This window comes from Streptomyces sp. RFCAC02 (assembly GCF_004193175.1).
Classification (GTDB): Bacteria; Actinomycetota; Actinomycetes; order Streptomycetales; family Streptomycetaceae; genus Streptomyces.
Genome location: NZ_SAUH01000001.1, coordinates 345522 through 403192, shown reverse-complemented (window position 1 = coordinate 403192; position 57671 = coordinate 345522). Strand labels below are relative to the sequence as shown.

Here is a 57671-nt window from a genome sequence, read left to right as displayed (position 1 = left end):
GTCGCCGAGCGCACGCGCGCCACCGTCCTCGGCACCTCCGCCTCCTACGTCATGGCCTGCGCCAAGGCCGGCGTCCGCCCGGGCCGCGACCTCGACCTGTCCGCCACCCGCTGCGTCGCGACGACCGGTTCGCCGCTGCCGCCGGACGGTTTCAGGTGGCTCCACGAGGAGGCGGGCGCCGGCCTGTGGATCGCCTCCGTCAGCGGCGGCACGGACGTGTGCAGCTGCTTCGCCGGCGCCGTGCCGACCCTGCCGGTGTGGCCGGGCGAGCTGCAGGCGCCCGGCCTCGGCACGGCGCTCGGCGCCTGGAGCGACGACGGTGTGCCGCTGACCGACGAGGTCGGCGAACTCGTCGTCACCGCCCCGATGCCGTCGATGCCCGTCGGTTTCTGGAACGACCCGGGCGGCGACCGTTACCGGGACAGCTACTTCACCGTCTTCCCCGGGGTGTGGCGGCACGGCGACTGGACGACCCTCACCTCCCGCGGCACGGTCGTGATCCACGGCAGGTCCGACTCCACGCTGAACCGGCAGGGGGTGCGCATGGGGTCGGCCGACATCTACGAGACGGTGGAGCGCCTGCCGGAGATCGCCGAGGCCCTGGTCGTGGGCGTCGAGGAACCGGGCGGCGCGTACTGGATGCCGCTGTTCGTCCGGCTCGCGCCCGGCGCCGTCCTGGACGACGGACTGCGCGGCCGTGTCACCGCCGCCCTGCGCGGCGAACTCTCGCCCCGCCATGTGCCCGACGAGATCATCGAGGTTCCCGGGCTCCCGCACACCCTGACGGGCAAGCGGCTCGAAGTCCCCGTGAAGCGCGTCCTCCAGGGCACGGCCCTCACCGCGGCGGTGAACCCCGGCTCGGTCGACGACCCGGCGCTCCTCGGCTTCTTCGAGCGCCTCGCGCGCGAGCGGTCCGTTGTCAGACCCTCCGATTACGGTGGGTGACCGAACGTCGATCCACCGACAACTGGGGGAAACCATGCCGTTCACCACCAGGCGCACCCGCCGCCTCAGCCGTGCCCGCCGGGACCGCGGGGACCGGGCCGCGCCGCCCGCCGGCGCGAGAGCGCCGGCACGGTGGCGATCGTCGCGGACGAGGCCGGCTTCGCCCGCATGCGCCGCTACCCGACCTTCACCCACACCGACCACGCCGGGTACCTCCGGTGGGCGGAGGACCTGCTGCGGTCCCTCGCCGGCAGCCACGGGCACACCAGCGTCGCCCTGTTCGACCCGTCCGGTTTCGCCGACTACTGCGCCCGTGCCGGGCTCGACCAGGACAGTCCGGCCAGCCGCGCCCGCTACACGGCCGAGGTCGCGGCCCGCGGCGCCACCGTCCCCTACGAGGGCCAGCCCATCGAACGGCTCGTGCCCGACCTCCTCGCCGCGCACCTGCGCCAGGAGAGCTGGGAGCTGGGCACCGACCTGCTCGCCGCCGCGGGGGACTGCGCCGGGTGCGCGGCACCCCTCGCGCGCTGCGCCTTCGAGCGGGCCGCGTCGCTGCTCACCACGGCCGTCGGCCGTGCGGCGCCCGGCACGCACCATCTCGTCGCGAGCCTCATGACCGGCCCGGGGCCGCTCACGGCCGTGCTCGACGCGCTGGTCGCGGCGGACGGGGCCGTGCGGGTGCCCGAGCACGACGCGCTGGTCATGTGCACGGTGCTGGCGGCCGGCCTCGCCACCGGCGACCCGGGCGGCCTGGTCCTGCGGTCGGTGCCCTCCGCCACACCGGGCCGCGAGCACGTGCGGGGCTGGAGCCTGCGCGACGGCCGGCTGCGGGCGCTCACGGAGGCGGAGGTGTTCGCCGCCTACTGCACCGACGCGAGAACGGGGGAGCCGGTACCGCCCGAACCCGGCGTGACCTACGGGACGGCTCCGACGATCCCCGTGCCACCCTGCCCGCCCGGAACGCGGGACCGGCCCTGACGGAGCCGCACGCCCCGGCGGCGGAACGGCGAAGGGGCCGGCGACCGGCACCGCCGGACGGGTGCCGGCGGTGAGGCCGCGCCCGGCGCGGGACTCCGGGGGTATCCCGGCCCCGTGCCGGGGCGCCCGCCACGGGATTCCGGTGACCGCCGGTGGTGACGCCCCGGCGTCACCACCGGCGGTCGGGAACGACCGGACGGTTCCGGCCCGGCCTGTGCGTTGGGGGCGGCGGTGTGTCACTGCCCGGCGCGGGTTCCCGGCACGTCGGACCCGTGCGGCCGCGGGAACGGCCCGGAGGACGCCGTGTCGTCGCGCCCGTCCGGTCCGGTGGCACGGCCGGCGGTCGGGAACGGCCCGGCGGTGCGTCACTGTGCAGCGCGCGCTCCGGGATCCACCGGTCATTCCCCCGGCGGCCGTGAGGAATGGTCCGGACAGCCGGGCTGTACGGGTGGCGAGTCCTCGTCCTGCGCGAGTTCCGGGCGCGTGCCGCCGGCGGCGGGGACGACTCCGGTGCCGCCCTCCCGCGCGGACCGCCTGGCGGGCGGTGGACGGTGGGAGTCCGCCCGGCACGGGGCTCTGCGGCCGGGGGCCGGCCCTCCGGTGTGGTGCGGGGTCCCGGGCCGCCGGCCCTGGCGGAGGCGGGGGTGCGTCGGAGGGACGGAGGTCCCGGTGTCACCCGCCGCCCGGACTCCTGGGCGCGCGTGGGCGGTTGCTCCTGCCGGGCTCTGCGGTCGGGGGGTCCGGACCTCGGTGGGGGCGTTGCCCGGCGCGGGGTTCCGGAGGGGGAGGCGGCGACGTGCCGGAGGGGCGGAGGTCCCGGTGTCGCCCTCCCGCGCGGACCGCCTGGCGGGCGTGGGGCGCTGAGTCTCCGCCCGGCGTGTGGTCCCGGGGCTCTCGTCTCCGTGTCGGGCAGCCGCCGCAGGGGTGACGGCCCGGCGGCGGGTTTTCACCGGACACGGTCCACAGGGGCGTCCCGGTCCCTCGCCGGGGCGGCTGCCGCGGTGTTCCGGCGCACCTTGCGGCCGGGAGTCACTCGGACGACGCCGGTTCCGCTGTCTCCGTCAGTGCCGCCGCGAAGTCCTCGTGGCCGGGGCGGCCGGGGCGGTTGCCGCGCTGCTCCGCCCGGCCCGTCTGCCGTACGGGTGGCTCGCGCGGCTTCCGGTCCCGGGTGCCGGCGCCCGCCGCTGCGGCGCGGTGGCCGTGCGGTCTACGCCGCGTCGGGCGCGGTGGCGGGGAGATCCCAGGGACGCAGCACGATCTTCCCCACGTGCGTCCTGCGGGCGAGTTCCTCCTGGGCACGGGCTGCCTGCTCCAGGGGATGCACGGCGGCGATGACGGGCCGGATCCCGCCCCGGCGTGCCAGGTCCATGAGGAGCCCGAAGTGCGCCGGCGTGTGCATCGCCGAGCCGATGAGCTGCGCGTTGTGCAGGTAGAGACGGCGCACGTCGAAGGTCACCGTGTGCCCGCCGAGCGCACCGGCGACGACCCACCGGCCGCCCTCGCGCAGCAGCGGAAGCCCCGTGCTCACCAGGTCCCCGGCGACGACGTCGAGTGCCACGTCGACGCCCTCGGGCGCGGCGGCGCGGACCTGCTCGCCGATGTCCCGCGCCCGGTCGATGACATCGTGCGCTCCCGCGTCGCGCACCGCGTCGATCTTGCGTCCACTGCTCACGGCGAGCACCCGCGCACCCCGGGCACGGGCGATCTGCACCGCCGCGAGCCCCACACCGCCGGACGCCCCGGAGACCAGGACGGTCTCCCCGGGCAGCAGCCGGCTGCGTTCGATCATGCCGAGCGCCGTGCCGTAGGCGGTCGGCAGCGCGGCGAGCTGGTCGTCCGTCAGCGGGGACCCGGTCACGTCGTGCACCTGCCCGGCCGGCGCCGTCACATACCCGGCGTACCCGCCGTCACGCTCGCTCCCCATCAGGCCGACCGGGTTCGCGTCCCGGCCTTCCGCGTCGTAGATCGCAGGATCGACGACCACCCGCCGGCCGACCAGGCGCCCGTCCGCTCCGTCGCCGGCCGCCACGACCCGGCCGGCGACATCCGCGCCCTGGATGCGCGGGAAATCGAGCGGGCCGCGCCAGCCCGACAGCGCGTCCGGGTCCCCCGGGCGGCCGTAGGCGCCCTCCCTGGTCCACAGGTCGGTGTTGTTCAGGGCCACCGCGCCCACCCTGACCAGGACCTCACCCGGTCCCGGCGCCGGCACGGGCACCTCCGCCGCTTCGAGGACCTCCGGCCCTCCGTGCCTCGTGATCCGCACCGCGCGCATGGTCCCGGACACGCCCATCGCCTCCGCATCTCCTCACACACTCACCGAACTCGTGCGCACCCGCCGCGGTGCGCCGGCCGGCGAAGGGGCGTTCCACGGGATGCGGGGGCACCGGCATCGGCCGGCCACCGCGTCGCGACGGCTGCCGGGACGTTCTTGCTGGCTGCATGTCCACGACGGCCGGCGCGCGCCCGGCCGACCGGGTGCCCCGGCGCGTGCCCGGCCAATCCCGCCCCGGCGGCCGGCGGACCGCCGCCGGCGGTGCCACGGCGCGGACGACGGGACCGCGGTGTGCCGGTGCGCCCCGGCGTACGGCGGCGGGGCGCCCGCGCCGCGCGGGCCGTCACCCGCCCGCCGCCGCGCGCCCCGGTCGGCCGCCGCGCCCGTCACTCCCCGGACAACACCGCGTGCGCCGCAGTCCGCGCCTCCGGCGCGCCGTCCGCCGCGCGCGCCGCCGCGGCGGCCCGCTCGCACTGCGCCAGCGTGTGCTTCCGCAGCGCCGCACGCACCGGCGCGATCGCCCCCGGGCTCATCGACAGGCTCGTCACCCCGAGCCCCGCGAGCACGCACGCCAGCAGCGGATCGGCCGCCGCCTCCCCGCACACGCCGCAGCTCCTGCCCTCCGCCGCCGCGGCATCCGCCGCCATCGCCACCAGGTCGAGCAGCGCCGGCTGCCACGGGTCCTGCCACCGCGCCACGCCGCCCACCTGGCGGTCCGCAGCGAACGTGTACTGCGCGAGGTCGTTCGTCCCGAGCGACAGGAACTCCACCTCCTGCAGCAGCGCCCGCGCCCGCAGCGCCGCGGCCGGCACCTCGACCATCACCCCGGCCTTCGCGTGCAGCCCCGCGGCGCGGCACGCCTCGGCGAACGCCCGCGCGTCCGCCCGGTCCGCCACCATCGGCGCCATCACCTCCAGGTGCACCGGCAGCCCCTCCGCCGCGTCGGCGAGGGCACCGAGCTGCGCCGCCAGCACCTCCGGATGGTCCAGCAGCGCCCGCAGGCCCCGCACGCCCAGCGCCGGGTTCGGCTCGTCCCCCGGTGTCAGGAACGGCAGCGGCTTGTCCGCCCCGGCGTCCAGCACCCGCGCCACGACCCGCCCCTCCGGGAACGCGCTCAGCACCTCCCGGTACACCCCGGCCTGCTCCTCGCGCGACGGCGCACGGCCGCTCTCCAGGAACAGGAACTCCGTCCGGAACAGCCCGACCCCCTCCGCGCCGGCGTCGAGCGCCGCCGCGACATCACCCGGACGGCCGATGTTGGCGAGCAGCGGCACCGTGTGCCCGTCCGACGTGACGCCGGGACCCGTCACCCGGGACAGCGCCGCCCGCCGCGCCGCCGCCTCCTCCGCCAGCTCGGCCCGCCGCTTCGGCCCCGGCGCGACGACCACCTCGCCCGTGCTGCCGTCCACCGCGACGACCGTGCCCTCGGCGACCTCGCGCGCCCCCGGCAGCGCGACCACCGCCGGCACCCCGAGCGCACGCGCCAGGATCGCGCTGTGGCTGGTCGGCCCGCCTTCCTCGGTGACGAACCCGAGCACCAGGCGCGTGTCCAGCAGCGCCGTGTCGGCCGGCGCGAGGTCCCGCGCGATCAGCACGTACGGCTCCTCGCTGTCCGGGACACCGGGGATCGGCACGCCCAGCAGCCGCGCCACGATCCGGTTGCGCACGTCCTCCAGATCGGCGACCCGCCCGGCCAGGTAGCCGCCCGCGCCGGCCAGCAGCGCGCGGTACGACGCCAGCGCGTCGGACACCGCCCGTTCGGCCGTGGCACCCACCCCGACACGCCGCTCCACGTCCGCGAGCAGCTCGGGGTCGATGGCCATCAGCGCCTGGGCCTCCAGCACCTCCTGCGCCTCACCGCCCGCGAGGTTCCCCCGCGCGCGCAGGTCGGCCGCCACCGCCTCGGCGGCGCGCCGCGCCCTGGCCACCTCGCGCGGCACCTCCGCCGGCGGGACCTGGCGGTCCGGCAGATCGAGCACCGCCGTCCCCAGATGCCGTACCTCGCCGATCGCCACACCGTGACTGACGCCGACGCCCCGAAGCCTGGTCTCCATCACACCCGCCTTGCGCGTCCGATGACCGACGGCCACGGTTCCGGGCCGCAAACCACATAAAAGCCTAAGTCACGGCGATCGGCCCCTCCGGCCGCGCCGCCGGCCGGGGTCGGTAGAGTTCTGGGGCACGACGACAACCGGGACACCGGCACGGGGACAACAGGAGGCTTCCGGGTGGAGGTCCAGGAGACACGCATTCAGACGGATCGCGTCCTCACCATTCCGAACATCCTCAGCATGGCCCGGCTCGTCGGCGTACCGGTGTTCCTCTGGCTCGTCCTCTCCCCGGTCTTCGACGGCCCCGACCTCGACGGCTGGGCGCTCCTCGTCCTCGCGGCGAGCGGCGTCAGCGACTACCTCGACGGCAAACTGGCCCGCCGCTGGAACCAGATCAGCGCCCTCGGCCGCGTCCTCGACCCCGCGGCGGACCGCCTCTACATCCTGTCCACCCTCGTCGGCCTCACCTGGCGGGACATCCTGCCGCTGTGGCTCACCGGGCTGCTCCTCGCGAGGGAGCTGACGCTCCTCGTCATGGTCTGGCGCCTCGACCGGCACGGCTATGCCCCGCCCCAGGTGAACTTCCTCGGCAAGGCCGCCACATTCAACCTCATGTACGCCTTCCCGCTGCTTCTCCTCAGTGACGGAAGTGGCTGGGTGGCGTCACTCGCTGCTATTTTCGGATGGGCGTTCGCAGGCTGGGGTACAGGGCTGTACTGGTGGGCAGGGATTCTCTACGTGGTCCAGGTCCGTCGTCTGCTGAAGGCGGATCATCCCACCGCCGACTGAGCTCGCCCTGGCAGTGTCGCAGGGGCCTGGCGCCCGCATGTGCCGCACTATTCCGGGGAGCCACCCCGGGCCTGGGCCCCTCCAGACGGGCGCGGTCGGAGTGACTGACGAATCCTCAAGGAGGACACTTCCGATATGAAGGCCGTAGTAATGGCTGGTGGCGAAGGCACCCGGCTTCGCCCGATGACCGCGAGCATGCCGAAACCGCTGCTGCCCGTGGCGAACCGTCCGATCATGGAGCACGTCCTGCGGCTCCTGAAGCGCCACGGCCTGACCGAGACCGTGGTCACCGTGCAATTCCTCGCCTCCCTCGTCAAGAACTATTTCGGCGACGGCGAGGAACTGGGAATGGACCTCACCTACGCCCATGAGGAAAAGCCCCTCGGTACCGCCGGCAGCGTGAAGAACGCCGAGGACGCGCTGAAGGACGACTCGTTCCTCGTGATTTCCGGTGACGCCCTCACCGACTTCGACCTCACCGATCTGATCCGCTACCACAAGGAACGCGGCGCCCTCGTCACGGTCTGCCTCACCCGCGTCCCGAACCCCCTCGAATTCGGCATCACCATCGTCGACGAGAACGGCCGGGTCGAGCGTTTCCTGGAGAAGCCGACCTGGGGCCAGGTCTTCTCCGACACCGTCAACACCGGTATCTACGTCATGGAGCCCGAGGTCTTCGACTACGTCGAGGCCGACGCCTCCGTCGACTGGTCCGGCGACGTCTTCCCCCGCCTGATGAAGGAGGGCAAGCCCATCTACGGCTATGTCGCCGAGGGCTACTGGGAGGACGTCGGCACCCACGAGAGCTATGTGAAGGCCCAGGCCGACGTGCTGGAGGGCAAGGTCGACGTCGAGATCGACGGCTTCGAGATCTCGCCCGGCGTCTGGGTCGCCGAGGGCGCCGAGGTCCACCCCGACGCGAAGCTCCGCGGCCCCCTCTACATCGGCGACTACGCGAAGATCGAGGCCGGCGCCGAGCTGCGCGAGCACACCGTCGTCGGCTCCAACGTCGTCGTCAAGTCGGACGCCTTCCTGCACCGCGCCGTCGTCCACGACAACGTCTACATCGGCCCCCAGACGAACCTGCGCGGCTGCGTCATCGGCAAGAACACCGACGTCATGCGCGCCGCCCGCATCGAGGACGGCGCCGTCATCGGCGACGAGTGCCTGATCGGCGAGGAATCCATCGTCCAGGGCAATGTGCGCGTCTACCCGTTCAAGACGATCGAGGCCGGCGCGTTCGTCAACACCTCCGTCATCTGGGAGTCCCGGGGCCAGGCCAACCTCTTCGGCGCCCGCGGCGTCTCCGGCATCCTCAACGTTGAGATCACTCCCGAGCTGGCGGTCCGCCTCGCCAGTGCCTACGCCACCACCCTCAAGAAGGGCTCGACCGTCACCACCGCCCGGGACCACTCCCGCGGCGCGCGCGCCCTCAAGCGGGCCGTGATCTCCGCGCTGCAGGCCAGCGCCATCGACGTCCGCGACCTGGAGAACGTGCCGCTGCCCGTCGCCCGCCAGCAGACCGCCCGCGGCAGCGCCGGCGGCGTCATGATCCGCACCACGCCGGGCGTGCCGGACTCCGTCGACATCATGTTCTTCGACGAGCGCGGCGCGGACCTCTCCCAGGCCCGCCAGCGCAAGCTGGACCGCGTGTACGCCCGCCAGGAGTACCGCCGCGCGTTCCCCGGCGAGATCGGCGACCTGGCGTTCCCCGCCAGCGTCTTCGACGCCTACACCGGGTCCGTCCTGCGCGCCGTGGACACCACGGGCGTCGCCGACTCCGGCCTGAAGATCGTCGTGGACGCCGCCAACGGCAGCGCCGGACTCGTCCTGCCGAGCCTCCTCGGGCGGCTCGGCGTGGACGCCCTCACCATCAACCCCGGCCTCGACGAGAGCCGCCCCACCGAGACCGCCGAGGCACGCCGCGCCGGTCTGGTGCGGCTCGGCGAGATCGTGGCCTCGTCCCGCGCCGCGTTCGGTGTCCGCTTCGACCCGGTCGGCGAACGGTTCGCCCTCGTGGACGAGCGCGGCCGCATCATCGAGGACCAGCGCGCCCTGCTCGTCATGCTCGACCTGGTGGCCGCCGAGCGCCGCAGCGGCCGCGTCGCCCTCCCGGTGACGACGACCCGCATCGCCGAGCAGGTCGCCGCCTACCACGGCACCGAGGTCGAGTGGACCACCACATCGCCCGACGACCTCACCCGTGTCGCCCACAAGGAGGGCTCCGTCTTCGGCGGCGACGGCCAGGGCGGCTTCATCGTCCCCGAGTTCAGCTCCGTCTTCGACGCCACCGCCGCGTTCGCCCGGCTCGTCGGCCTCGTCGCCCGCACCCAGCTCTCGCTCAGCCAGATCGAGGCGCGCATCCCCAGGGCGCACGTGCTGCACCGCGACATCGCCACCCCCTGGGCCATCAAGGGCCTGGTCATGCGGCGCGTCGTGGAGGCGGCGGGCGACCGGTCGGTGGACACGACGGACGGCGTGCGCGTCGTCGAGTCCGACGGCCGGTGGATCCTCGTCCTGCCCGACCCGGCCGAGGCCGTCACCCACCTGTGGGCCGAGGGCCCCGACGACGCGGCCGCGCAGGAACTCCTCGACAGCTGGGCGGGGGTCGTCGACAGCGCGGAGCACTGACCCGACGCCGCGTCAACGGGCCTGGCCACCGGCCCGTTTCGCCCCTGCACGGCATGGCGTGCAATCATGCCCGCCATGCCACAGCAGGAGCCCGGCCCGCGCCGCCCCGCGCGCCCCGACGCCTCCATGTCCTTGCTGACCACCGTCATGAGCCACACCCTCGACGAGGGGTACGCGGCCGCGGCGGCCGGCCGGCGGGCGTCGGGGAGCGCACCGCTGCCCCGTACGCTCCGGGCGCGGCTGTGGCTGGCGGGCGGCCTGCTGCTCGCGGCGGCCGTGGTCACCCTGGGGGCCGCCCAGGCCCGCGAGGACGCCCCCGCGGTCGCGCGGGAGCGTGCCGAGCTGCTGGAGCGCGTCGAGGCGGACGGTGCCCGCCTCGACGCCCTCGACGCCGACATCGACGCCCTGCGGGACGAGGTCGCCGCGCTGCGCGACGAGGCCCTGGACGACGACGGGCCGGGCGAGGACGATGTCGTCGCGCTGCTCGCCGGCGAGACGCCGGTGACCGGCCCCGGCGTCGAGGTGACCCTCGACGACGCCCCGGACGCCGCCCGGCCCGGCGACTCGCGCGTCGACGGCTTCACCGACACCGGGCGCGTCCGCGACCGCGACCTCCAGCGGGTCGTCAACGGCCTGTGGCAGGCGCGCGCCGAGGCGATATCCATCAACGGTCACCGGCTCACCGCCCTGACCGCCATCCGCGCCGCGGGCGACGCCGTCCTCGTCGACAACCGGCCGCTGGTCCCGCCGTACACCGTCCTCGCGGTCGGTGACCCGGAAGCTCTGGCGGCCGGTCTCGACGGCGGACTCGCGGGGGAGTACCTGCGCGCGCTCCACGACGAGTACGGCATCCGGGTGAACAGCGGGGTCCGTGACGACCTCGCGCTGCCCGCCGCCACGAGCCTCGCCACCCGTGTCGCCGTCCCGGCGGCCGCCGGCGGCGCGGCGGGAGAGGGGAACCAGCAGTGATCGCCGTTCTCGGCCTGGTGGCCGGAGTCGTCGCGGGTGTCCTCACCCGGCCGGTCGTGCCCGCGGGGGTGGAGCCCTACCTGCCGATCGCCGTGGTCGCCGCGCTCGACGCGGTCTTCGGCGGCCTGCGCGCCATGCTGGACCGGGTCTTCGACGACAAGGTCTTCGTCGTCTCCTTCCTGTCGAACGTCACGGTGGCCGCGCTGATCGTCTTCCTCGGCGACGAGCTGGGTGTCGGCTCGCAGCTCTCCACGGGCGTCGTGGTCGTCCTCGGTGTCCGGATCTTCTCGAACGCCGCGGCCATCCGCCGGCACGTCCTCGGAGCGTGAGCCGGTGACCGGCACACCGCCCCGGGAGCACCCGGACGGAGCAGCGGACGGTATCCGCGGAACGGACGCGGACACCCCGCCGTCCCAGGACACCGCCACCGGAGCGGCGGGGGACGGCGACGACGGCGGGCCGGCCGCGTCCCGGCCCGCGGGCGCGCGGCTCCTGCTGGCGGCCCTGTGGCCGCCGCGCGCGACCGGCAGCCAGTTCGTCGCCGCCGGGCTGCTGTTCGTCCTCGGCCTCGGCCTGGCGATCCAGGTCCGCGCCGCGAACAGCGAGGACACGGCCCTGGCCGGCGCCCGTACCGAGGACCTGGTGCGCATCCTCAGCGACCTCGACGACCGCGCCGCGCGCCTTGAGGCCGAGCGCGCCGACCTGGAGCGGCAGCGCACCGAACTGGAGAACAGCTCGGACCAGGCCGAGGAGGCCCGCCGGCAGAACGAGGAGCGTGCCGGCCGCCTCGGCGTCCTCGCCGGCACCGAGGCCGCCAGGGGGCCGGGCATCACGCTGCGCATCGCCGATCCGCTCGGCACGGTCGAGGCGGATATGCTGCTGGACGCGGTGCAGGAACTGCGCGCGGCGGGCGCCGAGGCCATCCAGATCAACGAGGTCAGGATCGTCGCGGAGACCGCCTTCACGGACGACAACGGCGGCATCCGGCTGGACGGCCGCCCGGTCTCCGCGCCCTACCTCGTCCGGGCCATCGGCCGGCCCCAGGACCTGGAACCGGCGCTGAACATCCCGGGCGGAGTGGTCCAGTCGCTGGAGAACGATCAGGCGTCCGTGAGCGTTGAGCGGTCGGAGACGATCACGGTGGACGCCTTGCGGTCGCCGGAGCAGCCTGACTACGCTCAGTCGTCACCGTGATCGCCCGCGACGCGGGGGCTGCCCGGCCCCGGTGGCGCTGGGTGAGGGAAACTGAACGGGGGCCGCGGACGTTGTCGGAAGTGACCGCGGTGGCCGGTGAGAGAGAATGGACCATCCCGCCGCGGGCGGGACGGGCTAGGTGCGAGGGGATCGCTGGTGAGTTTTTTCGCTCGGTTGTTCGGTAGGCGTCAGAGCGGCATGCACAGTGCCGCGCGGCCCCGAGCCCGCCAGCATGGCGACACGCCAGCGACGGCGTCCGGCGCCGAGCAGGGACGGCCGTTGTTCCGCGACGAGGTCGGGGCGCCCGGCGGGATAGGCTCCCAGGGCTCCGCCGACGGCACGCTGACCTGCTCCCGCTGCGGTCACCGCATCGCGGGGACCAGCCGTTTCTGCTCCAACTGCGGCAACCCGCTGCGCCCCGGCGCCGAGGGCTCGTCGGAGACCACCTCCACGATCTCCATCAGCGGCCTCGAGGCGTACGAGGCCGAGATCACCGGGCAGCACCCCGCCCCCGCGCTGTCCGCCGAGGCCCAGGCCGCCGTGGACGCGCTGCCGCCCGGCTCCGCGCTGCTGATCGTCCGCCGCGGCCCGAACTCCGGCAGCCGCTTCCTCCTGGACAGCGAGCAGACCACGGCCGGCCGTCACCCGCAGTGCGACATCTTCCTGGACGACGTGACGGTCTCCCGCCGTCACGTGGAGTTCCGGCGCGAGCCGGACGGCTCCTTCAGCGCCAGCGACGTGGGCAGCCTCAACGGCACCTACGTCAACCGGGAGCCGATCGACTCGGTGGTCCTGGCCAACGGCGACGAGGTCCAGATCGGCAAGTACCGGCTGGTGTTCTTCGCCAGCAGGCACGGATTCTGACCGCCCCCACCGGGGCGCGCCGGTGCCGCCCGGCGGTGCTCGACTATCCAAAAGACCCGGGCACCGCCTAGGGTTGCTGTGTGAATCAGCTCGACGTCGTGGGCGTGCGGGTGGAAATGCCCAACAATCAGCCCATCGTGCTCCTCCGTGAAGTCGGCGGTGATCGCTATCTCCCGATCTGGATCGGACCGGGGGAGGCGACCGCCATCGCGTTCGCCCAGCAGGGGATGACCCCTGCCCGGCCGCTCACGCACGACCTGTTCAAGAACGTGCTGGAAGCGGTGGGGCAGGAGCTGAGTGCCGTCCGCATCACCGATCTGCGCGAGGGCGTGTTCTACGCCGAGCTGGTGTTCGCCAGTGGTGTCGAGGTCAGCGCCCGCCCCTCCGACGCCATAGCGATCGCGCTGCGCGCCGGCACCCCCATCTACGGCAGTGACGCGGTGCTGGACGACGCGGGGATCATCATCCCGGACGAGCAGGAGGACGAGGTGGAACGGTTCCGCGAATTCCTCGACCAGATCTCGCCCGAGGACTTCGGCAGGAACAGCCAGTAGCCCCTCGCGGGCGATCGGTGACGCGTCGCAGGTGGATGCCCGGCGTCCGTGGGGCATGTCTTGTGAGGGACGCGGTGAGCGTGCCCGTCGTGACGGCCGGTGAGCGGCGACGGCGCGGAGAAGGACATGCGGAACGGAGGCCGGCGTGACAGGTAACGGCGACAGCAGAGCGGTCGGAGGGATGACCGCCCTTCCCGGCTCGCCGCGCGGCGGGCTGCTGCCGTCGGCCCGGCCCCGGGGCGGCGAGGCCCACGAGCGGCTCGGCTACCGGGGACCGAGCGCCTGTGCCGCGGCGGGCATCACGTACCGCCAGCTCGACTACTGGGCGCGCACCGGGCTCGTGCAGCCCAGCATCCGTCCGGCCCACGGCTCGGGCACCCAGCGCCTGTACAGCTTCCACGACGTGCTGGTGCTGAAGATCGTCAAGCGCCTGCTGGACGCGGGGGTGTCCCTCCAGAGCATCAGGGCGGCCGTCACGGCCCTGCGCGCGGCGGACCTCGCGGAGCTGGCCGGCATGACCCTGATGAGCGACGGGGCGGCCGTGCACCGCTGCTCGTCGCCCGACGACCTCGCCCAGCTCCTCCAGGACGGCCGCGGTGTCTTCGGTATCGCCGTCGGGGCCGTCTGGAACGACGTGGAGAGCGCGCTGGCCCAGCTCCAGGCCGAGCACGTCGAGACGGGCGACGCCGTGCCCGCCGACCACCCGGCCGACGAACTGGCGCGCCGCCGCAACCGCGCCCTGTGAGCCGCGCCCGCCGGGCGCCGCGCGATTGTCACACCCCTGCGGCACCATCGAAGGCGTGCGCGGCAGCCCGACGATCCTCCATCTCGACATGGACGCCTTCTACGCCTCGGTGGAGCAGGCCGCGAAGCCGAGCCTGCGCGGGAAACCGGTCGTCGTCGGGGGGATCGGGCCGCGCGGCGTCGTCGCCACCGCCTCCTACGAGGCCCGCAGGTTCGGCGTGCACTCGGCCATGCCGACGGCCCAGGCCCGCCGCCGTACGCCGCACGCCGCCTTCCTCGTGCCGCGCTTCACGGTCTACCGGGAGATCAGCGAGCGCGTGATGGCCCTGCTGGCGGCCCTGTCGCCGCTGGTGGAGCCGCTGAGCCTGGACGAGGCGTTCGTCGACCTCGCGGCCGGCGGCGCCGCCGGCACCGCCGCGGAGGCCCGTGCGGTGGGGGAGGAGCTGCGCGGGCGCATCGCGGTCGGCACGGGGGTGACGGGCTCCGTCGGGCTCGCGGGCTCCAAGATGCTCGCGAAGATCGCCTCCGAGCTGGCCAAGCCGGACGGGCTCGTGCTGATCGAGCCCGGCACCGAACGGGACCTGCTCGCCCCCCTGCCCGTGCGCACGCTCCCCGGCATCGGCCCCGCCACCGCCGAGGCGCTGCGCCGCGCCGGTCTGCACACGGTGGGCGAGCTGGCCGACGCGGGCGCCGACGAGCTGGTGCGGCTGCTGGGCAGGGCGCACGGGCAGGCCGTCCACGCGATGGCCATGGGCCGGGACGACCGCCCGGTCGTCGCCGAGCGCGACACCAAGTCCGTCTCGGTCGAGGACACCTTCGACACCGATGTCACCGACCGCGCCCGGGTACGGCTGGAGGTCGCCCGGCTCGCCGACCGCTGCACGGCCAGGCTGCGGGCCGCGGGCCGCTCGGGGCGCACCGTGGTGCTGAAGGTCCGCCGATACGACTTCACGACCCTGACGCGCTCCGAGACGCTGCGCGGACCCACCGACGACCCGGCGGTCGTGCGGGAGGCCGCCGCCCGTCTCCTGGACGGCGTGGACACGACGGACGGCGTGCGGCTCCTCGGCGTCGGGGTGAGCGGGCTGGCCGGTTTCACGCAGGAGGACCTGTTCGCGCAGGCGGCCGTGCGGAGCACGGGGGAGGCGGAGCCCGTGCCCGTGGGCGGGGAGCCGGCCGCGGCGGACCCGCCGGCGGAACCTCACGCGCCCGAACGGGTGTGGCTGCCGGGCATCGATGTGACGCACGCGCGTCATGGACCGGGCTGGGTCCAGGGCAGCGGCGTCGGGCGCGTGACCGTGCGGTTCGAGCGCCCGGGCGGCCCGCCGGGCCGCGCCCTCACGTTCCGCGTGGACGACCCGGAGCTGACCCGCTCCGAGCCGCTGCCGCTGGTGGCGGATCAGCGGTCGTCGACGCCGCCGTCGGGCGCGGCCAGCCGCCCGAAGTCCGCGTCGGGCGGCGGCGCGATCCCCGGCACGTCAAGCCCGTAGTGGTGGTACAGCTGCAGCTCCTGCTCGGGCGAGAGGTGGCGGCCGACGCCGAGGTCCGGCGCCCGGCGGATCAGCGCCCGCTCGAACGGCACCCGCAGGTGGTCGTCGACCAGCTCGCTCGGCTCCAGGGGGACGAACGCGTCGCGGGTGAAGAACCCGGTCCGGACCGCCGCCCATTCGGGCGCCCCGGTCGCGTCGTCGAGGTACACCTCGTCCACCGTGCCGATCTTGGCGCCGTCACGGTCGAGGGCCTTGCGCCCGATCAGACTGCGGGGGTCGATGTCGGTCTGCACGCTTCCTCCAACTGGTCACGCCGGCCGCGCACGGTCCGGCGGCCGCCGGACGCCGGCGGCCCGTCGTACCGAAGGGCTCCTACCACCTAGAGAAGGGCACATTCCGCCCGCTGGCCAGTCGAGTGGTTCCCCCGGGACCCGCCCGGGGAGCCGCTGGTAGGCTCGAAACCGGTTGTCGACCTCGTGCGGGAGAGTCCCGGCGTCGGACGGACGGCGGGCGCCGAAGGAGCAAATCCTCCCCGGAATCTCTCAGGCCCCAGTACCGCGCGAGTCAGACCACTCTGGAAAGCAGGACGGCCCCCGGCGCACGGCGGGCGGACCGTCCTCACCGACGGTGCAAGCCGGGCGGGCGACCGCCGGGCGAAGCTCTCAGGTCCGGCGGCGCGCCGGATGACAGAGGGGGAGGCAGGCCGGGCGGTGCCGCCCGGCGCCCGAGGTCATGCGACCGTGAGGAGCCTCCCCGATGACCGCCAGCCCCGTCAGCCGTCCCCCGCTCGCCGACCTGGAGGCGGGAGCGCCGTTCGCCGCCCGGCACATCGGTCCCGACGCCGGGGACCGCGCCAAGATGCTCGCCCGGGTGGGGTTCGCCTCGCTCGACGACCTGACCGCGGCCGCCGTCCCCGAGAGTGTCCGCGCGACCGGGGGGCTGCGGCTGCCGGCCGCCCGTGACGAGGCCGCCGTCCTCGCCGAACTGCGGGACCTCGCCGGCCGGAACACCGTCGCCCACTCCATGATCGGCCTCGGGTACCACGGCACGTTCACGCCGCCCGTCATCCAGCGCAACGTCCTGGAGAACCCGGCCTGGTACACCGCGTACACGCCCTACCAGCCGGAGATCTCGCAGGGCCGGCTCGAAGTCCTCCTCACCTTCCAGACGGTCGTCGCCGACCTCACCGGGCTGCCGACCGCCGGCGCCTCCCTGCTGGACGAGGGCACCGCGGCCGCCGAGGCCATGGCGCTGGCCCGCCGGGTCGGGAAGGTGCGGGACGGCGTGTTCCTCGTGGACGCGGACTGCCTCCCGCAGACGATCGCCGTGGTGCGGACCCGCGCCGAGGCGGCGGGGGTGGCGGTCGTCGTCGCGCCGCTGGCCGACGGCATCCCGGCCGACGCCGCCGAGCGCGGGGTGTTCGGCGTCCTCGCGCAGTACCCGGGCGCGTCGGGCGCCGTGCGCGACCTGCGGCCGCTGATCGAGGCGGCGCACGGCATGGGCGCCGTCGTCGCCGTCGCGGCCGACCTGCTGGCCCTCACCCTCCTGACGCCGCCCGGGGAGCTCGGCGCCGACATCGCGGTCGGCACGACCCAGCGCTTCGGCGTCCCGATGGGCTTCGGCGGCCCGCACGCCGGCTACATGGCGGTCCGCGACACGTACGCCCGCAACCTGCCGGGCCGTCTCGTCGGCGTCTCCCGCGACGCCGCCGGCCGCCCCGCGTACCGGCTCGCCCTCCAGACCCGTGAGCAGCACATCCGGCGCGAGAAGGCCACGAGCAACATCTGCACCGCCCAGGTGCTGCTGGCCGTCATGGCCGCGCTGTACGCCGTCCACCACGGCCCGGACGGGCTGGCCCGCATCGCCCGCCGCACGCACCGGTACGCCGCGCTGCTCGCCGCCGCGCTGCGGGAGGGCGGCGTCGAGGTGGTGCACGGCGCGTTCTTCGACACGGTGACGGCCCGTGTGCCCGGCCGCGCCGGCGCCGTCGTGGCCGCGGCGCGCGCCGCGGGCGTCAACCTCCGCCTCACGGACGCCGACCACGTGGGCGTCTCGTGCGACGAGACGACGGGCCGCGAGCAGCTCTCGGCCGTCCTCGCCGCGTTCGGCGCCGCCGGCCGGGACGGCGGCCCGGTCGACCTCGACGCGCTGGACGCCCGTACGCCCGACGCCATCCCGGCGGCGCTCGCGCGCACCGGCGCGTACCTCACGCACCCGGTCTTCCACCGCCACCGCTCCGAGACCGCCATGCTGCGCTACCTGCGGCGGCTCGCCGACCGCGACTACGCGCTCGACCGCGGCATGATCCCGCTCGGCTCCTGCACGATGAAGCTGAACGCGGCCGCCGAGATGCAGCCCATCACCTGGCCGGGCTTCGCCGACATCCACCCGTTCGCGCCGGCCGAGCAGGCCGGGGGGCACCTGACCCTGATCCGCGAACTCGAGGCCGCCCTCGCCGAGATCACCGGGTACGACGCGGTCTCCCTCCAGCCGAACGCCGGTTCGCAGGGCGAACTCGCCGGCCTCCTCGCGGTCCGCGCCCACCACCGCGCGAACGGGCAGCCGCAGCGCACCGTCTGCCTCATCCCGTCGTCGGCGCACGGCACCAACGCGGCGAGCGCCGTCATGGCGGGCATGCGCGTCGTGGTCGTCGCGACCGGCGAGGGGGGCGACGTCGACCTCGCCGACCTGCGCGAGAAGATCGACCGGCACCGCGACGAACTGGCCGTCCTGATGGTCACCTACCCGTCGACGCACGGCGTGTTCGAGGAGGACATCACCGCGATCTGCGCCGCCGTGCACGACGCCGGCGGCCAGGTCTACGTGGACGGCGCCAACCTCAACGCGCTCGTCGGGCTCGCCCGCCCGGGCCGCTTCGGAGCGGACGTCTCCCACCTGAACCTGCACAAGACGTTCTGCATCCCGCACGGCGGCGGCGGCCCCGGCGTCGGCCCGGTCGCGGTGCGCGCGCACCTCGCGCCGTACCTGCCGGGCCACCCGCTCGACCCGACGCGGGACGGCGAGAAGGACGCCGCCGGCGGTGTCGGACCGGTGTCGGCCGCGCCCTTCGGATCCGCCGGCATCCTGCCGATCTCCTGGGCGTACATCCGGCTGATGGGCGCCGAGGGGCTGCGCGAGGCCACGCAGACGGCCGTGCTCGCCGCCAACTACATCGCCAAACGGCTCGAACCGTACTACCCCGTCCTGTTCACCGGGCCGGGCGGGCTCGTCGCCCACGAGTGCGTCATCGACATCAGGCCGCTCACCAAGGCCACCGGCGTCACCATCGACGACGTGGCGAAGCGGCTGATCGACCACGGCTTCCACGCGCCGACCATGTCGTTCCCCGTCGCCGGGACGCTGATGATCGAGCCGACCGAGAGCGAGGACCTCGCCGAACTCGACCGGTTCTGCGACGCGATGATCGCCATCCGCGGCGAGATCGACAAGGTGGCGTCGGGGGAGTGGCCGCGCGACGACAACCCGCTGCGCAACGCCCCCCACACCGCCGAGCAGCTCACCGGCGACTGGCCCCATCCCTACAGCAGGCGGGAGGCCGTCCTCCCCGCCGGCACGGGCACTGCCGGCGGGGCGGACGGCCTCGGCGGGCACGACAAGTACTGGCCGCCGGTGCGCCGGATCGACGGCGCCTTCGGCGACCGCAACCTCCAGTGCTCGTGCCCCCCGGTCGAGGACTACGCGGGCTGACGGAGGACCCGCGCCGCCCCCGCGGACCCCGGCTAGCTCGCCAGGCCGAGCGGCGCGCCCCTGCTGGTCAGCAGCGGCAGCAGCGCGTCCGTCCTGGCGGGCCGCTCGGCGGTGATGCCGGGCGGCGCCGGCGCCAGCGGCACCAGCAGGTCCTGCGGCTCGGGGCTGCCGGACGCCGGATCGGCCCGCGGCTCGGCGTGCAGCCACAGGGTCATCATGTACAGCTCCGGGACGGACAGCAGTCTCGGCTGATACAGGGCCGCCGTGGTCTCGGCCAGCCGCACGGCCCGCACGGTCGAGGCGATGAACGGTCCCGCCGTGAAGTGGGAGAACTCCCAGCCGCCCGCGGTCAGGTCGGTCTGGGCACCGCCCACGGCGATGCCGTCGTGCTCCAGCAGGAACCGCCAGCCGACGAGCCGGGACCTGGGCGGCACGGTCAGGCCGGACACCGGGGACAACTGGTGGACGGGCAGCGGCATCACGGGCCTGAGCGCCGCGCGGTGGTGCTGCAGGGGAATGGGCAGCCTGGCGCCCGAACCGAGAAGTGCGTCACGGACGCTGAGCTCCGCGCCGGGGGGCGCGGGGTGAATGTTCAAGGGCATGATGGGTCGCCTCTCGCTTTGGAGTAGGTCGCCTCTTCACAGGAGACACGCCGTGGAGAAAGGTTATCCGAACGGAGTTCTCCTCATGTTTCACGTAGCCGACCCGTAATGTTTCGACAAGAAGAAATCAGGACGCCGGACCGGGCGCCGTGGGGCGACAAGTGCCTTTGGAATATGCCCGGCCGGGCCGCCGGGCCCGCATCCGTCGTGTTAGGTCCCCCCGTACGGGGGCAGGATCGGAACACCGTTCGACGCCGATGCGACCCAGGAGGTGCCCATGGGGGCAGAAGTCGTGGCCGACCGGTTCGACCTGTCCGCGCGGCAGCGGTTCCGCGCCCGGGTCCGCACCGGGCTCGACGCGCTGCAGCGGATGCTGCGCGAGGAGCGCTTCGACGGCCCAAGGGACCTGATGGGTGTCGAGGTCGAGTTGTGCCTCGCCGATTCGCGCGGCACTCCGCGCATGGTGAATGACAATGTGCTGAAGCGCATGGCCACGCGTGATTTCCAGAGCGAACTCGGGAAATTCACACTCGAACTCAATATGCTGCCGCGTGCCCTCGACGGGCATGTGTTCGCGGACGTGGCGGAGGAGTTGCGCGTCGCCGTCGGATACGCCGACCGCATGGCCGCCGAATTCGACGCCCGGCTCGTGCTCATCGGTGTCCTGCCCACGATCACCCCGGAGCAGGTGAGGCCCGGCGCGCTCTCGTCCGACGACCGCTACACCCTGCTCAACGAGCAGATCCTCGCGGCGCGCGGCGAGCCCATCAGCCTCACCATCTCCGGCAAGGAGACGCTCGACCGGACCTTCGACTCCATCGCCTGCGAGGCGGCCTGCACCTCCGTGCAGTTCCACCTCCAGGTGACGCCGGACCGCTTCCCCGCCGTGTGGAACGCCGCCCAGGCCACCGCGGCGGCGCAGATCGCCGTCGGCGCCAACGCCCCGTTCGTCTTCGGACGCGAACTGTGGCACGAGACCCGGCCGCGGCTCTTCCTCCAGGCGACCGACAGCCGGCCGCCCGAGGTGGCGGCCCAGGGCGTGCGGCCCCGCACCTGGTTCGGCGAGCGCTGGATCGACTCGGTGACCGACCTGTTCGAGGAGAACGTGCGCTACTTCACCGCGCTGCTCCCGGTCTGCTCGGACGAGGACCCCATGGCCGTCCTCGACGCCGGCGGCATCCCCCGGCTGTCCGAACTCGCCCTCCACAACGGCACCGTGTACCGCTGGAACCGGCCGGTCTACGACGTCGCCGGCGGCGTCCCGCACCTGCGCGTGGAGAACCGCGTCCTGTCGACCGGCCCCACCGTCACCGACACCGTCGCCAACGCCGCGTTCTTCTACGGGCTGGTCCGCGCGCTGGCCGACGAGGAGCGGCCGGTGTGGGAGAAGCTGGCGTTCGCCGACGCCGAGCGCAACTTCGAGGCCGCCTGCCGGGACGGCATCGAGGCCCGCCTGACCTGGCCGGGCGAGGGCACGCGCCCCGCGCACGAACTGGTCCTCGACCGCCTCCTGCCGCTCGCCGAGCGGGGCCTGGCCGCCTGGGGCGTGGCGGCCCCCGACCGCGCCGCGTACCTGTCGGTCATCGAGGAGCGGTGCCGCCGCCGCGTCACCGGAGCGGGCTGGCAGACTGCCGTGTACCACCGGATGGTGGAGAACGGAGCGGACCGTAACAGCGCCCTCGCGGAGCTGGTACGCCGGTACTGCGAACTGTCGCGGACGGACGCCCCCGTGCACAGCTGGCCGACCGGCGCGTGACCCCGCCGTCCGGCGCGCCGGCGGCCGGGCGCCGCCGCGCCGGACGGGAGGCGGAGTGGACCTGACACCGGACACCGGCCGCGGTGGCCATCGCACGGACGCGGCACCGCCGGACGGGGCGGGCCGTACGGTCCCCCGCCGCGTCATGGGGCACGAGCTGCTGCTGGTCCTCGCGCTGTCGCTGGGCGCGAGCGCCATCAGCTCGATCATCTCGTTCACCGGCGTCCTCACCCGGCCCGGCGGCCTCGGCGACGCCACCGCCGGCCTGAACGGCTCCCGCGCACCCGACCGCCCCTGGCTCGACCTGGCGTGGCAGCTCTTCGGGATCGCCACCGCCCTCGTGCCCGTCGTGCTGGTCGCCCACCTCCTGCTGCGCGAGCGGGGCGGCGGCTACAGCGGACCGGGGCTGCGCGGCATCGGGTTCGACACCGGGCGGCCGGGTCCCGACCTGGGGCGGGGCGCGCTCGTCGCCGCCGTGATCGGCGGCACCGGGCTGCTGTTCTACCTCGGGGCGCACGCGGCGGGCGCTTCCCTCACGGTGGTCCCGGAGTCGCTGCCCGACGTGTGGTGGAAGTACCCCGTGCTCATCGCCTCGGCCGTGCAGAACGCGGTCGTGGAGGAGGTCATCGTCGTCGGCTACCTGCTGCACCGCCTCGACCGGCTGGGCTGGACACCGGTCGCGGTGCTGGCCGCCAGCGCGGTGCTGCGCGGCTCGTACCACCTCTACCAGGGGCTCGGCGGCTTCTTCGGGAACGTCGCGATGGGCGTCGTCTTCGTGTGGCTCTACCGGCGGTGGGGGCGCGTCATGCCGCTGGTCGTGGCGCACGCGCTGATCGACATCGTCGCCTTCGTGGGGTACGGCCTGCTGGCGGGCCGCGTGGACTGGCTGCCGACGGCCTGAGCCGGGCGGGACGGCGCCGTGCCGTCCCGCCCGGCCCCGGCCGGGATCAGGCGCCGGGGCCCGTGCCCGGCGCGAGCGGAAGGGCCTCGATCGTGCCCTGGCCGCAGACCGGCCCCAGGTCCCATTCGGCCACGGTGGCGTCGTAGGCGTCCGGCGGGATCACGCTGAGGCCGGCCGGTTCGGGGCCGCAGGTGCCGTCGGCCGGGTCGTCCTCGCCCGCGACGATGGTCCAGTGCAGTTGCGACCAGGCGCTCTCGCCCGGCTGGAGGGTGAGCGGCTCGGACTCCTGGGATTCGTCGCGGACGGTCGTGGTGGGCAGGGCGCTGCCGTCGGCACCGGTCAGTTCGAGGCCGGGCCAGCCCTGGGTGCGGCAGGCGGCGTCGGAGCTGTTGGTGAGCACCAGGGCGCCGTGCCGCTGGCCGGCCCCGGAGTCGAGGACGGTCACCTCGGCGCTGACGCGGTCACCGGTGCACCAGTCGGACGGTGTGGTGCCCTCCTCCTCCCCGCCGTCCTCCGCGCCGTTCTGCGCGTCGTCCCCGGAGCCGGACTCCGATCCGCCCGCCGCGTCGCCGGAGTCCGTGCCGCCGGAGTCGCCCGGTGTGTGCTCCTTGCCCGGCGACTCGCTCTCCTCCCCGGCGGGCGCGGACGGGCTGTCGGCGGCGGACGAGTCGTCCGTCTGTTCGCCGCAGCCGCCGGCGGCGAGGACGGCGAGCGCGGTCAGGGTGGTCAGCGCGAGAGCGCGACGGTGCTGGAGGCGGTGCTGAAGAGCCATGATGTCCTTCTGTGGGGGGAGCCGGCCGGGCGGCTGATCTTTCTCCTGTGCTGCTCCGTCAGACGCGGTGCCGGCGGGGCCGGTTCCCCGGCCGGGCGCGCGCACCGGCGCCGACGTGCGGCGGAGCGGGGGCGGACCGCGCTCCGCCGCGGGGGAGCACGGCGCCGGGAGCATGGTGTTCTGCTGCCCGGCGATCGCCCTCCGGATTCGTCCGCCGGGTGGCGCCGCGGTGGTGCGGCGCCCCGGCTCAGCGCCCGGCGTACGCCGCGAGGTACGCGGGCAGCGGTACCCGCCGGCCCTCGTCGGCCGCCACCGGTGCCCCGTACTGCGTCCGGACGGGGAGGACGCCGCTCCAGTGCGGCAGGTCCAGGTCGTCCGGTTCCTCGATCGGACCGCCGGCGCGGACCTTCGCGGAGACCTCGGCCAGATCGACGGCGAGCAGCGCCGTCGCGGCCAGCTCCTTCACGTCGCCCGGGCGGCAGTCGGCGGACCTGCCCGGCACCACCTGGTCCACGACGGCGTCGAACGCCCTGGCGCGCTCGGCGGCGTCGGTGACCGGCCGGGCCGTGCCGTGGACCACGACGGAGCGGTAGTTGACGGAGTGGTGGAAGGCCGAACGCGCCAGCACCAGCCCGTCGACATGGGTGACCGTCAGGCACACGGGCATCCCGCCCGGCGCGGCCGCGGCCTCCCGCACCGGGCGCGCGCCGGTGGAGCCGTGGAGGTAGAGGCGCTCGCCGACGCGCGCGTAGAGGGTGGGCAGGACGGCGGGCAGACCGTCGCGGACGAACGCCAGGTGGCAGAGCCAGCCCTCGTCGAGGATGGCGTGCACGAGGTCCCGGTCGTAGGCCACGCGGTGCCGGGCGCGGGTGGGTGTCGTCCGGGGGGTGGGGAGGTAGCGGTCGGTGTCGGTCTGGCTCATCGGGCTCTCCGGAGTTGCGTCCATGATTGAACTAGTGCAAACTCTGCTTTGTGCTAGGAGAATATCCGATCCACGGGCGGGGCGCCGCCGAGATCTCCGCCAGCGTCGAACAGGCCGTCGCCGACGGCCGTCTCGCCCCGGGAGCGTCCCTCCCGCCCCTCCGCGACCTGGCCGAACGCCTCGGCGTCAACGCCAACACCGTCGCCGCCGCCTACCGCGCCCTCCGCGACCGCGGCGTCATCGAGACGGCGGGCCGCCGCGGCAGCCGCGTCCGCGCCCGGCCCGCGAGCGCCCCCAGGGACACGCGCCTCACCGTGCCGGCCGGCGCCCGCGACCTCTCCGGCGGCAACCCCGACCCGGCCCTGCTGCCCCGTCTCGGCCCGGCCCTGGCCGCGGCCGCCGCGCGGGCCGACCGCTCCCCGATGCTGTACGGCGGCCCCTCCATCGACCCGGGTCTCGCCCGCGCCGCCCGCGCCGCGTTCGACCGCGACGGCGTACCCGACGGCCCCGTCGCCGTCACCTCCGGCTCCCTCGACTGCATCGAACGCGTCCTGACCGCCTGGCTGCGCCCCGGCGACGCCGTGGCCGTCGAGGACCCCGGCTGGGGCGCCCTGCTCGACCTCGTCCCCGCCCTCGGCATGCGGCCCGTGCCCGTACCCGTGGACGACGAGGGGCCGCTGCCCGACCAGGCCGCCCGCGCCCTCGCCGGCGGCGCGCGCGCCCTCGTCGTCACCGCCCGCGCGCAGAACCCCACCGGCGCGGCCATCGGCGCCCGCCGCGCCGAAGCGCTCAGGGCCGTGCTCGCCGCGCACCCGGACACCCTCCTCCTGGAGGACGACCACGGGCACGGCATCGTCGACCTGCCCCTGCACCCCCTCGCCGGACACGGCCCGCGCTGGGCGCTGGTCCGATCCACCGCCAAGGCGTACGGCCCGGACCTGCGGCTCGCGGTGTGGACGGGCGACCCCGTCACCGTCGACCGCGTCCGCGGCCGGCAGCGCCTCGGCCCCGGCTGGGTGAGCCACCTCCTGCAGCACGCCGTCACGGAGCTGTGGCGCACCGACGCCGTCGACCCCGGCGCCGTCGCCCGCTCCTACGGCGCGCGCCGCGACGCGCTGCGCACCGCGCTCGCCGGACGCGGCGTCACCGCCCACGGCCGCAGCGGCATGAACGTGTGGGTGCCCGTCCCGGACGAGACGGCGGCCGTCGCCGCGCTGCTCCACAGTGGCTGGGCCGCCGCCCCCGGCACCCGCTTCCGCCTGCGCAGCGGCCCCGGCATGCGGCTCACGGTCTCCCCGCTGGGCGAGCGGGACATCGCGCCGCTCGCCGACGCCGTCGCGGCAGCCGTCCGGCCGGCCGCGACGGCGTCCGACCGGCGCTACGACTGAGCGGCGCCGCCCGTCGTCCCTGCCGCGCTCCGGTGGCCGGCGTCCACGTCGCGCACGGCTCCCCTGTCCGCGGACCGGGCGAAGGCCGCGTAGACGCGCAGCGCGGGCGAGACCGCCCGCTCCCGGGCACGCGGCACGTACCCGGTGGTGCCCTCGACCGGCCGACCACCCGGGCGTCAACGTGGTGATCTACCTGCCGGCTCCTGACCCGGCACCGGGCGTACGGGCGTAGGTGCCCGCCCGTACGCCCGGAAACGCCCGCCCGGGTCAGCCGAAGGGGATGCGCACGAACGACTGGTTGCCGATGCCGACGGTGCTCGCGCCGGCGCCGATCGCGTTCCACACCTCCACGCGGACCCGCCCGTTCACGAGATCGCCGTGGCTGCCGGTGGCCGATTTCAGCCCTCTGGCCTGCGTGTAGTGCTCGTAGCCGGGCACCGGGTCGGTGGCGAAGTACGCGTAGGTCTCCACACGGTCCCAACTGCCGTCACCGGTGCGGTCGTAGGAGACCCGTACCTGCTGGCCGTTCGCGACCGTGGTCCCGGCATCCACGAACGCATCGAACGCCGTGCTGCCGCCGTTGTACTGCCCGTTGACACCCGTCGCCGTAAACGTCCGCTGCTGGTACGGCGTTCCGTCGTGGTTGGTACCGCCCGCCGAGGTGAGGGACGTGGTGGCCGCGGAACCGGTGGCCGTGCTCAGCGTGCCGCCGTCCCGCAGGTACAGGGTGGGGCCGTCGACGGGCGGCTCGGTCGTGCCGCCGCCACCGCGCGTCCAGACGGCGACGTAGTCCACGAGCATCGACCGGCCGGGGACCGTCGACGCCGTGGGCGTGGTGAACCCGGCGACACCGTTCGGGAAGCCGCCGCCCATCGCGACGTTGAGGAGGATGAAGTAGCCCGCGTGCTCCGTCATGGAGGCCCAGTGGGCCGCGCTCATCTGGCTCTCGTTCACCGTGTGGAACAACTGGTCGTCCACGTACCAGCGGAGCTGCTCCGTGCTCGTCGAGCGGTCCCACTCGAACCGGTAGGTGTGGAACGCCGACTGGCAGCTCGCCCCCGGGCAGGCGCGGCTGGCGCCCAGGCCGTTCGTCTCGTTGCAGGGGCCGCCGGGGTTGACGCCGCAGTGCAGCACGGCCCACACGGAGTTGATGCCGTTGACGTTCTCCATGATGTCGAACTCGCCGATGGCCGGCCAGTTCCAGTAGTTGCCCCGGTAGGGGGAGCCCAGCGCCCAGAACGCGGGCCAGTAGCCGAGCGCGGCGTCACCGGTGACGTTCGGCATCTGGATGCGGCTCTCGATGCGCAGCACGCCGTCGGCCGGTGCCTTGAAGTCGGCCCGCTGCGTCTCGATCCGGGCGGACGTCCAGTTGCCGGCGGAGTCGCGCAGCGGTGTGATGCGCAGGTTGCCGCTGCCGTCGAGACCGAGGTTCGACGGCGAGTCGGTGTAGGTCTGGATCTCGCCGGTGCCCCAGGCGTCGGGGCCTCCCGGGTACGAGCGGCCCGTGTCGATCCGCCAGTTCGCGTTCGAGGGGAGAGAGCCCGCCGAGCCGTTGAAGTCGTCGCTCCACTGGAGCGTCCAGCCGGCCGGGGTCGGCGGCACCGTGCCGCTGGCCGGTGGTGCCATGAGCAGCGCGGCCAGCATCCCGGCCAGCGCGAGGACGGCGGCGAGCGCCGCGGTGAGCGTGGTGGTTCTCCGCGCGGCGACATGGCCGCTGACGGCATGAGGCATGGGGTGAGCGCCTTCCTGTCGGTGGGGGTGCGACGCCGGCCGGGCGCGCCGACCGGGGTGATGAGAGCGCTCTCAACCCCGAGTTGTAGTCCCGTGGGAACCACCCGTCAACGCCCCGCGCGGCCCGGCGCCGGGACCACTGCCGTACGGGCGACACCCGGACATCGCGGTCCAGCGGCGTTCGAGGGCCACGTACGGGTACCGGGGGCCGAGCACGGAGACGGAGGCCGTGCGGTTCGCCGCCGAGGCGGCCGTCAAGCGCCGGCTGCGGCAGGAGTTCTTCGACGCCAGGGACGCCGGCGAGCTGGACTTCGGCGAGATCGTCGCGAGCACCGGACCCCGCCGCGCCGACGGTTCACTGCCGCGTGACGGGCGATCGACGAGCCTGCTCCCGCCCGGCACCGCCGACGGCTGACGGCTGACGGCTGACGGCCGGGAGTCCGGCCGGTCAGGAGCCGGCCGTCGCCGCCCTGAGCGCGGTCAGTGTCTCCCGCAGCACCGGCGCCATCGCGTCCTCGTCCGCGGTCGTGAGCCAGCGTTCGAAGCCGACCTTGAACACGGCGACGCCCGCCTCGGCGGCCAGGCTCGCGGCCGGTTCCGCGACGCCGCGTGTGCGCAGGGCGCCGGCGAGCGCGGCCGACAGCGAGGCGAGCTTCGTCAGCTCCCGCTCCCGCAGCTCCGCGTTCGCCATGATCACGGTCTGCCGTTCGCGTGCGAACGCACGGCGGTCGGCGAACAGCCCGGCGACCGCGTCGAGGCCCGCGGCCAGCGCGTCCATCGGCGCCGCCGCCGGCGGCGCGTCGGCGACCGCCCCCGCGAACCGCTCCTCCAGCGTCTCCGAGCCGCCGAACAGCACCTCGCGCTTGTCGGCGAAGTGGCGGAAGAACGTCCGCTCGGTGACGCCGGCGCACTTCGCGATCTCCGCGACGGTCGTCTGCTCGAACCCCCGCTCCCCGTAGAGCCGCAGCGCTGCCCGCGTCAAGCGCCCCCGCGCGTCCGGCTCCCATCTGCTCATGTGGGAATCCTATCGTGATGACAGTCGCTGACATGGAGTGCTACGGTCGACGTCAGTCAATGTCATCACTGGAGGTTCCCATGCGTGTCCTCGTCACCGGCGCGTCCGGCTGGATCGGCTCCGCCGTCGTCCCCGAGCTCATCGGCGCCGGGCACGAGGTCGTCGGCCTCGCCCGCTCCGACGCCTCCGCCGCCGCCCTGACCGCCGCCGGGGCCGACGTCGTCCGCGGCACCGTCGACGACCTCGACGTCCTGCGGGACGCGGCGGCCGGCGCGGACGGGGTGATCCACCTCGCCTTCAAGCACGACGTCGCCTTCGGCGGCGACTTCCGGGGCGCCGCGGAGGCCGACCGCCGCGCCGTCGACGTCTTCGGCGACGCGCTCGCCGGCACCGACCGCCCGTTCGTCCTGGCCGGCGGAGTGGCCGGGCTCGCCCCGGGCCGGCTGCTCACCGAGCGGGACATGCCCGCGGTCGACGGCTCGCCGACCTCCGTCCGGTCGGCCACCTCGCTCGCCGCGCTCGACCTCGCCGGGCGCGGTGTGCGCTCGTCCGTGGTGCGGCTCTCCCCGACCTGCCACGGCGAGGGCGACCAGGGCTTCATGGCCGCCCTGGTCGCCACGGCCCGCGACAGGGGCGTCTCCGGATACCCGGGCGACGGCGCCAACCGCTGGCCCGCCGTCCACCGCCTCGACGCCGCGCGGCTGTTCCGCCTGGCGGTCGAGAAGGCGCCCGCCGGCTCCGTCCTGCACGGTGTCGCCGAGGAGGGGATCGCGCTGCGCGACATCGCCGGGACCATCGGGCGCCACCTCGGTGTGCCCGTGACGTCCGTGGCGCCGGAGGAGGTCGCCGGGCACTTCGGCTGGCTGGGCGCCTTCGCCGGCATCGACGCCCCGGCGTCGAGCGCCCTGACCCGTGACCTGCTGGGCTGGGAGCCGACCCGTCCCGGTCTCATCGCCGACCTGGACGAGGGGCACTACTTCGCCGCACCGCCCACACGGGGCTGACCGGCGCCGGACCCCTCGCGGTCCGCCGGCGCGGCTTCGGTGACGGGCCGCGCGGTGCGGGCCGCGGGGGTGGCGAAGGTCGCGGCCACCACCAGCCCCAGGACGAGGAACAGGGCGTTGCGGAGCCCGAACTGCTCGCCGAGCCGGCCGAGCGACGGCGGCCCCACGAGGAAGGCGATGTAGCCGATGGTGGCGGCGAGGGTGACCCGGGCGGCGGAGTTGTCGCCCGAGTCGCCGGCCGCCGAGAGCGCGACCGGGAAGCCCAGCGACGCGCCGATGCCCCACAGGACCGCGGCGGCCGCGGCGACGGCCTGGTTGTCGACGAGGATCACCAGCGCGATGCCGGCGGCGCCGACCACGGCGCTCGCGCCCAGGGCGGTGGCGCGCCCGTACCGGTCGACGAACCGGCCGCCGGCGAACCGGCCCGCGGTCATCGACGCCGCGAACACCGCGTACACGGCCGAGCCGAGCGCGGCGTCGAAGCCGTGGCCGTCGACCATGATCAGCGGCAGCCAGTCGTTCGCCGTGCCCTCCGCCATGGCGAGCGCCAGGATGATGCCGCCGATGAGCAGCAGCCGCGGTTCCCGCCACACCCCGGGGCGCGCGGTGTCACGGCCCGGCGCGCCGGCGCCCGTCCTGCGCCCCACCTCGGTGGGCACGTGGCGGATCACGGAGAGCAGCACGGCCAGGACCACGGCGGTCACGATGACGAGGTGCCACAGGACGGAGAAGGAGACGGCGGTCAGGAGCATGCCGCCGACCGCCCCGACCACCGTGCCGAGGCTGTAGCAGCCGTGCATCGCCGGCAGGGTGGAACGGCCGAGCAGCCGCTCCACCTCGGCCCCCTCGATGTTGAGGGCCACCTCGCCGCCGCCCATCCCCACGCCGATCAGCGCGAGTCCGGCGGCGACGGCCGGGTCCGTCCCCGCCGCCGCGCCGAGTCCTATGACGCCGCAGCCCGTCGCGGTCGCCAGCGTCCCGGCCGCGATGACGTACCGGGCGCCCCAGCGCGCCACGAGCGGACCGGAGCACAGGATGCCCGCCATGGACCCGACCGACAGGCCGAAGAGGACGAGCCCCATGCGGCCGGTCGAGGCGCCGAGCAGATCGCGCACATCGGGTGTCCGGGTCACCCAGGACGCCATCGCCAGCCCGGGCAGGAAGAACAGGGCGAACGCGGCGGTGCGGCGCGTGCCGGGGTCGGCAGTCACAGGCGGGTGCCTCCAGACGGTACCAAAGAGTCTGTACAAGCGTACACACTCATGGGCTCGGAGCCTGTGTCACATTGGGGCCGTGACCGGAACACGGCGTGAGATCCCGAACGATCCGGGCCGCAGGGACCGCATCCTCGACGCCGCCCTCGACGTCGTCGCCGAGGGCGGCGTCGCCGGGGCGACCCACCGCAGGATCGCCGCCCGGGCCGGCGTCCCGCTCGGTTCGCTGACGTACTACTTCGAGGGCATGGACGACCTGCTGACGCAGGCGTTCGCCCGCCTCGCCGACACGATGTCGCACCTCTACCGGCGCACGGTGCGGCGCGCCCGTTCGACCGCCGAGGCCGAGGCGGCCGTCGTCGAGCTGATCTGCGGGCCGGACTACGCCACCGACCGCGACCTGACGCTCATCTTCGAGATGTACGCCTACGCCAACCACCACCCGGCGGTACGGGACATCACGCGCTCCTGGACCGCGCGCAGCCGGGAAAGTCTGGCACTCCACTTCACCCCCGGGGTCGCCCGCGCCCTCGACGCCCTGGTCGAGGGCTGGCCCATGCACGGCCGCTTCGACGCGGCACCCCTGGACCGCGCCCTCGTCGCCGGAGTCGTGCACGCCGTCGTCGACGCCGCGCCGCACCTCCCCGCCGCGCCGCACCTCCCCGCCGCGTCACCACCGGACTGACGACCGGCACGAGGCGCCGGGTTCCCGTCCCGCCGCGCACTCGACGCGCCGGGCACGAGCCGCTTGGATGGGGTCCCGGCCGGCGGGCGCGCACCCGCGGCACGTTCGAGGAGGCGAAGTCACCCGTGAGTTCCGGAATGCGCCTCGCCGGAGTCGCGCTCCGCGATCGGTACGTGCTCCGGCGGAGGCTCGGCCGTGGCGGCATGGGCGAGGTCTGGCTGGGCCTGGACTCCGAACTGGGGCGCGAGGTCGCGGTGAAGGTGATGCTCGCCCTGCCGGGCGACGGGTCGGTACGGCGCTTCCGGCGGGAGGCGGACACCCTTGCCGGGCTCCAGCACCCGGGGATCACCGTGGTGCACGACGCAGGCCGCCACGAGCCGTACCACTTCATCGTCATGGAACTCCTGCGGGGTCACGACCTCGCCCACGTCCTGGCCGGACACCCCGGGGGCCTGCCCCACCTCCGTGTGCTCGACCTGACGCGGCAGACCGTGGACGCTCTGGCGGCCGCGCACCGGCACGGGATCGTCCACCGTGACGTGAAGCCGGCGAATCTGTTCGTGCAGGCGGGGGACCGGGTGAAAGTCTGCGACTTCGGCATCGCCCGCAACGCCGAGGCGTCCGGGACCGTGACCGCGACCGGTCTCGTGATCGGCACCCCCGCGTACATGTCGCCCGAGCAGTGGGAGGGGAAGGAGACCGACGCGCGGACCGATCTCTACGCCCTGGGCGTCGTCATGTTCGAACTCCTCACGGGCCAGCCCCCGTTCCCCGCGGCTCAGCCCTTCTACGCGCTGATGCGCCAGCACGTGGAGCAGGCCCCGCCCCGCCCCGGCACGCTGCGTCCCGGCATACCGCGCGACCTGGAGGAGGTGGTCATGGCGCTGCTCGCGAAGGACCCCCGCCGGCGGCCGGACAGCCGGACGCTGGCCGCGGCACTGGCGGCGCCCACCGCCCCGCACGCCGCGCCGACGGTGACCGCCGAGCGGCCTGCGCCCGCGCCGGAGACCCGCCGCGACCACGGACCGCCGTCCCCGCCGCCCACCGCCGCCTCGACATGGGCGGAGCCCGGCCCCACGGCGCCCACGTACGTGCTGCGCCGCACGTTGAAGGTGAAACCCCACAGGGGGGTGTCCGGCATGACCTTCAGCCCGGACGGCCGCGTCCTCGCCGTGGGCGACCGCGAAGGGGGCGTACGCCTCTGGGACCCGCACACCGGCACACGGCTCCGCCGCCTCACCGGACCCGTCGGCTGGGTCAGGGCCGTCGTGTTCAGCCCGGACGGGAGCACGCTCGCCACGGCGGGCGGCGGTGACAAGGTCGTGCGCTGCTGGGATCCGCACACGGGTACGCTCCGCCGTCAGCTCACCGGACACACCGGCTGGGTGCGCTCCGTCGCGTTCAGCCCCGACAGCCGCACCATCGCGACGGGCGACACGGACGGGTCGCTGCACATCTGGGACGCGCACACGGGCGGGAAGCGGTTCACCCTCGGCGATCCGGTCGGTTCCGTGCTCGCGCTGGCGTTCAGCCCGGACGGCAGCACGCTGGCCGCCGGGGGCTACCGCGGCGTGGCGCGCGTCGAACGCACCCGTTCCGGGAACCGGAGCCGCCGCCTGGGCGGGGTGACCTCCTCGGTGGCCGCCGTGGCGTTCAGCCCGGACGGCCGCAGCCTCGCCGCGGGCGGCGCGGACGCGTCGGTCCACGTGTGGGACGCCCGTACCGGTGGACGGCACCACCGGTTCACCGGGTACACCGCTCCCCTCGCGCACCTCGCGTTCAGCCCGGACGGCCACCTGCTCATGGCGGGCGACACGCACGCCAACCTCCACATCCGCAACGCCCGCACCGGGAAGCAACTGCTCATCCTCCCCGGTCAGCCGGAGCTGGAGCACATGGGCAGGATGGCGCTCACCCCGGACGGCCGCCTCCTCGCCGTGGGCTTCCGGGACAGGGTCCAGCTCTGGTCCGTCCATGTCCGGGCACTGTGACGGGCGGGGGCCGTCACCGGCGGGAACGGCCCCTGCCGTCGATCAGGCGATACCCCGTACCCAGTTGCTGCACTGGCTGTAGTACGGGCCGTGGGCGGTGGTGTAGGGGCAGATCCGGAAGTCGATCGCGGTGCCCTCGGGCATGTGCAGCGTCCAGACCTTGTGGGTCCCCTTGCCCGAGGTCACGGTGCCGCTGTAGGGGCCGGCGTCGGCCATGTCGTAGCGGTAGTTCTGGACGATGACGCCGTAGCCGTCGCTGTTGGTGTCGTGGAGGACCAGGTACTCCGTGCCGTCGCCGGTCTCGGACTGGAAGTACACCCAGCCGCAGGGGTCGTACAGCTTGTACTCGTTGCTCCAGGTGAGCCCGCAGTCGACGTCGGCGTCCGACGCGGCGGCGGCCGGTGTGCCGGTCGCCGCCACGACGGCGGCCGTCGCGGCGAGCGGGACGGCGATGCGTGCGAGGTGTCTTTTCATGCTGCCTCTTCCTGGCCTCGGACCACGGCCGCCCGGTGCGGGACACACGCCGGACGGGGACGGACGAGGGTCGTGGGCACGGAACGCCCGATCGGTGAAGGAGGCGGGGGAGTCGCCGATCGAACACCGGTCGGACGGGGGACCGTTCATCCGCCGCGAGGATTCTGCTGGCGCGCAAGATCACCGCGCAAGAGTTTCCCGTTCACTCAACGGTCACCTCGGCCGCCCGCTCGGCGCGGTCACCGGCGCGTGGCTGGCTATCGTAGGCGGGAGCCGGATCACGGAGTGCGAGGTCGAGGAGTCGAATGGCCCGGGTACATGCTGACTGAGGTCACCGCCACCCGCTATGTCACGCCGCTACGGGAGGGCGGGTCGCTGCCCGGGATCGTCGAGGCCGATGATCTGGGGACCTACGTCATGAAGGTGTCAGGGAAGCGGCGGTGACCTGCGGTGATGCACCGCTGTTCGTTGTTGACCTGCGAGTTTCTGCCTTTCGGCGTCTTTCATGGCCGGGTCGTCTTGTGCGATCGACCCTCCCCACGCGCTCTCCAGCGGAGTGGATACTCCCCAAATTCTCCCCGGAAGGACGGGCGTGACCTGCGGCAAGACCGTAAAGCCCGGTGGTCCGGCGGACACGGTAAGTGACTTTCGCCGATCTGCGTTCCCTGCCACTGCAGTCAGACGTCGAAGAAGAGACCGGGCAGGCTCGGGACCTGCCGAGACGCGCGACTGTACCCTGCTGACCAGGGTGATTGGTTTTCAACGCCTTTCCCGCGCATGCGCTTCGATGCGATCGAAAGTCCCAGAGTCGTCCCACACTGGCGCGAGGGAAACAGCGGCTGACGAGGGGCAGCCGCAGCATGCGGGCTCCGCCGCAGGCGGAGGCGGTCGACCGGCGGACTCGAACCTACGCACGCGGCTCCGAAGGCCGTTCGAGTTCTGTACGTTTCGGCAGGTCAGAGGGATAGCTGACGGGCGATCAGTCTCGCCGTCCCGCGACGGAAAGGGAGCAACGCCAGATCAGTCCGAGATCCGATTAGCACTTTCTATCCCGTTGATGGCGCAACTTGCCTATCTGATGGTATTTCGTTGATCCGGAGGGGAGGGGGCCGGCCTGCTTTGAAGTTGTTCGTCGTCGCGGAAGAGGTGCGGGAGGTCATTCCTCGGCTGGCTGTGGTCGAGACGGACGTGCAGGGGCTGGTCGAGGCGCGCATGGAGACGCTGCTCGGTGTGCGCTACCTGGCGAGCGAGTACAGCACGGGGGCGGTGCACGGAAGCCGGATCGACTCGCTGGGCCTCGATGAGAACGGCGCGCCGGTGATCGTCGAGTACAAGCGTGGTACGGACGCTGGAGTGATCAGCCAGGGGCTCTTCTACCTGGCTCGGCTCCTCGACCGCAAGGACGCCTTCCGCCGGCTGGTCCGTGACCGGATCGGATCACGGGCCGCAGCCGATCGCCTGTGGAGCAGGCCCAGGCTGATCTGCGTCGCCGGCGGCTTCACCCGCTATGACCTTCACGCCGTTCGTGAGCACCGGCACAGTATCGACCTGGTCCGCTACCGATGGTTCGGCGACACCCATGTCGGCCTGGAGACCGTCGCTTCCACCGTCTCCCCGGGCGATGCCAGACAGGAGCCGGCGTTCCGGTCCACCCGCGAGACGAACAGCGCGACGGCAGAGCTCGCCCAGGCGGTGCACCACACACTGCTCGACCTCGGCGACGACGTCATCGCAGTGCAGCGCAAGCGATACCGCGCCTACCGGCGGCTGCGGAACTTCGCCTGCGTCTGCACCCCCCGGAAGTCCGGGCTGCTGGTCTACCTGAAGGCCGACCCGAAAACGATCGACCTGCTCCCCGGACTCGTACGAGACGTGACCGGCCAGGGGCACCACGGCACGGGCAACTTGGAACTGCGTCTCCATACGCCGAACGACCTGAAACGAGCACGCCCCTACTTCCGTGACAGCTACGCTGCGGCGTAGCTGTGCAGTTGGGCGAGGGGTGCGACGTGTTAAGGAGCCTTTCGAGAGGGCTGGCAGGGGGGCAGTGGACTGTCCATGATGCGGTGGCTCCCCGGTTTGGTGAACCGGACCTGTGCGTTGGGCGACGCTTGGTCCGGCTCGGCGTCTCCATGGTGAGCCGGAGACGCGTGCCGGACCGACTTGCCCAGATGCCCCCGGGGGAAGAAGCTGCCACTCGGTGGTCTGTTCGCTCCCACCTCGGAACCACAAGCATGCCAAGAAACCCGGTGCCTCACCGAAGTCAGATGCCCGATAGTGGCGCTTATGTCTCCCCGACTGACGTCAGCGTCGCAGCCCATGGAACGCGAAGCCCCTGGTGGGGTGCCGTTCCACCCCCGCCCTGCGCGGCGGCCCCATTGCAGCTCTATACGTGTTAGGGAAAAAAGTAAAAGTAAGCTCTGGTTCCACCCCCGCCCTGCGCGGCGGCCCCATTGCAGCCGCGCCGCCGTCGCGGCCTGGGCGACCGACTCCGGAGGTTCCACCCCCGCCCTGCGCGGCGGCCCCATTGCAGCACCATCTCCAGGAGGTTGGAGCCCACTGTCCGGAGGTTCCACCCCCGCCCTGCGCGGCGGCCCCATTGCAGCACCGTCGACGACCCCGCCGAGGTCGACCACGTGCAGCCGTTCCACCCCCGCCCTGCGCGGCGGCCCCATTGCAGCACCAGGTGCGGCAAGGCGTCCACGATGCCGGTTACGGGTTCCACCCCCGCCCTGCGCGGCGGCCCCATTGCAGCTCCAGCATCGACCGCGACCAGCAGGAGCGCGGCATACGTTCCACCCCCGCCCTGCGCGGCGGCCCCATTGCAGCGCCGCCGAGGTCGGCATCGAGGACATCGACGCGGAGTTCCACCCCCGCCCTGCGCGGCGGCCCCATTGCAGCAACAGCACCGGGTCCACGCACCCGGGCTCCGTCGGCGTTCCACCCCCGCCCTGCGCGGCGGCCCCATTGCAGCAACAGCACCGGGTCCACGCACCCGGGCTCCGTCGGCGTTCCACCCCCGCCCTGCGCGGCGGCCCCATTGCAGCCCGGGCGCCGACGGGGCGCGCGCGGTGCGGTGGTACCGGTTCCACCCCCGCCCTGCGCGGCGGCCCCATTGCAGCCTCTGTGACATCGAGAGCGGCCGACGCAACGCAGGTGTCCCTGCGCGGCGGCCCCATTGCAGCAGACGAACACCATGAACGTCTGCCAGGTCGAGGTCGGCTCCACCCCGCCCTCCGCGGCGGCCCCATTGCAGCGAGCTGCGGCTCAAGGCGCTGGAGCGCGACATCGCCGGTTCCACCCCGCTCTCCGGGGCGGCCCCATCGCAGCATGTCACTGATTCGCACGTGCGTTCTGTGTCCGCTGCTGGACGGTCTGTTGTCAGTGGCGGGTGGCAGTATGCGCGCGTGATGTGGTCGTCGCCGGTTTGCGCTGGGGGAGGGGTGTGCGAGGTGGGTGTGTCGTTCGAGGCTTTTATGCGTCGGGCTACGGGGTTTGGGCCGTTTCCGTTCCAGGAGCGTGTGGCGGAGGAGGGGTTGCCTGAGTTGTTGCGGGTGCCGCCCGGGTCTGGGAAGACGGAGGCGGCGGTTCTGCCGTGGTTGTGGCGGTTGTTGGAGCATCCGGACGTGGGGGTGCGTCGGGAGACGCCGGGGCGGTTGGTGTACGTGCTGCCGATGCGGACGCTGGTCGAGCAGGTCACCGAGAAGGTCCGGGGGTGGTTGGACGAGCTGGGACTGGCGGACCGGGTGGCGGTGCATGTCCTGATGGATGGGGAGCCCCGGGACGATGACGCGTGGCAGTTGGATCCGTTCGGACCGGCGGTGTTCGTGGGGACGCAGGACATGGTGTTGTCGCGTCTGCTGCTTCGGGGATATGGCGATGCGCGGGCGCGGTGGCCGGTGCCGTTCGGGTTGCTGCACAACGGTAGTCAGTTCGTGTTCGACGAGACGCAGCTGATGGGGCCGGCGGTGGCGACGTCGGTGCAGTTGCAGGCGTTGAGGGAGGCGTTGGGGACGGCGGTGCCGTCGGCGTCGATGTGGATGTCGGCGACGGTGGACGCGGGGGAGCTGGTGACGGTGGACCGGCCGGTGCCGCCGATGCCGGTCGAGCTGTCGGACGCGGATCGCCGGGCGGAGGGGCTGGGGAAGCGGTTGGAGGCGCGGCGTCGCTTCACGCGGCTGCAGGTTGGCGAGGATGCGAAGCGGTATGCGGGTGAGGTGGCCCGTGTGCTGGTGGAGCGGCATGTCGCGGGGACCCGGACGCTGGCGTTCTTCAACACGGTGCGCCGTGCGGTGGAGGTGGCGGCGGTGGTCTCCGAGCTCGTGCCGGGGGGCGGGGCGGGGCCTGACGTGACGCTGGTGCACGGCCAGTTCCGGCCGGGGGACCGGAGGGTGCTGGTCGAGGCGGTGCGGGGGGAGTTGCCTGCTGCGGGGCAGATCGTGATCAGTACCCAGGCGTTGGAGGCGGGGGTGGATATCACGTCGCGGGTGTTGTTCACGGAGGTGGCGCCGTGGACGTCGGTGTTGCAGCGGTGCGGGCGTTGCAACCGTACGGGGGATGATCCGGGCGCCGAGGTGGTGTGGGCGTGGCCGCCCGGGGGGAAGCGGGCGTCGGCGCCGTACGTGGAGGGGGATCTGCTGGCGGCGGCGGAGGCGTTGGCCGGCTGGGAGGGACAGGAGGTCACGCTGACGCAGATGCTGGACCTGGAGGTCGCCCAGGAGCGGCCGGATTACCTGCATCTGCGGCGGCGGGATGTTCTGCAGCTGTGGGACACGATGCCGGACTTGAGCGGTGCGGACATCGAGGTGGGGCGCTGGATTCGGGACGGGGAGGACGTGACCGGGCTGGTGGCCTGGCGGTCATGGCCGCAGAGCCGCCCTGGGGAGGACGAGGCGTTCCCGGGACGGGAGGAGCTGTGTCCGGCACCGTTGGCCGATCTGCGGAAGCTCGCGAAGGATCGCCGGCTGTGGTGTCACGATCAGGTGGACGACGTGTGGCGGCGGGCGTCGGCGCAGGACGTCCGGCCGGGCGCGGTGTTCCTGATGGACGCACGGCTCGGTGGATACCGCGTGGAGACGGGCTGGTCGGCGGGCTCCCGTGTTCCGGTGCCGGTGGTCGAGCACGTTTCCCGGCGGGTGAGCGGGCTCGGTGGCGACCGGCGTTCCCGGGCGGAGCGCTGGGTGCGGCTTGCCGAACACGGCCGGGATGCGGAGCGTGAGCTGTGCGCACTGTTGGGGGCGGCCGAGGACACCCCAGGTCTGTCGCCCCAGCAGCGGGACGCCGCGCTCGTGGCAGCCCGGCACCACGACCTCGGGAAAAATCACATGATCTTCCGACGGTCGTTGGTTCGGGCGGCGGGGAAGGAGCCGCCGGGGCCGGGGGCGTGGGCGAAAGCGCCCGGCGGGCCGTTGCGCCATGAGGTCCCGTACTTCCGGCATGAGCTGGTGACGGCGCTGATGATGCTCGATCCGGCCAGTGGGCTGCTGAACGGGGTCGACGAAGCGGACCTGGCGGTGTACCTGGCCGCTGCGCACCACGGGAAGGTGCGGGTGTCGGTCCGTTCGGTGCGGGATGAGGCGGAGCACGACCCGCCGCGTCTGCTGGGGGTGGCCGACGGCGAGGTGGTGGGTCCGGTGGAAACGGCGGACGGCCGCATCGTTCCGGAGCTGAAGCTGGATATGTCGGTGCTGTCACTGGGGGGAGGGGCGGGCCGGTCGTGGGTGCAGCGCGTCAGTGCCTTGCGGGATCGGCCGGACGCGGGGCCGTTCCGCGTCGGCTGGCTGGAGGCGATGGTGCGGGTGGCCGACTGGCGTGCCAGCCGCTCCTACCAGGAGACCGAGCCCCCGCCGCCTGACGGTGACGGCTCGCCGCCCGATACGCCCACCGGTGAGGAGCCGGGCGAACAGGGGGTGCTGTGGTGACCCGGCATCGGATGGCTGTGCCGGGGCTGGAAGCTGTGAGCCTTGCCGACTACCTGTGCGCTCTGGGGCTGCTGCGCGCGGTCGCCACCCAGTACGACGCCGACGCCGCCCTGGCATGGCAGCGGGGCGTGCCGGTCCTCGCCTCGACTCTGGACGCGGACGGGTTGGCGTGCTGGCTGACCGAGGACTTCGTGCCCAGCCCCTTGGTGTCGCCGTGGAACGCAGGGTCCGGGTTCAACGGCAACGGCAAGAGCAAGGAGGCCGAGCGGGCACTGGAGACGGTCGAACACTCGACCGCGGCCCGGCTGGCGCCGCTCCGCGAGGCGGTGGCGGCCGGGCGGGCGGTGGTCGAGGAAGGACGCGACCGCGGCTGGGCCGGCGGCACCATGTGGGACGAGAAGCACAAGACCAGCCTGCTGACGCTGTGCCGCAACCGGATGCCCGACGCAGTGTTGCCCTGGATGGACACCGCGCTGGCCCTGGACGGCGAAGATGTGTCCTACAACCCGCTGGCCGGCACGGGCGGGAACTTCGGGCGCCAGGACCTGTCGGCCAGCTACCTCCAACAGCTCCTGCAACTCCTCGGCCCGCCGAGCCGGCCGGGCACCGTGCTGCCGTGGGCCCGATCCCTGATCGACGGGACCGAGGAAGCGCCGTACGTACGGGGAACGGTGGGTCAGTTCGACCCCGGGCGCGGTGGAGGCATTCACTCCTCGATGTTCGAGAAGCTGGACGACAAGGGCTTCGTGAATCCCTGGCGGACCGTTCTCACGTGCGAGGGTCTGCTTCTGTTCGCCGGCTCGGTCGCCCGTCGCAACGCCGCAGCAGCTGGGCACACCAGCCCGTTCGTCGTCCGCTCCACCCCCTACGGTTACGGCACCGCCGCGGAGGAGAAGGCGAAGGGGGAGCTGTGGGCGCCGTTGTGGCCCACACCCGCCCGCCTCCCCGAGCTCGAACAGCTGATGGGCGAAGGACGTGCCCAGTACCGCGGGCGGCAGGCCCGCAACGGATTCGACTTCGCACGCGCCGCCGGGACCCTCGGTGTCGACCGAAGTCTCACTGCCTTCCGCCGCTTCGCCATCGTCGAGCGCCTGGGGCAGAACCCCCTCGCCATCCGTGCCGGTGACGTCCCCGTCGGTCCCCGCACCGGCGAGCTGTCCCTGCTGCGCGAGGCGTTCGACTGGGTGCAGAGGCTGCGGGACCCGCTCCCGGCCACAGTGGCCAGCTTGCTGCGCCGCACCCGCGCCAGCATGTTCACGCTGGCCGCCGGTACTCGGGAGACGGACGCGGAGATCGCCGTCTTCGTCAGGCTGTTCGGGCAGCTCCACGAAGCCGTCGCCCGCTCCGGGGCACTGCGCGAGAAGGTGTCTCCCTTCCGGCTCCGTGAGCGCGCTGCCTGGCGGCCGGCGCACGCCGGCGGTGAACTGCGCCTGGCCGCCGCGCTCGCGGCACTGGCCGACCGGCCCGGTGGCCCGCCGGCCCTGCGCGCCCCACTGACCCGCTCACGGCCCGAAGGCCCCGGGCGGGCGGTGTGGACCGACCGGCCCCTGTCCAAGGTCGACCTGGACGCCACCACCCTCGCTCCGGCCCTGGCCGCAGCCCATCAGCGGCGTCTGTGGGAACTGGCCGACCAGCGCGACCAGGCCGGCATCCCGCCCGCCTTCGCATACCCGGCCGGGCCGCCGATCCCGCCCCCACCCGGGCTGGTACAGGACTTCGTCGACGGGCACCTCGACGATCAGCTCCTCGCAGATCTGCTGCGCGGCCTGGTCCTGCTGGGTTGGCACGTCACCGACCCTCACGGCGACCAGACCGCCGCAGCCGCCGACGCCCGGCCCCTGGGGCACCCGCTGGCAACCCTGATGCCCTTCTACGGGGACACCCTCCCGAGGGTGCGCTCGCGACTGCGCCGCGACCAGCCACCGTTCAAGCCCGTTCTGCGTCCGCGCAGTGACTGGGCGAACCGGCTGCGCGCCGGCCACCTTGACGCGGTCCTCGCCGACGCCCGGCTGCGGATGCGGCAGGCACACTGCCCACCCGCCTCCACTCCGCGCGAGAGCCCCGCCGGGATCGACGGAACCCGCCTGGCCGCCGCTCTGCTCTTCCCCGTCACGCCGGAAGCCCGCGCGCGAGCACTCACCGCGGTGACCGTCACCGCGCTCCTGCACATCCCCGACAACAGCACACCCGCAAAGGACAGCGACTCGTGATCGACACCACCGCCCACCGGCTCCGCTTCCGCGCCACGCTGCGACCCGCACTCGGCTCCCGCTTCCAGCCCACCGGCTTCCCCGACCTCGGAGCAGCCGAGTTCACCGGCTACCACGACGGCAAGCCGGTCCGGTCCCTGCTGGTGGAATCCGCCCAGTCCATGGCCAACCGGCTGGAGAACACCGCCTGGGACACGGCCGGTCAAGCACCCGTCACCCTGCTGGCCGACCTGCCCTACGTCGAGGTCCGCCAGGCCGACGCCCCGCAGCGTTTCCTGACCTCCTCGCGGCAGGAAGCCCACCGGCTCGCCTCCCCGTTCGTCCGCTCCTCCCTCCTGGAGGGCCAGCCGATGACCGACGTGATCGGCGAACGCCTCGGCCTGGCCAACGACCAGCCTCTCGACTACCCCGCCATGGCCCGGGCACTGACATCCATGGACCCCTTCGTCCTCCTGCACGGCTGCTTCTTCAGCCAGAAGGACTGGCCCGGACAGCCGCGCTTCGCCCGCGCCATCAGCGCCGCCATCGAGGCGTACGACGTCGAGCAGGCCATCAGCGGCGGCCGGAAATCCGACCACGTCCGCCACAACACCGGCAAGAACGGCGAGGACTCCGAGGACGGCCTCGTGCTCGGCGGCAGCAGCGAGGGCTACGGCTCCATCCCCTTCCACCGCGTCGAATACACCGCCCGCCACATCGAGGCCCAGTTCAGCGTCGACGTCCAGCTCCTGCGCTCCTACCGCCTGGACGCCGAGGCCACCGAACTGCTCACCGCACTGGCCCTGTGGGAGATCCGCACCTTCCTCGACACCGGCCTGCGACTGCGCACCGCCTGCGACCTCGAACTCGCCGACGACGTCCAGGGCACCACCACGTTGCCCGACACCGAGACACTCGCCGCCCGCATCCGCGAATTGATGCCCACCGTCACCGCCGCTCTGGAGCACACCGGCCCGCTCACCGTCCTGTGGCAGGGCGGCAAGACGAAGGCCACCCCCAAGAAGACCCGCAAGACGGCCCGGGCGGAAGAGAAGGCCACCGCCCAGTGATCACCCTTGCCTTCCACTTTCCGCACCGCCGCTACCACGCCACCCCCTGGGGCCGATACGTCAACGAGGGCGTCGTTGAACTACCCCCCGCCCCCTGGCGCATCCTGCGCGCCCTGTACGCGGCCTGGCGCGCACGCCACCCCGAACTCGACACCGACACCGTCCACCCCATCCTGCAGCAACTCGCTGCCCCACCCGTCTACCACCTGCCGCCCTACCACCTCGCCCACACCCGCCACTACTACCCCGACAGCCACCATCGGCTCGACAACCCCAGCACCGACAAGATCATCGACGCCTTCGCGGTCCTCGGCGCCGACGCCACCATCTACGTCACCTGGAACAACGCCGCGCTCACCGCCCCCCAGCACACCGCTCTCGCGCAGCTCTGTCAGGCCATCCCCTACCTCGGGCGCGCCGAAAGCACCACCGAGGCACGCATCCACCACGACGCGGTCCCCGACTCCCACACCGCCTGCAGCATCGCCCTGTGGAACGACGACAACACCCGATCCGAACCCGGCACTGATCACGTCCAGCTCCTCGCCCCCGACGGGCCCCTCGACCTCGACGCACTCACCCTGCGCCCCGCCGACGTCCGGGCCACGAAGCGCCGCTTCCCCCCGCACACCCAGCACCTCCCCTACACCATCCCGCTTCCCACCCCCCTCCCCACACCGCGCACCCGCACGATTCCCCGGCCACGCCACCGCGTGACCACGGTGCGTCTCACCATCGCGAGCCGCCCGCTTCCACCCCTCACCCAGGCCTTGGCCGTCACCGACGCCCTCCGCGCGGCCTGCATCAAACAACTCGTCGGAGACGACAAGGAACGCCTTCAACACCCCAGCGCCCTCGCCGGCAAGAACGCCGACCTGAGCCCGATGCGAGGCCACCGCCACACCCACTTCCTCCCCCGGAGCACCAACGGCAAGCACATCGACGAAATCGTCCTGTGGATCCCCGCCGGACTCACCGACGAGGAACTCACCGCCGTCCACGAAGCCGCCCGCACCCGCACCATCGGCGTCCCTCACGACGTCCCCGGCCCTCACAACATCCACATGCGTGTCACCGCCCACGGACGGGCCGAAGACCACCTACCTCCCGAATGGGCCACCCCGTCCACCCGCTGGACAAGCACAACCCCGTTCATCCCCCCGCACCACCGCAAGAAGAAGCAGGAACTCCACACCTACCTCACCGCCGAAGTCACCCGCGAACTCGCCCACCGCGGCCTGCCGGCACCAGCCTGCGTCGAAACTGTCGCCGGTGCATGGGGCCTCCACACCCGTCACCGCCGCACCAAACAGGAAACCCTCACCACAGCCCGCCCCGCCTACGGACTCCGCCTGACCTTCCACGAACCACTCACCGGCCCCCTCGCCCTCGGCCACCACTCACACTTCGGCCTCGGCACCTTCAACCCCACCCCCTGACACACCGCCACCCAACCTCGGAACCACAAGCATGCCCGGAAACCCCGCACCGCACCGAAGCAAAATGCCGGAAATCACCCGGCATGCTCCCCGCCTGCCAAGTCACCGACACCACAGCAACACCAAACCCCCAGCTCAGACGCCGTTCCACCCCCGCCCTCCGGGGCGGCTTCATTGAAGGTGATGTGGCGCCTGGCCCTCGGCACGCGCGGACAGGTGTTCCACCCCCGCCCTCCGGGGCGGCTTCATTGAAGGGGCATGGCGGTGATGTCGGCAGTGGCTGCAGGTCTGGTTCCACCCCCGCCCTCCGGGGCGGCTTCATTGAAGGACCTTGTGCCGGCCGAGGCCGCGAAGCTCCCAGAAGGTTCCACCCCCCGCCCTCCGGGGCGGCTTCATTGAAGGAGCCGCTACGGGTTCGGCGGGCTCACCTGGCACAACTAGTTCCACCGCCGCCCTCCGGGGCGGCTTCATTGAAGGCCCGCCCTGGCCGAAGCGGGCACTGATGGTGGCCGGGGTTCCACCCCCGCCCTCCGGGGCGGCTTCATTGAAGGCTGGGCGGCGGCCTCCCGGTCAGCCGTGGCGTCCTTGGTTGCACCCCCGCCCTCCGGGGCGGCTTCATTGAAGGGAATTGTCGACATCGGCGGTGTCCATCGGGACGGACAGGTTGCACCCCCGCCCTCCGGGGCGGCTTCATTGAAGGACCCTGTCGACACCCAACATCCCCTACCTCGCGGCGGGGTTCCACCCCCGCCCTCCGGGGCGGCCTCATTGAAGGTCCTTGGCCTCGGCGAGGAGCACCGCGCGGCGGCGACGGGTTCCATCCCCGCCCTCCGGGGCGACCTCAATGAAGTGTCTAGGACGGCCTCTTTTGGGCTCTGGCACAAGTTCCGTGCGGCGGCTACAGGTTGTAGTCGTTGACCGTGTTCCGGGCTGTGCGGAAGTCGCCTTGATTTCGCTCATCGATCGGCTGGTCTGGCTGGCATTCGGTCGCCGTGAGCCAGGTGTTGTCCCAGTTGCAGGAGATGCTGTTCCCGTCGGTCGCCGGCTTGGCGATCGTGTCCGTGGAGACGGTCGGCGAGTCGATACGCGTCGAAGCCCGTTGCACGGCGACGGGTGCGGTGTGTCCGGACTGCGGGGACTGGTCGGAGCGGGTCCACAGCTTTTACCTGCGGTTTCCGGCGGATCTGCCCAGTGCTGGGCGACGCGCGGTGCTGGCTTTGCGTGTCCGCCGGTTTCGGTGCCTTCTCCCGTCCTGCCCGCGGCGGACGTTCGCCGAGCAGGTGCCCGGGCTGACGCGCCGGCTCGGGCAGGCCACCGAGCGGCTGCGGTCGGCGATGGGCTCGATCGGCCTGGCGCTGGCCGGTCGGGCCGGGGCCCGGCTCGCGAAGCTCATGGGGATCATCGTCAGCCGCAGCACGCTCCTTCGCCGGGTGATGGACCTGGCCGACCCACAGTCGAGCGAGCCGCGGGCGGTCGGCGTGGGCGACTTCGCCCTGCGCAAGGGACACAACTACGGCACCGTCGTGATCGACGCCGTGTCCCACCAGGTCCCCGATCTCCTGCCCGAGCGCGACGCGGACACGCTGGCGCCGTGGCTGGCCTGGCACCCCGGGATCGAGGTCGTCTGCCGGGACCGTTCCGGTGCCTACGCCGAAGCGGCCAGTACCGCGGCACCCCAGGCCACGCAGGTCGCCGACCGCTACCACCTGTGGCGCAACCTCACAGTGGGGGCCGAGAAGGCCGTCGCCGCCCACCGGCTGTGCCTGAAGGACGTGCCGCCGGTGGTCCCTGAGCCCGAGCCGGCATGGGAGTCACCGGCAGAACCGACGGGCGACGAGCCGTCCGGCCGGTTCGCCGAGCGTGCCCGCAGTCATCACGAGCTCGTGCACGAGTTGATCGGGCAGGGCCTGGGCATCCGGGAGATCACCCAGCACCTGGGCTGTGGCCGGCACACCGTCCAGCGGTACGCCCGCGCCGCCCGCTGGCAGGACATGGTGAAGGGCCGCAGCCCACGGTCCAGCAAGCTCGACCCGTTCAGCTCTTACCTGAGGATGCGCTGGGCCGAGACGAACGGCCGCATCACCTTCCGGGAACTGCACGGCGAGATCGCCGAACGCGGCTACCGCGGCGGCTACACCACCCTCGTCGAGTGGGCCCGCAGAGAACTCCCAGTCCTGGAAGGAGCCCCGCCTCCATCGGTTCCACCGTCGATCCGGCAGGTCACCGGATGGCTCACCCGACACCCCGCCACCCTCACCGAAGAGGACAAACTGCATCGCAAGGCGGTACTCACCCGATGCCCGGAGCTGGAGACGGCGGCACGGCTCATCAGCTCGTTCGCGGAGATGCTGGCCACGCTCGACGGCCAATGCCTGCCCGAGTGGATCGCCGACGGCTCCCGCCTGCCTGGCATCAGCACCTTCGCCGAACACCTGAAAGGCGACTTCAACGCGGTCACGGCGGGACTCACCACGCACTGGAACTCCGGGCCTGTGGAAGGCACAGTCAACCGGATCAAGATGCTCAAACGGCAGAAGTTCGGCCGGGCCAGCTTCCCCCTCCTCCGCAAATGAGTCCTCCTCGAGTGACACTACGTCACCGCATCACGGAACTTTTGCCTGAGCCCACTACAGCCCGTCGAAGACATCCGGTCCGGCACACCCCCGCTCGCGCGGGGAACACGCGGCCGGGTCCCGCGCCGCCTGGATCAACCGCGGCACACCCCCGCTCGCGCGCGGAACACCCGGCTGAGTCCCGTCTCGCGGGCAATCCCGGCGGCACACCCCCGCTCGCGCGGGGAACACGTGCCGGTGTACGGCGTCGTTCGTCGCGGGTTCGGCACACCCCCGCTCGCGCGGGGAACACTGGGCGGCCGACCTGCGCTGCTCCTTGGCGAGCGGCACACCCCCGCTCGCGCGGGGAACACATGCGGGGAACACATGCGGGGGAACCGGGGCTGCCCCAGCCACGCCGGCACACCCCCGCTCGCGCGGGGAACACAGCTAGGAGCCATGATGCAGCACCCGCATGCCCGGCACACCCCCGCTCGCGCGGGGAACACTCGCGTGGCATCTCCCACCCCGGCCCGAGGCGCGGCACACCCCCGCTCGCGCGGGGAACACACCTGGGAGTACCGCGTCACCGCTGGCGAGGACGGCACACCCCCGCTCGCGCGGGGAACACGGCGCGGCCCTGGTCGTGACCGTGGTCCTGGTCGGCACACCCCCGCTCGCGCGGGGAACACTAGACCACGGCGCCCCCGGAATCCTGACACCCCGGCACACCCCCGCTCGCGCGGGGAACACCAGCTGCTCGGCGGCGTCGAGGTAGCGGGTCGCGGCACACCCCCGCTCGCGCGGGGAACACATCCCGTGGGAGCGGCTGGAAGCACTGGCTGACGGCACACCCCCGCTCGCGTGGGGAACACATCCCGTGGGAGCGGCTGGAAGCACTGGCTGACGGCACACCCCCGCTCGCGTGGGGAACACGAATCCCATTTCCGGGAGTCCGTGTTGTGCGGCGGCACACCCCCGCTCGCGCGGGGAACACCCGCCCGCGTCGGCCACTCGGCTGCCTACCTGAGGCACACCCCCGCTCGCGCGGGGAACACCTCGCCCGAGCTCAACCCGCACCTCCTGAGCGCGGCTCACCCCCGCTCGCGCGGGGAACACTCCGCCGAATGTCGGCAAGGCGAAAAGCGGTGCGGCACACCCCCGCTCGCGCGGGGAACACTCGCGCTGGCTGAGGTCGCGGTCGCCGTCCGGCGGCACACCCCCGCTCGCGCGGGGAACACCGCCGCGCTGGCACCAACCCCGAAGCGCTCGCCGGCACACCCCCGCTCGCGCGGGGAACACACCTACCTCGGCGACCGCGCCCACGGCCCTCTCGGCACACCCCCGCTCGCGCGGGGAACACCCACCTACGTGGCCCGCATCGTCCACAAGATCCGGCACACCCCCGCTCGCGCGGGGAACACCATGGGGCTGCACCACTGCGGGCATCCGCTCGCGGCACACCCCCGCTCGCGCGGGGAACACTAGGCGTCCGGCGTCGCGGACGGAGACTCCAGCGGCACACCCCCGCTCGCGCGGGGAACACTAGGCCGCGACGAACGCGGTGATGGCGAGCTGCGGCACACCCCCGCTCGCGCGGGGAACACGCGCGGCGCGGCGCCCGCCGGGTCGCGGTCCGCGGCACACCCCCGCTCGCGCGGGGAACACAGTTCCCCTGGGTCAAGGTCGTTCGTAGGTACCGGCACACCCCCGCTCGCGCGGGGAACACTCGAACGGCGCCTCCGGGACTCCGGGGGCGCCGGGCACACCCCCGCTCGCGCGGGGAACACCGCCAGCGCGGCGGCGTGTTCTCCGCCAACAGCGGCACACCCCCGCTCGCGCGGGGAACACACCTGCGCCGACGGCGAGCAGGGCGCCCAGGTCGGCACACCCCCGCTCGCGCGGGGAACACCCGAACGGCGTGGCGCGGCGGGTGCGCAGCATCGGCACACCCCCGCTCGCGCGGGGAACACTTCGAAGAGGCCCTTGCCGACGCGCTGAACATCGGCACACCCCCGCTCGCGCGGGGAACACGCGGTGCCCGCGGAGCACCGGCCGCGTTTCCCCGGCACACCCCCGCTCGCGCGGGGAACACATCACTCCACACGACAGGTACCAATCAGGTACCGGCACACCCCCGCTCGCGCGGGGAACACGGGTTCACCGCCGGGGCGGACAAGTCGGGCGACGGCACACCCCCGCTCGCGCGGGGAACACAAGTGCCTGATCAGTCGCGAGGTCCTCTCCGGCGGCACACCCCCGCTCGCGCGGGGAACACCCTTCCTGAGCTGGGGTGTTAGTTGGGCTTTGCCAATTCGTTATTCACAGGATCGTGCTCTGTGTGCCGTGAGGGCCAGAGCGGGTGCCTGGGTGTCATGGTCGGCTCCTTCTGTTCTCTCCCTGGTCAGCGGGTTTTGTCAGTGGTGGCTGCTTGAGTGTCTTCGTAGTCGGATGTGGGAGCGAGACCAGTGGATGGTAGGGGCAAGGGCGTCTGAGTGTGTGAGATCGATTGTTGCTTGTGGGGCAAGGACAGCGGTCTGCCGGCTCCGTACTCGGTGGTGTGCCATCTGATCGACACGGCGGCCGTTGCTGGAGCCTTGTGGGATGTCTGGTTCGACGAGGCGGTCCGGGGGCGCCTTGCCGCTGAGATCAGACTTTCGGTGGCCGAGATGCGTGCGGCGGTCTGTTTCTGGGCCGGGCTGCACGATGTCGGGAAGATCAGCCCTTCCTTCCAGGTGAAGGTGAGGAGTCTGTTCGACCGGCTGCTGGCGTCGGGGCGCTACGGAGAGGCGGCCGCCGGTGAGAGTGGCATGCCGCTGCACCACAGTGAAGTGACTCACTGGGTGCTGGCCGAGTTGCTCGCGGACTTCGGTTATCCCCATTCCAACCGGGCACGGAAGAGCGTTGCTCATCAGATCGGGCAGCTCCTCGGCGGCCATCATGGTCGGTTCTGGGCGAAGTTGACAAACGAGGAACTCGTCGCACCGCGACTGCATCGGCTCGGGATGGGCAGCGGGGACGAGTGGAGGCAGCAGTGCCGAGCTCACGTCGAGGTCTTGCAGCGGCTGACTGGCGCCCGGTCTGCGCCTGAAGCACCAATCTCCTCCTCGGTGGCTGTGTTGTTGGCCGGGCTCGTGATCGTGGCCGATTGGCTGGCTAGTCAGGAGTCGTTCATCGTCCCGCGCATGCCGGCGCCAGGGCGGGCGGCGTCGTCGAAGGACCTTGAGGAGCATTGGTCCTCAGCGGTGCGTGAAGCTCCCGGGGTCGTGGAGCGGGCCGGGCTGGGACGTGCGCAATTCCAGGACATGCACTTCGGTGAAATGTTCGACTTCGCGCCCAACTCCTTGCAGAGCTCCCTGGTCGAGTATCTGCCCGGTCTGGTCGATGGCGCGGGCCTGCTGCTGGTGACCGCGCCTCCGGGGGACGGGAAGACGGAGGCCGCGTGGTGGTCGGCTTCGCTGATGGCTCGGCGCTGCGGGCTCGGCGGTGTGGGATTCGCGATGCCGACCATGGCAACTGTCGACGCGATGCACCGGCGAGTGGCCGGGTTCGCCGAACGCAGTCTTGCGGGGACGGCAGCTCTCACACGGGTGCACGGGATGTCCTGGCTCAGCTCCGACGCGGATGGCGAGGCGCCGATCGATGCGTCGCGCATTATCGCGACCGGTGAGGCTTCCCGATGGCTGCAGACCTCGCTCCGTGGGCTGCTCGCACCGCTGAGCGTGTTCACCATCGATCAAGCACTGACTGGCGTCCTCCCGGTCCGTTACAACGTCCTGCGGTTGCTCGGCCTGTCCGGAAAAGCCTTGGTCATTGATGAGGCGCATGCGTACGGCCCCTGGATGCACGAACTTCTGCTGGTCCTGCTGAAGTGGCTGGGCGCTCTGCGCGTGCCGGTCGTCGTGCTGTCGGCCACCCTCACCGGCGCCAGCGCGCGGTCGCTGGTCGATGCCTACCTCCAGGGAAGTTGTCCGAAGAAGGGCCGGGAGAGGGCGACGGCGCGGTGGGAGCCCTGCTATCCCGGCTGGGTTTACGCGGACGGGGCCAGCGGTGAGATCAGCGAACCGCGTGCCGTCGAGAGTGATCGCGCGAGGAGTCTGCGGCTGGTCCGGGAACCGGTGCGGACGGGTGTGCAGACGACGCACGCGGATCACCGCCTGGCGGTCATCAGGAAGCGACTGCGCGCGGTGGTCGACGGCGGCGGATGTGTGCTCGTCATCTGCACGACGGTTGCCGAGGCCCAGGAGACGTGGGAGTTCCTGGACACGTGGCTCGGCGAAGAACGGGAACGGGGAGCCGAGTCGTTGCCCGAGTTGCATCTGCTGCACGCGCGATTCCGAGCAGGCGACCGCGCGAAGAGAACAGCCGCGTGTGAGAGCGCCTTCGGCAAGGCCGGCCGGCGTCCGCGAAGCGCGATTCTGGTAGGGACACAGATTGTCGAACAGTCGTTCGATCTAGATTTCGATCTCATCATCACCGACTTGGCTCCTGTGGCGCTGTTGCTGCAGCGGTCCGGACGGTGCGTACGGCACCGTGACGACAGGGCAGGGGTTGATCCTCACGCTGACCGTCGGCCTCCGTGGATGCCGGCCGATCCCACGGTGGTGGTGTTGGACCCGGAGGATGCGAGCGGGAAGTGCGACCCCCCGGCAGCCTGGAGAGCCGTCTACCACGCTGATCTGCTGAACGCCACAAGCGCGCTGCTGCGCCAGTACGAGGGGCGGCCGGTCGCGGTGCCGGGAGATGTCCAGACCTTGGTGGACGCCGTCTACGACCACAGTTTCTCCGCGCTTCGTCTGTCCGCGGGGGCTGAGCAGGAGCGTCACGAGGCATGGCACGCGGAAAGGCTGGCTGAGGAGGCCGCCGACAAGCACCTCGCTGCCATGGTGCACATCAGACCTCCCTCCGACGTCGGAACTGACCTGCACCGTCTGAGTACGGCGTCGACCCCTGTCGGGCGGGAACTGGTGACGACTCGGCTGGGTGCCGATTCGGCCCGTGTGGTGTGCGTCTACGAGCAGGGGAGCGGCCACTGGACGCTCGACGAGGCCGGGAGCCTGGAGGTCCCCGGGTGGGGCGCGAAGAAGCGGCTGAACCGGGACATGGCGAAGCTTCTGGCGCGGTTCGTCATCCCTGTTCCGGGGCGCTGGGTCAGGGGCCGGCCGGAGCTGCACGACGCGGTTCCTGAGTCGTGGCGTGCAAACGCCAGCACGCGGGACTGGCTGCCGCTGGTCATGCGCCGTCAAGCGGACGAGTGGCTCGGGGAGCTGGCGCCCGGGCGCGTCCAGTATGGACCTAGTGGGCTTCGTGTCCTAAGCGGTTGATCCTTCCGGTATAGTGCGGATAGCTCGAACTCCCCCTGGGTCCGGGGGAGTTCGAGCCGCCCCGCTCGCGCGGGGATCTGCGGGCCGTGATCGAGCTGCTGAGCGGCTGATCGGGCTCACCCCCGCTGTCGCGGGGAGGTGTCCGCAGTTTAGTGAACTGGTCAAACGTCTCTGGAGGCAGTGTTGCCCTCGGCTGGATCGCCTGGTTTCGATCTCCTCGGGACCGGCTGGATCGATGTGGAGTGGGCCGATCCGGACCGGGAGCCATCTGCGGTCGGTATCCGGACCGCGCTTGTCCACGCCAACGAGATCGCGGGTCTGCGGATCGGACCGCCACCGGCGTTGTCCGCTCTCTACCGGGTGCTGTATGCGCTGACCGCCCGGGTCACGGGCTTGGACGATGCCCCGGAAGGCCCTGACGAGTGGTGCGACCGTCGGGAGGAGGTGCTGGAGAAGGGGATCGATCCCCGGAGTGTGGATGACTACTTCACGTCGGAAATCAGCGAACGTTTCGACCTTTTCGGCGAGTCGCCGTTCCTTCAGGATCCGCGGCTGCGTGAGGAGTGCCCCAAGACCGCTGGCGTGAACAAGCTGGTTCTCGGGCGTCCGGCGGGGAACAACCACGCCTGGTTCGGTCACCACCAGGACGCCAGTCCCCACCCTGTGCCCGCGGCCGAGGCCGCGCTTCACCTGCTGATCTGGCTCTACTACGGCCCCTCCGGAAGATGTTCCACACGCACGATCGGAAACACCACGAAGGCCGACGTCAGGGCCGGGCCGCTGCGTTCAACGCTCTCCTACCACCCCGAGGGTCCCACGCTGCTTCACACTCTGCTGGCCGGCCTCACCCCGCCCGGTGTCGAGGAGGACCCGCTTCATGACCTCTGCCCCTGGGAGAGGGAAACCGCGCCATCTGCGCTGGCAGAGCCGACCGCGTACAACGGGCCGTGTTCACGGCTGACCGGAGGCTGGCAGCACGCCCTGCTCCTGGTCCCGGACGCGACGGGACAGTACGTCACCGACGCCTACATCACCTGGGGACGCGCTATCCGGCGCCCGTCACCGATGACGCTTACGTGATCTGGCAGACGAGCCAGGCGGGGAACATCTACCCACGGTCGGCTGACTCCGGTCGCGCACTGTGGCGGGACCTCGATGCGTTGTTGCTGCCCAAGGCCAACGGTTCGGCCCAGCCGCGCCGTCCCCAGGTTCTCGGCGACGACATGCTGGAGTCGCCCGGTCTGACGCTGCGTGCTCTGGGATTCGAGCAGGACGGACAGACGCGTGACGTGCAGTACGTCTCTGCCAGTACCCCGTCGCTGCTGAGTCTCGTCGAAGCCAGGAAACTGGGCACGGCCCGCCGGATCGGTGACACGCGCGAGGCGGCCGAGCGCTATGGCCGCCGCGTGGAATACGCAGCCAAGCGTGCCTGGGCCGCGCTCACCGACGGCAAGGTCGAGGAATGCGTGTGGTCCAAGGACGCCGCAGCGCGTTACTGGCCGGCCGCCGGCACAGCGTTCTGGAACATCCTGAGCGAAGAGCGCTTCGACGAGGCACGGCAGACGTTCCTCCGGCTCGCCCACCAGGTGTTTGACAAGGTGACCGCCCGAGCACCCCTGACCTGCCGCGCCACGCAGGCCATCGAACAAGCCCGCCTCGAACTGTACGGAGGCGTGCGGGCCATTCCCCGGCGCACCGATTCCGGCCGGAACACGAACCAGGAGAGGCGCATGAACGCCCCAGCCGCTGACGCTGCGCAGGCCGAGACGGAGAACAAGCCCACCCTCCACGGGTTCGTCGCCCGGGTCCGCTGGTTGTGCAACAACGATCCGGGAGCACGGACGGCCCTGCGCAGCGGGCAGCGTCGTCCCGTCGACCAGTGCCCGCGCATGCACCGGTACATCGCCGACCTCATCCCGGAGGAGCACCGCGGTGGAGACGACTCGGAGCGGGCCTACTACGCCGTCGCCGCCATGATGGCCAGCCTGGACCCGGCGGCGCGCGAGGACGGACCGCCGCCGCCCCGCCCGGCAGCGGTGGAGCAGAACGAAACTTCCTCTCAGGCGAAGGACGGCGCCATGACCGCTGATCATTCCGGCGCCGGCGCGACGTTCCGGAACTTCGGCACGAACCTCGCTGAGGCAGTCGACCGTGATCCCCGGCGGGCACGCGGCATCGAGGACCGGCTGGACGCCCTGGCCAAGCAGAGCGTCGACGGTGTCCACCGGCACCTGCCCGCCCTCGTGGACCTGATCGCCGACCGGCCGCACGCCGTCGAGTGGCCCCAGCTCATCCGTGACCTGCGGGACTGGGGCAGCCGCCGCGACCGTGTCTGCCGCCGGTGGATGCAGTCCTATTACCGCGAACGGCAGCGGGCCGCCACCGAGGCGGCGGACCAGGCCGACACATAGCACGTACCGCGGGCCACCGGTGCTCGCAGGCAACACACGGACGACACGGCACGCGTCCGTCTCACCATTACCTTCGTCAAAGGAGACACCCCATGCGCATCCCTGGACGCTTCATCGAGGTCCATATCCTCCAGCCGGTGCCTTACGCCAACCTGAACCGCGACGACACCAACTCGGTGAAACTGGTCGACTTCGGTGGCGCGAGCAGGACACGTGTCAGCAGCCAGTCCTGGAAGCGGGCGGCCCGCCTCCGGCTCCAGGAGCGCATCGGGCAGCGTTCCCTGCGCACCCGCAGGCTCCCCGAGCTCATTCAGCGCCACCTGATCGAACACCGCTCCTGGCCTGCCGACTTGGCCACCCGGGCCGGCCGACACGTCATGGCGGGCAGCGGTGTGGGCGTGACCCCACCGAAGAAGGAGCCCGAGCGGAACCCCTGGACCTCGACCGCGATGGTCTATGTGCCGGACAGCGCCGTGGCTGAACTCGCCGACCTCGCCGAGGAGTACCGCGACGCGCTCCAGTCCGCGAAGGACACCAAGGAGATCAAGGCCAAGGACGCGATCATCCCCGGTGACCGGGTGAACGCCGTCCTGCGCTCCCGCAACGGCATCGTCAACCTCTTCGGCCGCATGCTCGCGCAGGTGGACGACGCCAAGGTCGACGGCGCGGTTCAGGTCGCCCACGCCTTCACCACGCACCGCACCGACGTGGAGATCGACTACTTCTCCGCCGTTGACGACGTCACCCACGGCTGGGAGGACACCACGGGCTCCGCGCACATGGGGCACGCCGAACACAGCGCCGGCACGTTCTACCGCTACGTCGTCCTGGACCTCGAAGACCTCCTGCACAACATCGGTGGCGACCTGGACAGCGCCGCCGAGCTGTCCCGCGAGTTCCTGGACGCCGCGTTGCTCTCCCTGCCCCAGGCAAAGAAGAACTCCACCGCTCCGCACACCGTCCCCGACTTCGCCCACGTCGTGGTCCGCCGTGACCGGCCGGTCTCCTACGCCAGCGCCTTCGAGCAGCCGGTCCGCGCCGACGCCCGACACGGTGGCCACATCGGCCCGTCCATCACCGGACTCGCCGAGTACGCCGCCGCCGTCGAGCGGCTCCTGGGCGCGGAAGACCGCGTCTTCCGGGCACACGCGGCCATCAACACCGTGGCATCGAAGGCACTGGGCGAGCAGGTCGACTCCTTCGGGCAACTCGTGAAGAAGGCCGTCGACCACGCCCTCGGAACCGATCCCGGGGAAACGGCGGCATGAGCACCTCCGACGAGAACGGGGTGCCGGGAATCCTCCTGCACCTGTCCGGACCACTCCAGTCCTGGGGCGAAATCTCGCGCTTCCCCGCCCAACGCGACACCGCCGCAGCACCCACCCGTTCCGGCCTCATCGGCCTGGTCGCCTCCGCCCTCGGCTACCGGCGTGACGACGCCCGCCTCGCGGAACTCAGCGCTCTGCGCTTCACCGTCCGAACCGACCGACCCGGCACGCTCCTGCGGGACCTGCACACGGTCGGCGGCGGCATGCCCCGCCACCTCACCGTGGCCACCGCCGAGGGAAAGCACCGCAGCGGAGACACCTCCACCCTGGTCTCCCACCGCTACTACCTCCAGGACGCCGCCTTCACCGCCGCCATCACCAGCGACAACACGGACCTGTTGCGACGCTGCGCCGCAGCTCTGCGTCGCCCCACCTGGCCGCCCTACCTGGGACGCCGCTCCTGCCCGCCGAGCGCACCCTTCTTCCTCGGCACCGCACGCGACAGCCTGCACCACCTGGTCAACCTGCCCCTGGCGCGCCGTCGTCAGGCCAAAGGCGCCGCGCGAACTGACACGGTGGCCGTCGACTACACAGCGGACGCCCCACTGGCCGCGCTTCTGCGCGCCGTCACCGAGGAAGCTCCCCAGCCGGACTGGCTCCCCGCGCCGCAGGACAGCGTCACCCAGGCTCACGACGACCCGCTGTCCTTCGCGTCCCTCGACCGCCGGTACCGAGCCAGACAGCGCCACCACACCACCGTTCACCTCCCCGCATCACGCTGCGCGGGACTCGGCACCGCATACCTCGAGCATCTGATCACCTACTTCGACTCCAACCCGCCTCAGGACCTCCCATGAGCACACCCTTGTGGATCACCCGGCTCGTGCCCGACGTGGACAACCCGGCCGCGCGTAAGGATCTCAGCAGCGCCGTGGCCCTCCACCACCGCGTGATGGCGCTCTTCCCCAAGGACCTCGGTGAACATCCGAGGCAACAGGCCCGGGTCCTGTTCCGTCTCGAAGAGATGTCCGGGCGAGAACCAACCGTCCTCATCCAAAGCGGACTCCCACCTTCCGCGGAGCGCCTCCCGCAGAACTACGGTGCCGCCCAGACGAAATCCCTCGTACCGCTCCTCGACGCGCTTCGCACCGGCGACCACATCCACTACCGGCTGATCGCCAACGCCACCCGAAAACTCGGCAAGAATACCCAGGACGGACGCCCGCTCCAGGTGAAGCCGCTCCACGGAGCCGAAGCCGACGCGTGGTGGGAACGTCAGGCCACCCGGGCCGGCCTCACCCTTCTCTCCGTCCGGAGCATGGCACTGGCCGACGCCGCCGGCACACGCGGTGGCGACAAGCACCGCATCACCCACGCCCGCACACGCTTCGACGGGATCGCCGCCGTCACCGACGCCGACGCACTCCGCACCGCCATCACCGACGGAATCGGCCGTGGCAAGTCCTACGGATGCGGGCTCCTGAGCGCCCTCCCGGCCCGGTGACTCCAGCACCCGGCAGCGGCCAGGCACGTCGCCGCCTGGCCAAACCGACAGCCGCCATGCTGCCCCGCGTCGGCGACAGCCTCTCGTTCCTCTACATCGACATCGCCCGCATCGTTCAGGACGACACGGGCGTCGATGCCGTCATCGACACCTCCGACGGCGAGCAACGCATCCCCTTGCCCACGGCAGCACTGAGCACCCTCCTGCTCGGTCCCGGCACATCCATCACGGCACGTGCCCTGACCACGCTCACGCGCCACCGCACCACCGTCATCTGCACCGGGGCAGGAGCGGTCCGCTGCTACAGCGCCACCGTGCCTGACGAACAACCCACCCGCTGGCTGGAGAG

General features: G+C 72.7%; 43 protein-coding genes, 3 CRISPR repeat arrays and 1 riboswitch (2 of these 47 cut by a window edge). Of the genes, 33 read left to right on the top strand and 10 right to left on the bottom strand.

What is annotated here, in order from left to right; genetic code table 11:
* Both EMA09_RS01735 and EMA09_RS01730 read left to right on the top strand, forming a co-directional pair.
* On the top strand, positions 1 to 945 hold the 3' portion of the coding sequence (locus tag EMA09_RS01735) for an acetoacetate--CoA ligase (RefSeq protein ID WP_129838197.1). It extends 1101 nt beyond the left edge of the window; the window shows 945 of its 2046 coding nt (coding positions 1102-2046); its start codon lies beyond the left edge, outside the window; the stop codon is at positions 943 to 945.
* A 132-nt stretch (positions 946 to 1077) separates the two neighbouring features.
* The gene (locus EMA09_RS01730) at positions 1078 to 1923 is read left to right on the top strand and encodes a hypothetical protein (protein ID WP_129838195.1); all 846 of its coding nucleotides are present in this window, start codon (positions 1078 to 1080) and stop codon (positions 1921 to 1923) included.
* Positions 1924 to 3130: 1207 nt separating this feature from the next.
* Here the strand turns inward: EMA09_RS01730 and EMA09_RS01725 are convergent.
* Both EMA09_RS01725 and ptsP read right to left on the bottom strand, forming a co-directional pair.
* On the bottom strand, positions 3131 to 4213 hold the full coding sequence (locus EMA09_RS01725; protein ID WP_129838193.1) for a zinc-binding dehydrogenase: 1083 nt from the start codon (positions 4211 to 4213) through the stop codon (positions 3131 to 3133).
* Positions 4214 to 4581: 368 nt separating this feature from the next.
* Positions 4582 to 6249 carry a phosphoenolpyruvate--protein phosphotransferase gene (gene ptsP / locus EMA09_RS01720; protein WP_129838191.1) on the bottom strand — a complete coding sequence of 556 codons (1668 nt, stop codon included), beginning with the start codon at positions 6247 to 6249 and terminating at the stop codon, positions 4582 to 4584.
* 174 nt (positions 6250 to 6423) lie between these two features.
* Here ptsP and EMA09_RS01715 point away from each other — a divergent pair, with 174 nt between their 5' ends.
* The 9 genes from EMA09_RS01715 (at position 6424) to EMA09_RS01675 (ending at position 15481) form a co-directional block, all read left to right on the top strand.
* The gene (locus tag EMA09_RS01715; protein ID WP_129838189.1) at positions 6424 to 7035 is read left to right on the top strand and encodes a CDP-alcohol phosphatidyltransferase family protein; all 612 of its coding nucleotides are present in this window, start codon (positions 6424 to 6426) and stop codon (positions 7033 to 7035) included.
* 135 nt (positions 7036 to 7170) lie between these two features.
* On the top strand, positions 7171 to 9666 hold the full coding sequence (locus EMA09_RS01710) for a mannose-1-phosphate guanyltransferase (protein ID WP_129838187.1): 2496 nt from the start codon (positions 7171 to 7173) through the stop codon (positions 9664 to 9666).
* 66 nt (positions 9667 to 9732) lie between these two features.
* Positions 9733 to 10635, top strand: a complete 903-nt coding sequence (locus tag EMA09_RS01705; protein WP_168220622.1) for a DUF881 domain-containing protein — start codon at positions 9733 to 9735, stop codon at positions 10633 to 10635.
* Complete coding sequence (locus EMA09_RS01700) at positions 10632 to 10964, top strand: small basic family protein (RefSeq protein WP_129838185.1); 333 nt, start codon at positions 10632 to 10634, stop codon at positions 10962 to 10964. The genes EMA09_RS01705 and EMA09_RS01700 overlap by 4 nt, the downstream gene beginning before the upstream one ends.
* A gap of 4 nt (positions 10965 to 10968) precedes the next feature.
* Positions 10969 to 11829: a DUF881 domain-containing protein gene (locus EMA09_RS01695; protein ID WP_129838183.1), complete on the top strand. Its 861-nt coding sequence runs from the start codon at positions 10969 to 10971 to the stop codon at positions 11827 to 11829.
* A 156-nt stretch (positions 11830 to 11985) separates the two neighbouring features.
* Positions 11986 to 12693 (top strand): FHA domain-containing protein, encoded by a 708-nt coding sequence (locus EMA09_RS01690; RefSeq protein ID WP_240796188.1) that lies wholly within the window; start codon positions 11986 to 11988, stop codon positions 12691 to 12693.
* 80 nt (positions 12694 to 12773) lie between these two features.
* Entirely contained in the window at positions 12774 to 13247 is a 474-nt protein-coding gene (locus tag EMA09_RS01685; protein ID WP_129838179.1) for a bifunctional nuclease family protein, read from the top strand.
* A 181-nt stretch (positions 13248 to 13428) separates the two neighbouring features.
* Complete coding sequence (locus EMA09_RS01680; protein ID WP_129838177.1) at positions 13429 to 13992, top strand: MerR family transcriptional regulator; 564 nt, start codon at positions 13429 to 13431, stop codon at positions 13990 to 13992.
* Between the two features lie 55 nt (positions 13993 to 14047).
* Entirely contained in the window at positions 14048 to 15481 is a 1434-nt protein-coding gene (locus tag EMA09_RS01675; protein ID WP_129838175.1) for a DNA polymerase IV, read from the top strand.
* On the opposite strand, the gene EMA09_RS01670 is transcribed toward EMA09_RS01675, so the two are convergent.
* The gene (locus EMA09_RS01670; protein ID WP_129838173.1) at positions 15391 to 15774 is read right to left on the bottom strand and encodes a PRC-barrel domain-containing protein; all 384 of its coding nucleotides are present in this window, start codon (positions 15772 to 15774) and stop codon (positions 15391 to 15393) included. The genes EMA09_RS01675 and EMA09_RS01670 overlap by 91 nt on opposite strands.
* Positions 15775 to 15950: 176 nt before the next feature.
* A riboswitch (glycine riboswitch) is annotated at positions 15951 to 16049 on the top strand.
* Positions 16050 to 16237: 188 nt separating this feature from the next.
* On the opposite strand from EMA09_RS01670, the gene gcvP reads away from it, so the two are divergent.
* Positions 16238 to 19189 (top strand): aminomethyl-transferring glycine dehydrogenase, encoded by a 2952-nt coding sequence (gcvP, locus tag EMA09_RS01665; RefSeq protein ID WP_129838171.1) that lies wholly within the window; start codon positions 16238 to 16240, stop codon positions 19187 to 19189.
* A 32-nt stretch (positions 19190 to 19221) separates the two neighbouring features.
* On the opposite strand, the gene EMA09_RS01660 is transcribed toward gcvP, so the two are convergent.
* Positions 19222 to 19791 (bottom strand): hypothetical protein, encoded by a 570-nt coding sequence (locus EMA09_RS01660; RefSeq protein WP_129838169.1) that lies wholly within the window; start codon positions 19789 to 19791, stop codon positions 19222 to 19224.
* A 277-nt stretch (positions 19792 to 20068) separates the two neighbouring features.
* Between EMA09_RS01660 and EMA09_RS01655 the strand changes: the two genes are divergently transcribed.
* Both EMA09_RS01655 and EMA09_RS01650 read left to right on the top strand, forming a co-directional pair.
* Positions 20069 to 21547 carry a glutamate--cysteine ligase gene (locus tag EMA09_RS01655; RefSeq protein ID WP_129838167.1) on the top strand — a complete coding sequence of 493 codons (1479 nt, stop codon included), beginning with the start codon at positions 20069 to 20071 and terminating at the stop codon, positions 21545 to 21547.
* A gap of 145 nt (positions 21548 to 21692) precedes the next feature.
* Positions 21693 to 22448 carry a CPBP family intramembrane glutamic endopeptidase gene (locus EMA09_RS01650; protein WP_129843777.1) on the top strand — a complete coding sequence of 252 codons (756 nt, stop codon included), beginning with the start codon at positions 21693 to 21695 and terminating at the stop codon, positions 22446 to 22448.
* Between the two features lie 46 nt (positions 22449 to 22494).
* Here the strand turns inward: EMA09_RS01650 and EMA09_RS01645 are convergent, their stop codons facing one another.
* Entirely contained in the window at positions 22495 to 23220 is a 726-nt protein-coding gene (locus EMA09_RS01645; RefSeq protein ID WP_129838165.1) for a DUF4232 domain-containing protein, read from the bottom strand.
* 247 nt (positions 23221 to 23467) lie between these two features.
* Positions 23468 to 24142: a pyridoxamine 5'-phosphate oxidase family protein gene (locus EMA09_RS01640; RefSeq protein WP_129838163.1), complete on the bottom strand. Its 675-nt coding sequence runs from the start codon at positions 24140 to 24142 to the stop codon at positions 23468 to 23470.
* Positions 24143 to 24192: 50 nt separating this feature from the next.
* On the opposite strand from EMA09_RS01640, the gene EMA09_RS01635 reads away from it, so the two are divergent.
* Positions 24193 to 25530: an aminotransferase class I/II-fold pyridoxal phosphate-dependent enzyme gene (locus EMA09_RS01635; RefSeq protein ID WP_129838161.1), complete on the top strand. Its 1338-nt coding sequence runs from the start codon at positions 24193 to 24195 to the stop codon at positions 25528 to 25530.
* Between the two features lie 267 nt (positions 25531 to 25797).
* On the opposite strand, the gene EMA09_RS01630 is transcribed toward EMA09_RS01635, so the two are convergent.
* A complete protein-coding gene (locus EMA09_RS01630; RefSeq protein ID WP_240796611.1) occupies positions 25798 to 27174 on the bottom strand; it encodes a glycoside hydrolase family 16 protein in 1377 nt (458 codons plus the stop codon).
* A gap of 316 nt (positions 27175 to 27490) precedes the next feature.
* Between EMA09_RS01630 and EMA09_RS01625 the strand changes: the two genes are divergently transcribed.
* The gene (locus EMA09_RS01625; protein ID WP_240796187.1) at positions 27491 to 27676 is read left to right on the top strand and encodes a type II toxin-antitoxin system VapB family antitoxin; all 186 of its coding nucleotides are present in this window, start codon (positions 27491 to 27493) and stop codon (positions 27674 to 27676) included.
* 33 nt (positions 27677 to 27709) lie between these two features.
* Here EMA09_RS01625 and EMA09_RS01620 read toward each other — a convergent pair whose 3' ends face one another.
* Positions 27710 to 28276 (bottom strand): TetR/AcrR family transcriptional regulator, encoded by a 567-nt coding sequence (locus tag EMA09_RS01620; protein WP_129838155.1) that lies wholly within the window; start codon positions 28274 to 28276, stop codon positions 27710 to 27712.
* Positions 28277 to 28356: 80 nt separating this feature from the next.
* Here EMA09_RS01620 and EMA09_RS01615 point away from each other — a divergent pair, with 80 nt between their 5' ends.
* Complete coding sequence (locus EMA09_RS01615; RefSeq protein ID WP_129838153.1) at positions 28357 to 29280, top strand: SDR family oxidoreductase; 924 nt, start codon at positions 28357 to 28359, stop codon at positions 29278 to 29280.
* Here EMA09_RS01615 and EMA09_RS01610 read toward each other — a convergent pair.
* The gene (locus tag EMA09_RS01610; RefSeq protein ID WP_129838151.1) at positions 29250 to 30491 is read right to left on the bottom strand and encodes an MFS transporter; all 1242 of its coding nucleotides are present in this window, start codon (positions 30489 to 30491) and stop codon (positions 29250 to 29252) included. The genes EMA09_RS01615 and EMA09_RS01610 overlap by 31 nt on opposite strands.
* Before the next feature lie 82 nt (positions 30492 to 30573).
* Between EMA09_RS01610 and EMA09_RS01605 the strand changes: the two genes are divergently transcribed.
* Entirely contained in the window at positions 30574 to 31179 is a 606-nt protein-coding gene (locus tag EMA09_RS01605) for a TetR family transcriptional regulator (protein ID WP_129838149.1), read from the top strand.
* A gap of 125 nt (positions 31180 to 31304) precedes the next feature.
* Positions 31305 to 33170 carry a serine/threonine-protein kinase gene (locus EMA09_RS01600; protein WP_129838147.1) on the top strand — a complete coding sequence of 622 codons (1866 nt, stop codon included), beginning with the start codon at positions 31305 to 31307 and terminating at the stop codon, positions 33168 to 33170.
* Between the two features lie 42 nt (positions 33171 to 33212).
* Here EMA09_RS01600 and EMA09_RS01595 read toward each other — a convergent pair whose 3' ends face one another.
* Positions 33213 to 33644 carry a hypothetical protein gene (locus EMA09_RS01595; protein WP_129838145.1) on the bottom strand — a complete coding sequence of 144 codons (432 nt, stop codon included), beginning with the start codon at positions 33642 to 33644 and terminating at the stop codon, positions 33213 to 33215.
* A 318-nt stretch (positions 33645 to 33962) separates the two neighbouring features.
* Here EMA09_RS01595 and EMA09_RS29240 point away from each other — a divergent pair, with 318 nt between their 5' ends.
* The 14 genes from EMA09_RS29240 to cas1e all read left to right on the top strand — a co-directional run.
* Positions 33963 to 34088, top strand: coding sequence for a hypothetical protein (locus EMA09_RS29240; RefSeq protein WP_276324220.1), 126 nt, complete (start codon positions 33963 to 33965; stop codon positions 34086 to 34088).
* A 675-nt stretch (positions 34089 to 34763) separates the two neighbouring features.
* Positions 34764 to 35627: a DUF5655 domain-containing protein gene (locus EMA09_RS01590; RefSeq protein ID WP_129838143.1), complete on the top strand. Its 864-nt coding sequence runs from the start codon at positions 34764 to 34766 to the stop codon at positions 35625 to 35627.
* 365 nt (positions 35628 to 35992) lie between these two features.
* Positions 35993 to 36974: direct repeats of the CRISPR family, unit length 37 nt; unit sequence GTTCCACCCCCGCCCTGCGCGGCGGCCCCATTGCAGC.
* Between the two features lie 191 nt (positions 36975 to 37165).
* On the top strand, positions 37166 to 39565 hold the full coding sequence (locus EMA09_RS01585) for a DEAD/DEAH box helicase (protein WP_168220621.1): 2400 nt from the start codon (positions 37166 to 37168) through the stop codon (positions 39563 to 39565).
* Positions 39566 to 39576: 11 nt separating this feature from the next.
* Positions 39577 to 41775: a type I-U CRISPR-associated protein Csx17 gene (gene csx17 / locus EMA09_RS01580; RefSeq protein ID WP_129838139.1), complete on the top strand. Its 2199-nt coding sequence runs from the start codon at positions 39577 to 39579 to the stop codon at positions 41773 to 41775.
* Positions 41772 to 42824, top strand: a complete 1053-nt coding sequence (cas7u, locus tag EMA09_RS01575; RefSeq protein ID WP_206305884.1) for a type I-U CRISPR-associated RAMP protein Csb1/Cas7u — start codon at positions 41772 to 41774, stop codon at positions 42822 to 42824. Before csx17 ends, cas7u begins: the two co-directional genes overlap by 4 nt.
* Positions 42821 to 44263 carry a type I-U CRISPR-associated protein Csb2 gene (gene csb2, locus EMA09_RS01570; RefSeq protein ID WP_168220619.1) on the top strand — a complete coding sequence of 481 codons (1443 nt, stop codon included), beginning with the start codon at positions 42821 to 42823 and terminating at the stop codon, positions 44261 to 44263. Before cas7u ends, csb2 begins: the two co-directional genes overlap by 4 nt.
* A gap of 144 nt (positions 44264 to 44407) precedes the next feature.
* Positions 44408 to 45114: a CRISPR direct-repeat array (repeat unit 37 nt; unit sequence GTTCCACCCCCGCCCTCCGGGGCGGCTTCATTGAAGG).
* A 141-nt stretch (positions 45115 to 45255) separates the two neighbouring features.
* On the top strand, positions 45256 to 46836 hold the full coding sequence (locus EMA09_RS01565; RefSeq protein WP_129838135.1) for an ISL3 family transposase: 1581 nt from the start codon (positions 45256 to 45258) through the stop codon (positions 46834 to 46836).
* Positions 46837 to 46916: 80 nt separating this feature from the next.
* Positions 46917 to 49093: direct repeats of the CRISPR family, unit length 29 nt; unit sequence CGGCACACCCCCGCTCGCGCGGGGAACAC.
* A gap of 217 nt (positions 49094 to 49310) precedes the next feature.
* Positions 49311 to 52139 (top strand): CRISPR-associated helicase Cas3', encoded by a 2829-nt coding sequence (cas3, locus tag EMA09_RS01560; RefSeq protein WP_129838133.1) that lies wholly within the window; start codon positions 49311 to 49313, stop codon positions 52137 to 52139.
* A gap of 183 nt (positions 52140 to 52322) precedes the next feature.
* Complete coding sequence (gene casA, locus EMA09_RS29235; RefSeq protein ID WP_129838131.1) at positions 52323 to 53219, top strand: type I-E CRISPR-associated protein Cse1/CasA; 897 nt, start codon at positions 52323 to 52325, stop codon at positions 53217 to 53219.
* Positions 53216 to 54550, top strand: coding sequence for a type I-E CRISPR-associated protein Cse1/CasA (casA, locus tag EMA09_RS29230; RefSeq protein ID WP_129838129.1), 1335 nt, complete (start codon positions 53216 to 53218; stop codon positions 54548 to 54550). The genes casA (EMA09_RS29235) and casA (EMA09_RS29230) overlap by 4 nt, the downstream gene beginning before the upstream one ends.
* 92 nt (positions 54551 to 54642) lie before the next feature.
* The gene (gene cas7e / locus EMA09_RS01545; RefSeq protein ID WP_129838127.1) at positions 54643 to 55818 is read left to right on the top strand and encodes a type I-E CRISPR-associated protein Cas7/Cse4/CasC; all 1176 of its coding nucleotides are present in this window, start codon (positions 54643 to 54645) and stop codon (positions 55816 to 55818) included.
* Positions 55815 to 56675: a type I-E CRISPR-associated protein Cas5/CasD gene (gene cas5e, locus EMA09_RS01540; RefSeq protein ID WP_129838125.1), complete on the top strand. Its 861-nt coding sequence runs from the start codon at positions 55815 to 55817 to the stop codon at positions 56673 to 56675. Before cas7e ends, cas5e begins: the two co-directional genes overlap by 4 nt.
* Positions 56672 to 57322, top strand: coding sequence for a type I-E CRISPR-associated protein Cas6/Cse3/CasE (cas6e, locus tag EMA09_RS01535; RefSeq protein ID WP_129838123.1), 651 nt, complete (start codon positions 56672 to 56674; stop codon positions 57320 to 57322). The genes cas5e and cas6e overlap by 4 nt, the downstream gene beginning before the upstream one ends.
* A 56-nt stretch (positions 57323 to 57378) precedes the next feature.
* A protein-coding gene (gene cas1e, locus EMA09_RS01530; RefSeq protein ID WP_206306026.1) for a type I-E CRISPR-associated endonuclease Cas1e crosses the window boundary here: on the top strand, positions 57379 to 57671 show its beginning. The gene runs 628 nt beyond the window's last position; 293 of the gene's 921 nt are visible here — the first part of the coding sequence; the start codon lies at positions 57379 to 57381; its stop codon lies beyond the right edge, outside the window.

Excerpts from the sequence above, each read along its gene's own strand:
- EMA09_RS01725 (WP_129838193.1), bottom strand. The coding sequence starts at position 4,213 with ATGGGCGTGTCCGGGACCATGCGCGCGGTGCGGATCACGAGGCACGGA.
- ptsP (WP_129838191.1), bottom strand. The coding sequence starts at position 6,249 with ATGGAGACCAGGCTTCGGGGCGTCGGCGTCAGTCACGGTGTGGCGATC.
- EMA09_RS01710 (WP_129838187.1), top strand. The coding sequence starts at position 7,171 with ATGAAGGCCGTAGTAATGGCTGGTGGCGAAGGCACCCGGCTTCGCCCG.
- EMA09_RS01705 (WP_168220622.1), top strand. The coding sequence starts at position 9,733 with ATGCCCGCCATGCCACAGCAGGAGCCCGGCCCGCGCCGCCCCGCGCGC.
- EMA09_RS01680 (WP_129838177.1), top strand. The coding sequence starts at position 13,429 with ATGACCGCCCTTCCCGGCTCGCCGCGCGGCGGGCTGCTGCCGTCGGCC.
- gcvP (WP_129838171.1), top strand. The coding sequence starts at position 16,238 with ATGACCGCCAGCCCCGTCAGCCGTCCCCCGCTCGCCGACCTGGAGGCG.
- EMA09_RS01660 (WP_129838169.1), bottom strand. The coding sequence starts at position 19,791 with ATGCCCTTGAACATTCACCCCGCGCCCCCCGGCGCGGAGCTCAGCGTC.
- EMA09_RS01655 (WP_129838167.1), top strand. The coding sequence starts at position 20,069 with ATGGGGGCAGAAGTCGTGGCCGACCGGTTCGACCTGTCCGCGCGGCAG.
- EMA09_RS01650 (WP_129843777.1), top strand. The coding sequence starts at position 21,693 with ATGGGGCACGAGCTGCTGCTGGTCCTCGCGCTGTCGCTGGGCGCGAGC.
- EMA09_RS01645 (WP_129838165.1), bottom strand. The coding sequence starts at position 23,220 with ATGGCTCTTCAGCACCGCCTCCAGCACCGTCGCGCTCTCGCGCTGACC.
- EMA09_RS01640 (WP_129838163.1), bottom strand. The coding sequence starts at position 24,142 with ATGAGCCAGACCGACACCGACCGCTACCTCCCCACCCCCCGGACGACA.
- EMA09_RS01630 (WP_240796611.1), bottom strand. The coding sequence starts at position 27,174 with ATGCTGGCCGCGCTGCTCATGGCACCACCGGCCAGCGGCACGGTGCCG.
- EMA09_RS01620 (WP_129838155.1), bottom strand. The coding sequence starts at position 28,276 with ATGAGCAGATGGGAGCCGGACGCGCGGGGGCGCTTGACGCGGGCAGCG.
- EMA09_RS01615 (WP_129838153.1), top strand. The coding sequence starts at position 28,357 with ATGCGTGTCCTCGTCACCGGCGCGTCCGGCTGGATCGGCTCCGCCGTC.
- EMA09_RS01595 (WP_129838145.1), bottom strand. The coding sequence starts at position 33,644 with ATGAAAAGACACCTCGCACGCATCGCCGTCCCGCTCGCCGCGACGGCC.
- EMA09_RS29240 (WP_276324220.1), top strand. The coding sequence starts at position 33,963 with ATGCTGACTGAGGTCACCGCCACCCGCTATGTCACGCCGCTACGGGAG.
- csx17 (WP_129838139.1), top strand. The coding sequence starts at position 39,577 with ATGGCTGTGCCGGGGCTGGAAGCTGTGAGCCTTGCCGACTACCTGTGC.
- cas7e (WP_129838127.1), top strand. The coding sequence starts at position 54,643 with ATGCGCATCCCTGGACGCTTCATCGAGGTCCATATCCTCCAGCCGGTG.
- cas5e (WP_129838125.1), top strand. The coding sequence starts at position 55,815 with ATGAGCACCTCCGACGAGAACGGGGTGCCGGGAATCCTCCTGCACCTG.
- cas6e (WP_129838123.1), top strand. The coding sequence starts at position 56,672 with ATGAGCACACCCTTGTGGATCACCCGGCTCGTGCCCGACGTGGACAAC.